Source organism: Streptomyces sp. BoleA5, from assembly GCF_000373665.1.
Taxonomy (GTDB): Bacteria; Actinomycetota; Actinomycetes; order Streptomycetales; family Streptomycetaceae; genus Actinacidiphila.
The window spans coordinates 165,986-222,681 of the sequence record NZ_KB892135.1 but is presented as its reverse complement, the minus strand read 5'-3'; the positions used below and the strand labels follow the sequence as shown (position 1 = coordinate 222,681).

The window sequence follows — 56,696 nt, the reverse complement described above, 5'->3', positions numbered from 1 at the left end:
GAAGAGGCCGATGTCGGAGATGGACAGGCCCGCCTTGGCGAGCGCCTTCTCGGTCGCCGGGACCGGGCCGATGCCCATCACCTCGGGCTCGACGCCCACGAAGGAGTACGAGACCAGGCGCATCCTCACCGGGAGGCCCAGCTCCCGTGCGACGTCCTCGGCGGCGACCAGGGAGGCGGTGGCACCGTCGTTGAGCCCCGCCGCGTTGCCCGCGGTCACCCGGCCGTGGGCGCGGAACGGGGTCTTGAGGCCCGCCAGGTTCTCCAGCGTGGTGCCCGGGCGCATCGGCTCGTCGGCGGTGGCCAGGCCCCAGCCGGTCTCGCCGGCGTCGGGAGAGGTACGGCGCACCGAGATCGGCACCAGGTCCTGCTGGATCCTGCCGTTCGCGTACGCCTTCGCCGCCTTCTCCTGGCTGCGGACCGCGTACTCGTCGGCGCGCTGCCTGGTCAGGTGCGGGAAGCGGTCGTGCAGGTTCTCCGCCGTCATACCCATGAACAGGGCGGACTCGTCCACCAGCTTCTCCGACACGAAGCGCGGGTTCGGGTCCACGCCCTCGCCCATCGGGTGCCGGCCCATGTGCTCCACGCCGCCCGCGAGCGCCACGTCGTACGCGCCGAAGGCGATGCCGCCGGCGACGCTGGTCACCGCGGTCATCGCGCCCGCGCACATGCGGTCGATGGAGAAACCGGGCACCGACTTGGGCAGCCCTGCCAGGATCGCGGCCGTACGGCCCAGGGTCAGGCCCTGGTCGCCGATCTGGGTGGTCGCGGCGATGGCGACCTCGTCGATGCGCTCCGGGGAGAGCGCGGGGTTGCGCCGCAGCAGCTCCCGGATGGACTTGATGACCAGGTCGTCGGCACGGGTCTCGTGGTAAATGCCCTTCGGGCCCGCCTTGCCGAACGGGGTGCGGACGCCGTCGACGAAGACGACGTCCCTAGCGGTACGAGGCACGTTGGCTCTCCTCAAGGTGCGGGTTCGCTTGCCGCGGGCAGAAGCGGCGGCTCCGCCGTACATGCTACTCGTGGGTAACCGATGTGCACAGTGCGGGTGGGCGGCGTCACACGTTCGGTCGTCCTCCGGGGTTGCCGTGTGCGGGTGCGTCGTGGTTTCCGTGGGGTTTCTCCCCCGCCCTCCCGCCGCAGGCGCAAACAACCCGCGCACCACAACGGACCGCAACCGACCCCGGACACCCCCGCACCGCGGGGGCGGCTCAGGGGGTCGCGGACAGGGACGCCGTGAGGATGGGCGTGGTGAGCTCGACCTGCCAGGGGCGCGCCCCCGCGTCCTGGAGGAAGCCCGCCACGGACTCGGCGCCGCGGTCCCGCGGAGGCGCCCAGCACAGGCGGCGGACGGTGTCCGGGGTGATGAGGTTCTCCTGGGGGAGGTTCAGCTGCTCCGCCAGTGCCGACACCGCCGCACGCGCCGCGGAGAGCCGGGCCGCGGCGGCCGGGTCCTTGTCGGCCCAGGCGCGCGGCGGCGGGGGACCGGTGTAGGCGGGGCCGGGCTGCGGCAGCTCCCGCTCGGGGATGCTGCGGGCGTGGTCGATCGCGGCCTGCCACTGCTCCAGCTGGCGCCGGCCCATGCGGTGCCCGAATCCGGGGAGCGCGGCCAGCGCGTGCGCGTTGGGCGTGGCCTCCAGCGACGCGGTGACGATCGCGGCGTCGGTCAGGACGCGGCCGGGGGAGACGTCCCGCTCGCGGGCGATCCGGTCCCGCAGGTTCCACAGCTCGCGTACGACGGCCATCTGGCGGCGCCGGCGCACCTTGTGCATGCCGGACGTGCGGCGCCAGGGGTCGACGCGGGGCGGGGGCGGCGGGGCCGCGGCGATGGCCGCGAACTCCTGGAGCGCCCATTCCAGCTTGCCCTGGGCACGCAGCTCCTCCTCCAGCGCGTCGCGCAGGTCGACCAGGAGCTCGACGTCGAGCGCGGCGTACCGCAGCCACGGCTCGGGCAGCGGCCGGGTCGACCAGTCGACGGCGGAGTGGCCCTTCTCCAGGGCGTACCCGAGGACGTTCTCCACCATCGCGCCGAGCCCGACCCGGGCGAACCCGGCGAGGCGGCCGGCCAGCTCGGTGTCGAACAGCCGGTCCGGGCGCATGCCGGTCTCGTCGAGGCACGGCAGGTCCTGCGTGGCGGCGTGCAGCACCCATTCCGTGCCGTCGAGCGCGGCGCTGAGCGCCGACAGGTCCGGACATGCGACGGGGTCGATCAGCGCGGTCCCTGCCCCGGTGCGGCGCAGCTGGACCAGATAGGCCCGCTGCCCGTAGCGGTAGCCGGATGCGCGCTCGGCGTCGACGGCGACAGGTCCGGAGCCCGCGGCGAAAGCCGCGACGACGTCGGCGAAGGCCTCCGGGCTGGCGGTCACCGGCGGGATGCCCTCGCGCGGGTCCAGCAGCGGGACCGGCGCCGGGGGTGCTTCTGTTGCGGTCTCTCGGGCGTCGGTCACCAGTCAAGAGTATCTGTGTACAGCAGGGGCCCGCCGACGGAACGTTCCGTCGGCGGGCGCGCCCGGGATATGACTTCGATCAGTGGATGATGCCGGTACGCAGCGCTACCGCGACCATGCCCGCGCGGTCACCGGTGCCCAGCTTGCGGGCGATCCGGGCCAGATGGCTCTTCACGGTCAGCGCGGACAGCCCCATCGAGACCCCGATCGCCTTGTTCGACTGGCCCTCCGCGACCAGCCGGAGCACCTCGACCTCGCGGCCCGACAGCTCGCGGTAGCCGCCGCCGTGGCCGGGGGCGCCCGGTGGGCGGCGCTGCAGCCGCTGGCCGGCCGGGCCGAGGGGGACGGCGCCGGGGCGGCCGGGGATGCCGAGGTTGGTGCGGGTGCCGGTGACGACGTAGCCCTTCACGCCGCCCGCGAGGGCGTTGCGAACGGCGCCGATGTCGTCGGCGGCGGACAGGGCCAGGCCGTTGGGCCAGCCCGCCGCCCGGGTCTCGGCGAGCAGGGTCAGCCCGGAACCGTCGGGGAGGTGTACGTCGGCGACACAGATGTCTCGGGGGGTGCCCACCCGGGGCCTGGCCTCGGCGATGGAGGACGCCTCGATCACGTCGCGTACCCCGAGCGCCCACAAGTGGCGCGTGACGGTGGAACGTACGCGGGGATCGGCGACCACCACCATCGCCGTCGGCTTGTTGGGGCGGTAGGCGACCAGGCTTGTGGGGTGCTCGAGAAGAACCGACACCGGGCCTCCTGGGACATTGGCTGGAAGGGTCACAGGTTCCTTCGGCAGCAACTTCGCCCGGCTTTAGAGAATGATCACGACTTGTTTAGTAACAATTCCGGCAATTCGGACGCGCTGTCGACCAGGGTCGATCGAAGGTGTGAAGATCGCGGTCACCGGGTGTCAGAGCTGGTTGACGGCGGTAAAGCGAATGGTCAGCGCGGGCGCGGTGGCCTTCAGCGGGTCTGCTGCGGACCGCGCCGCTTCGGGAGCGGCACGACCGAGGGACCGCCGCCGCCGGGCGGGGGGCACGAGGGCTCGGTGGGCGCGGGCGGCAGTCCCGCGCAGGTGCACAGCAGGTCGCACCAGGCCGCCAGGTGGGCGGCCATGTCCGGTACGCCGCCGCTCACCGGGAGAGGCGTCCACGAGGCGCGGATCTCGATACGGGTGGAGTCCTCGCGCCCGGCCAGGGCGCCGAAGTGGTGCGAGGAACTGCGCGAGACCGTACCGCCCACCTCGGTGAAGGCCGCGCCGCGCCCCTCCAGGGCGCCGGTCAGCCACGACCAGCTCACCTCGGGCAGCAGCGGGTCCGCAGCGATCTCCGGCTCCAGCTCCGCCCGGACCAGGGTGACCAGCCGGAACGTGCCGTGCCAGCCCTCCTGCCCGTCGGGGTCGTAGAGCAGCACCAGGCGGCCGTCCCCGAGTTCCTCGTCGTCGTCGACGACGACCGCCGCCTCCAGGGCGTACGCGTGCGGCGCCAGGCGCTTGGGCGGGGGTACCGGATCGAGCTCCACCTCGTGCCGTACCCGGGCGCGCAGCAGTGCGTCGACCGCGTGCTGGAACGGGAGGGGGGCGTCGTTCCCGTCCGAGAGGTGCCCATGAGCCGCTGCCATGCCCGGAAGCGTAGGCCGAAGGGGGCCCGCAGTGAGGGAGGACACCCGGTTGGGCGGGTCGCCCACTTGGCGCATGCGAAGATTCGGGGGTGAGTGCGCACCAGCAGACCGCTGCTTCCCCCTTCATCCTGGCGTGCCGGCGCCGGCCCGTGCCGCACACCCCCGTGTGGTTCATGCGCCAGGCCGGGCGCTCCCTCCCCGAGTACCTCAAGGTGCGCGAGGGGATCCCCATGCTCGAGTCGTGCATGCGGCCCGACCTCGTCACCGAGATCACGCTGCAGCCGGTGCGGCGCCACAAGGTCGACGCCGCGATCTACTTCAGCGACATCGTGGTGCCGCTCAAGGCCATCGGGCTCGACCTCGACATCAAGCCGGGCGTCGGCCCCGTCGTCGAGCAGCCGATCCGCAGCCGCGAGGACCTGCAGCGCCTGCGGCCGCTCGACCCGGACGACGTCAAGTACGTCACCGAGGCGATCGGCATGCTCACGGGTGAACTCGGCGAGACGCCGCTGATCGGCTTCGCGGGCGCGCCCTTCACCCTGGCGAGCTACCTCGTCGAGGGCGGTCCCTCGCGCAACCACGAGCGCACCAAGGCCCTCATGTACGGCGAGCCCGAGCTGTGGGCGGAGCTCCTGGACCGCCTCGCGGACATCACCTCGGCCTTCCTGAAGGTGCAGATCGAGGCCGGTGCCAGCGCGGTGCAGCTCTTCGACTCCTGGGTCGGCGCGCTCGCCCCCGAGGACTACCGGCGCCACGTCATGCCCGCCTCCGTCAAGGTCTTCCGGTCCGTCGCGGACTACGGGGTGCCCCGCATCCACTTCGGCGTCGGCACCGGAGAGCTGCTCGGGCTCATGGGCGAGGCCGGCGCGGACGTCGTCGGCGTCGACTGGCGGGTCCCGCTGGACGAGGCCGCCAGCAGGGTCGGCCCCGGCAAGGCGCTCCAGGGCAACCTGGACCCCGCGGTGCTCTTCGCCCCGCGCGAGGCGGTCGAGAAGAAGACCCGCGAGGTCCTGTACTCGGCCGGAGCCGCCCCCGGTCACATCTTCAACCTGGGCCACGGCGTCCTGCCCACCACGGACCCCGACGCCCTGACCCGCCTCGTGGACTTCGTCCACACCGAGACGGCCCGCTGACACCGGTGACCCCGCGCCGTCCGGCGCGGGGTCACCGCGTCCGCGGCTACTCCCGCGGCTGCGCCTCGCCGTCGCCCGCCCCGGCCGGCGCGGGCACCGGCAGCGGCTCCGGGGGCGCGGTGACCCCGCGCCGGACGGGCAGCGCACGACGCAGCAGCCGCAAGCCCAGGTAGCCGGCAAGCGCCAGCACCGCGAACGGGGCCACCACGGCCAGGACGACGAGGATGCCCCGCAGGGTCAGGTAGAAAGCGTGCCAGCCGCTGCCGAGGGCGTCGCCCACGGTGGCCCAGAAGCCGTCGTCCTTCTTCTTCGGCGACTCCTTGAGCGGCGGTTCCTGCACCTCCAGCGTGATCGTCGCCATGCCGGTCCGTGCCTTCAGTGAGGCCTGCTGGGCCTCGAGCGCCTCCAGGTCGGCCTGGCGGGAGCTGAGTTCGCTCTCCAGGGCGACGATGTCGCTGAGCCTGGTCGCCCGGTCCATCAGCTCCCGCACCCGGGCCACGCTCGCCCGCTGCGTCTTGAGCCGGCTCTCGACGTCCACGACCTGGCCGGTGACGTCCTGGGCGTCCACCTTGCGGTTGCGCAGCGTGCCCAGCTCGGAGAGGTCCTTCAGGACGCGGTCGTAGCCGTCGGGCGGCACGCGGAGCGTGATGGTGGAGTACTCGAGACCGTCCTCGTCCAGGCTGGTGCTCTCGTTGCCGACGTAGCCGCCCGAGCCCTCCACCAGCGTGCGAGCCTTGGCCAAGGCTCCGGAGACGTTCCTGGCCTCGACCGTCAGCGTCGCCGTGCGCACGATGTACGACTGTGCGAGGGTCGGGGTCCTTCCCGCCCCGGTGCCTTGTCCGCTGCCGGAGCCCTTGCCGGTGGCGTTCGGCGCGTCCGCCTCGGCGGGCTCCCGCGCGCCCGGCTGCTCGGCGAGGCCGGGGGCGGCGGCCCCGGCCTTGCCGTCGGACGCTGCCGAGTCGGCGCTGCTCTCGCTGCCGCCGGCGCCGCAGCCGGTGAGCGTGAGGGCGGCGGCCAGCGCCAGCGCGCCGAAGGCGGCGGCAAGTGGTCTGCGCGTGACGGTGGTTGACGTGCTCACAGGGCATCCCCCCGGGTCCGTTGCATGTGTTGCCGATTCGACGTGGGGGGCGCGGGGCGGGTTTCGGGTCCGTGATCCCGAAGAGGTCACGGTTAGGGCTCGTTCCGGCGTCTGAGACAGTGGAGGCATGAGCGATACGCAGCCCCTGGCCGGGCACGTGGTGGTCGTGGGCGGCGGGGTCTCCGGACTCGCCGCGGCGCATTTCCTGCTGGAGGGCGGAGCGGTACGGGTGACCGTGCTGGAGTCCTCCGGGCGCCTGGGCGGGAAGCTGTACGCGGACGAGATCGCGGGCGTCCCCGTCGACCTGGGCGCCGAGTCGATCCTGGCGCGCCGCCCCGAGGCGGTCGACCTGGCCCGCGCGGTCGGACTCGGCGACGATCTGGAGGCACCCGCCACGACGAACGCGGGCCTGTGGACGCGCGGCCGGCTGCGCCCCATGCCCAAGGGCGGCGTCATGGGCGTCCCCGGCGACCTCGGATCGCTCGCCGCCTCCGGGGTGCTGTCCGCGGCCGGCCTCGCCCGGCTGCCGCTCGACCACCTTCTGCCCCGCACCAAGGTCGGCGAGGACGTGGCGGTGGGCGCCTTCGTCGCCGCCCGGCTGGGCCACGAGGTCGTCGACCGGCTCGTCGATCCGCTGCTCGGCGGGGTGTACGCGGGCAACGCCTACGAGATCTCGCTGCGCGCCGCGATCCCGCAGCTGTACGAGGGCGCGCGCGCCGGCCGCTCCCTGATCGAGACCGTCCGCGAGAGCCAGCGCAAGGCAGCCGCCGCGCGGAAGGACGGCCCGGTCTTCGCCGGCATCCGCGGCGGCGTCGGGCGGCTCCCGGTCGCCGTCGCCGAGGCCTGCCGCGCCGCCGGGGCCCGCATCGAGACCGACGCCCCGGTCCGGACGCTGCGCCGCACGCCCGACGGCTGGGAGGTCGCCTTCGACCACGACGGCACCCGCGAGACGCTCGCCGCGGACGCGGTCGTGCTGGCCGTGCCCGCCCCGGCCGCGGCCAGGCTGCTGGCCGCCGAGTCGCCGGGTGCCGCCACGGAGCTGTCGGCGGTGGAGTACGCGAGCGTCGCCCTGGTCACCATGGCCTTCCGGCGCCGCGAGATCGCCCACGCCCTGCCCGGCAGCGGCTTCCTCGTCCCCCCGGTGGACGGGCGCACCATCAAGGCGTCCACGTTCTCCAGCCAGAAGTGGCACTGGAGCGGCGCCGCCGACTCCGACGTCTACGTGCTGCGCACCTCGGTCGGGCGGCACGGCCAGGAGGCCGACCTCGCCTGGGACGACACCGATCTCGTCCGCCTCTCCCGCGAGGACCTCGGCGAGGCCGTCGGACTCGCCGCGGCGCCCGTCGCGGCCCGTGTCACCCGCTGGGACGGCGGCCTGCCGCAGTACCCGGTCGGCCACCTGGCCCGGGTCACGCGGCTGCGCGAGCACGTCGCGAAGCTGCCCGGTCTCGAGGTCTGCGGCGCCCTCTACGAGGGCGTGGGCATCCCGGCCTGCGTCGCGAGCGCGCGCGGCGCGGCCACGCAGGTACTGGACACCCTGCGGCGGGCCGCGGAACCCGGCGCGGGACAATAGCCCCATGACCGACTCCACTGCTTCCGCCGCCCCCGCCAAGGCCCCCAACGCCGGCAAGAAGGCCAAGGACCTCAACGAGGTCATCCGGTACACCCTCTGGTCGGTGTTCCGGCTGCGCGACGTCCTTCCCGACGACCGCATCCGCTACGCGGAGGAGGTGGAGGAGCTCTTCGCGCAGCTCGCCGAGAAGGACGTCACGGTCCGCGGCACCTACGACCTGTCCGGGCTGCGCGCCGACGCGGACGTCATGATCTGGTGGCACTCCGAGACCGCGGACGCCCTGCAGGACGCCTACAACCGCTTCCGCCGCACCCTGCTGGGCCGCCGGCTGGAGCCCGTGTGGTCGAACATGGCACTGCACCGCCCGGCGGAGTTCAACAAGAGCCACATCCCCGCCTTCCTCGCCGACGAGACCGCCCGCGACTACGTCTCGGTCTACCCCTTCGTCCGCTCCTACGACTGGTACCTCCTCCCCGACGAGGACCGCCGCCGCATGCTGGCCGACCACGGCAAGATGGCGCGCGGCTACCCGGACGTGCGGGCGAACACGGTGGCGTCGTTCTCACTGGGCGACTACGAGTGGATCCTGGCCTTCGAGTCGGACGAACTGCACCGCATCGTGGACCTGATGCGTCACCTGCGGGCTTCGGAGGCGCGTATGCACGTGCGCGAGGAGGTGCCGTTCTACACCGGCCGCCGCAAGTCGGTGGCGGACCTGGTGGCGGGTCTGGCCTGAGGCCCGGCTCCGCGCGGCGCTCAGCTCAGGGCCGCGCGGAGTGCGGGATCGGGGAGGGCTGAGGGGCCCCGGACGGCGAGGGCGGTGAGCATGTGCCGGTCGTCGTCGGGGGCCGGGCCGCGGGGGACGTCGACGGCGCGCAGCAGGTCCTGGCCCGCGGGCGCGGCCCAGCGGGTGCAGGGGTCGATCTCGAAGCGCGCGATGGCCAGGCAGCCGAGGGTGATCAGCAGGGGGAGCGCGAACCACGGCAGCAGGGACCGGCCGGCGGGGCTGAGGGTCGTCGCCGCCGTCGCCATGACCAGGATGAGGGCGGGCGCCGCGCGGACCTCGCGGATGCCGGTGGAGAGCGACTCCCGGGCCGCCGAGGGCACAGCGAGCCCCGCGTCGGTGAGCCGCTGCGCCAGTGCGCGGACCCCGTCGGAGGTGGCGTGCGCCGCCCGTATCGAGGGGACGGGGGCCTGACCCTCGGGACCGGTGGCGGCGATCAGGGAGCGCTCTATGGCGTCCCGGCCGTCGGGGTCCACGACCGTCGCCCAGCCGGTCCCGGCGAGCAGCAGACGGCGTTCGCGCCCCATCGTGACCATCGTCAGCTCGGTGACCCGGCGCGGCCCGCCGGACAGGAAGGCCATCTCGTAGAGCCCGAGCGTGTGCTCGGCGGCCGGTGCGACGGCCCTGTCAGGCAGATCGGCCGCGGCGACCGCCGCCCTGCACAGGCGTGTGCAGGAGGCGATCGCCGCGGCCCAGGCCACGAGGAGGAAGAGCATCCACATGAGGGAGTTCTAGCCGACCCCCGCGGGGGTCCGTGCAGGGGGTCCCGAATCGGGGCGGGCGGACCGGTGGCGGCGGGGCCGGGCGGGCTACCGCGTCAGCCGCAGTTGCGGTTTCCGTTGATGCAGCTCACGACCTGGTTCATCAGGCGCGTCGGCATGAAGTTGGCGAAGTCCGCGTGGTCCGTGACCGGCTTGTGCAGCTGCTCGGGGAAGCTGTCGAGCGCGAAGTTCGGACCCTGCGGGACCTTGTAGGTCAGCCGCATCTTCAGCTGGGGCACGGCCTTGAAGCCGGCCTGACACCGTCCCGCGCCGTCCGCGAAGACGATGTGGGTGCGGTGGTTGGCGCTGTCGGCGTTGGTCCCGTCCCAGCAGCTGGGGAAGTTCAGGGTGCGGACCACGCGGCTGCCCTGCGGGCACAGCGGGTACTTGTCGGTGAGCTGGCGGTTCTCGAAGCCCGTGCAGCTCCACGACGCCTTGGCGTTGGCGACGCCGTTGGTGAAGGACTTGGCGTCACCCATGATGACCCGCAGGGTGGACGGCATCGCCGTCACCTTGGACGTCGGGCTGCCGCCGAAGACCAGCTGCACCGAGGTCGCCTGCAGGATGGTGCCGGTGTTGCCGTCGGCGTCCGGCGCGTCGTTCGCGGAGCGGGTGCGAAGGACCGGCCAGAAGTACGTCGACTTGTCCCCGCGGGCGCAGGTGGTGCCGGCCGCGGCCAGGGACTCGTTGGTCGAGAAGCCGTCGGTGCTCAGGTTGCCGACGTAGTCGTGGACGTGGTGCGCGCCGTTGGCGACGCCGGGGGCCACGATGAAGTTGTCGGGGTTGTGGTGCTTGTTCTCGTTGCGGCCGCAGCGGGCCGTGAACGTGCCGCGCGAGGCGCCCCGCTGGTTCGCCGCACGCTGGACGTTGGGCTTGACCGAGCGGATGTCGGCGAAGTCCTCGGGGGAGGGGCCGTTGGTCTGCGAGCCGCCGCCGGCGGGCGCGGACGCCGAGGCCGAGGCGGACGCGGAGGGGGCCGCGGAGCCGTTCTGGCCGCCGTTGTTCTGCCCGCCGTTGTTCTGGCCCCCGTTGTCCGCCTTGGTGCTGTTCCCCGGGCTCGGGCTCTGCCAGCCGCCCGAGTGGCCGGAGTTGGACCGCCAGTGGGCCGAGGCCGATCCGGTGACCAGGGCGAAGGTGCCGCCGGAGCCGAGCAGTGCCAGCACGGCTATCAGCACGAGTTGCTTGGTGCTCAACCTGCGCCGGTGGTTCATGTGTTGTCGTGTGGGCATGGGATCGCTCATTTCTACTGCGACGGCTGGGGGGATGAAGCCGCTGGGGGAAGTGAGTACGTCGGGGACGGCGTGACGATGAAGGTCGGCTCACCGGGGGCAGGCGAGACCGGCACCGCCGCGGCCGGGTTGGTGGGGCTGGCGGTCGTGTCCACGGCGACCTGGTCGAAGTTGACCATCCCGGTCTTCTCCAGAACGGTGATGTGGTCGAGCACCGTCGCGTTCGCCTGGTCCGCCAGTTCGCGCACCAGTGAATTGCGGGTGGTGGCGCGCACCTGGGCGATGACCGAGAACACCTGGCCGTGGGCGAGCCTCAGGATATTCGCGAACTTCTGGTCGAAATCCTGTCCGGTCGCGGAGGAGAAGGTGGCCAGGAATCCCATTTGCTGCGCCGTGGGCTGGTTGGGCAGGGTGATGCCCAATTGGGGCGCGATCGTGCGGCACGTGGCGTCGAGGTTCGTGTGCCCGTCGATCAGGTGCTGCCCCGCGCGCTTGACCGCAGGCGTCGTCCCCTTCTGCAGGGCCATCTGCCCGGCGGGGAACTCCCACAGGCCCGCCAGTCGGACCTTGGTGACGAAGGTGCGGTCCAGCTGGGTGAGGGGACCGTACTGCGTGGACACGGTCTGGGCGCCGGCCGCGGTCACGGCGGGGCTGTTCAGCCCCGACATCACGGGGTAGGCCAGCGCGGCGAGGGTGACCACGAGAGCCCCGACCACGAGGCTGAGTCCGGTGGCGTAACGGGTGGATCGCATGGGACCGCACGTTAGTGCGTTTGAACCGTCCAAGGCGAGGAAGTGTCACGTATTCGCGAATTCCAGGAATCCGGGCCCGGTCCTTGATACGTTGTTGCCTTTTCGTGCCCGATGGGCCCGCTGCCATTTCCGTCGCAGGTCAGAAGCCTCTTGAAAAAGATTATGGCAGCTTTGAACGGAGCGTGTCCCGCATACGTATGAATACGTGTGAGGGCTGTCGCGGTCCCGGAAAAACCCTTCCGCGCAGCCGCGGCCCGCGCGCCGGGAGCGGTGCCGGGCCCGACCGCTCCCGCCACCACGCGGCCAACTGCCGCGTGAGCGCGGGGTCGTGCGTGCCGCTCAGGCCGTCGAGGACGTACGCGGCGAAGTCCAGGGCGTCGCGGCGGTAGCCGCCCGAGAACGGCCGCACGGCGGCGTAGCGCAGGAACGCCGGGCGGTACGCGGCCCCCAGGATCTCCGGCAGCTCGGGCGCCACCTTGGCGACGACGCCCGCGCGCTTGGCGGCCAGCGCGCGGCTCTGCACGCCGATCCGGGTCCGGTCGAAGCCCTCCGGCACCGGTGTCCCGGCCACGAGCGCGGACAGCAGCGCGGTCTGGCGCAGCGCGAGGCACTGGCGGGCCGCCCCGGGTGCCGCGGCGACCCCGGCGGGCACGTCCGGCGACGCGTCCGCGCGCCCGCCCGTTCCGGCGTCCACCACGCGGCGTATCGCGGCCAGTTCGCCGGCCAGCTCGCCGTCCGGGGGGAAGTCGTCGTCGCGCTCCAGCAGCACACCGGGCGGGCGGGCGCGCTCGTACAGCGCCGCCAGCACGTCCAGGACGGCCTCGGGGACGGGGTGCGCGTGGCTGTCGTGCCACACGCCGTCCTTCTCGACACCGCCCGCCACGTGGACGTAGGCGATCGCGTGCACCGGCAGCGCGTCGAGCGCCGCGAGGGGGTCCTCACCGCGGTTGACGTGGTTCGTGTGCAGATTGGCGACATCGATCAGCAGGCGCACCCCGGTCCGCTCGACGAGCTCGGCGAGGAAGGCCCCCTCGCTCATCTCCTCGTCGGGCCAGGCCACCAGCGCCGCGATGTTCTCCAGCGCGAGCGGCACCGGCAGCGCGTCCTGCGCGATGCGCACGTTCTCGCACAGCACGTCCAGCGCGTCGCGAGTCCGCGGCACGGGCAGCAGGTGCCCCGCCTCCAGACGCGCCGAGCCGGTCAGCTCCCCGCCGCCGCGGACGAAGGCGATGTGCTCGGTGACGAGCGGCGCGCCCAGCGCCTGCGCGCGCTGCGCGAGCGCGGCCAGCCGCTCCGCCCCGGGCCGCTCGGCGCCCCCGAGGCCGAGCGAGACTCCGTGCGGGACGACCGTGACACCGCGCTCGCGCAGTCGCAGCAGGGAGTCGGGCAGACGGCCGGGGCAGACGTTCTCGGCGACCGCCTCGACCCAGTCGACGCGGCCGGCCTCCGCGAGCGCCTCGACGGCCGCCGCGATCTCCGGCCGCCAGCCGATGCCCGTGCCCAGATACGAGTGCTCCATGCGCCCCCCTTCCTCCTGCGGGGGTTCTGGCCCGGCGCGGGGCCGGTGAACCCCGCGGGGGCGGGTTTCAGAGCTTGATTTGAGCTTGCCGCCTCAGCGGCGCAGCGCGGGATGGTCCGCCACGACGGTGCACGAGCCCGGGGCGATCTCGGTGAACCCGGCGTCGCGCACCACGGGCAGCCCGGAGGCGGTCAGCGCCTCCCAGCCGGCCTGCGGCGCCGTGCGCACCGCCAGCGGGAAACCGGTGTCGCGCCAGTGCGCGCGCTCGGCGGCGGACAGCGCGAGCCAGGCGAGCTGGGCGCCGTGCCCGGCCTGCGCCATGGCCTTGCCGGCCGACATCTGCACCCCCGGGTTGAGCCAGAGCACCGGCGTCCCGCCCTCCGGCGCCACGGGCGGCTCCGGGTCCTCCAGCTCCGTCCCGGACACCTGCAGCCGGGCCAGGTCCTTGGGCCAGCCGTCCAGCGGCACCGGCGGGAAGACGCGGACCTCGGCGGACTTGCCGGTGACCGTGATGCCGGGAAGCGTCTCGGCCCGCCGCCACTCGGCGCCGCGCGCCCGCCGCACGACCTTGCGGATGCGGGCGTCCTCCCAGCCCCGTACCGCCTCGGCCCACTCCCCGTCCGCGGCGGTCGCGCGCTCGTCGGAGCGCAGCAGGAGCACGGCGCGGGCGGCCGTCTCCAGCGCGTCGGTGCGCGCCGGCGGGGCGGCCCGCTCGATGCGGACGACCAGGGGCAGGACGAACTGGGGTGCGGCGTCGCGAGGATCGGTTGTCACCTCGACAGTCTGCCACCCGCCCCGCAGGAGCTTGTCGGAGCCGATCCCTCCGGGCCAGGATGCCGGGGTGCACAGCGACCTCTTCGCGACCGAGAACACGGCGCAGCCGGCCACCGAGCCCGGCATGACCCTCCAGAACGCCAAGTCGATCAAGTACGCGGTGAACGGCGAGTGCCTGGCCCGCCAGGGTTCGATGATCGCCTTCCGCGGCAACCTGCAGTTCGAGGTGAAGGGCCAGGGCGTCGGCAAGTTCCTCAAGCGCGCCTTCACGGGTGAGGGCCTGCCGCTGATGGCGGTCCGCGGCCAGGGCGAGGCCTGGTTCGCGCACGAGGCCGCCAACTGCTTCGTCGTCGACCTCGACCCGGGCGACAGCCTCACCGTCAACGGCCGCAACGTGCTGGTCTTCGACTCGACCCTCTCCTACGAGATCAAGGTCGTGAAGGGCGCCGGGATGGCCGGCGGCGGCCTGTTCAACAGCGTCTTCACCGGGCACGGCCGCCTCGGCGTCATGTGCGAGGGCAACCCGATCGTCATCCCGGTCACCCCGCAGGCCCCGGTGTACGTCGACACCGACGCGGTCGTCGGCTGGAGCGCCCAGCTGCAGACCTCCCTGCACCGCTCGCAGAGCTTCGGCTCGATGCTGCGCGGCGGCTCGGGCGAGGCCGTGCAGCTGATGCTGCAGGGGGAGGGCTTCGTGATCGTCCGGCCCAGCGAGTCCACGCCCCACCAGCCCTCCAACTGACGTGCGGCTGGAGGCGGTCGGCCGCCGGTACGGGGCGCGCGGGCCCTGGGTGCTGCGAGGGGTCGACCTCGACGTGCCCCGGGGACAGGTGCTGCGCGTCGAGGGGACGAACGGCAGCGGCAAGTCCACGGTCCTGCGGATCCTCGCAGGCATCGACCACCCCACCACGGGCCGGGTCAGCGGGCGCCCGCGCACCGCGTACGTCCCGGAGCGCTTCCCGCCCGCGCTGCCCTTCGACGCGCACGGCTACCTCGTGCACCTCGGGCGCGTGCACGGGCTCGGCGGCCGCACCGCCGCCCGGCGGGCCGAGCAGTGGCTGGAGTGCTTCGGCATCGCCGGGTACGCCCGGACCCCGCTCGCCGAACTGTCCAAGGGCACCTGCCAGAAGGTGGCGGTCGCCCAGGCGCTGGTGGCCGAGCCCGAACTCCTTGTCCTGGACGAGGCGTGGACCGGGCTCGACGAGGACGCGCGCGCCGTCCTGGACGACGCCGTGCGCGCCCGCAGCGCCGCCGGCGGCACTGTCGTCTTCGTCGACCACGACCCGCGCCGGCTGGCCGCCGACACCACGGCCGCCCACCGCGTCCAGGACGCCCGGCTGGTGCCGGTGCCCCCGCACACCACCGGGCCGCGGGTCGTCATCGAGGCCAGTGGAGGCGGGGAGCCGCCGGCCGGCCTCTCCCACGAGCCCGCCGCGCCCGGCACGCTGCGGGTGACCGTCCCGGCCGCCGAGTCCGACGCCGTCCTGCGGCGGCTGCTCGCCGCGGCCCCGCCCTGGCACATCCGCTCGGTACGTCCCGCGCAGCCGCCCACGGAGCCCGCATGACCGCGACCCTGCACTACCGGACCGCACTGCTCCTGCGGTCCTTCCGCTGGCTGCCGCCGCTGCTGCTGCACCTGGCCGTCATGGGGATCGGGCTCGCCGGGGGGCCGCAGCCGCTGCTGGACTCCCTCGGCTGGAGCGCCGCCGCGCTGCTCCCGGCCGCGGCCTGGCTGGTGCGGGTCAGCGTGACGGCCGAGCCGCCGGCCGCCCGTGCCTGCGTGGCGGCCGCCACCGGGCCGGGGCGGGCCCACACGGCGGGCGTCCTGGCGGCGCTGCTGTGCTCGGTGGTGCTGGGCGCGGTGAGCACCGCCGTGGTCGTCGCCATCGCCGACCCGCACACCACGGACCACCTCAAGGCCGTCCCGGTGGTCCCGGCGGCCGCGGCCGGCCTCCTCGCCGCCCTGGTGACCGCGCTGCTCGGCACCGCCGTCGGCGCCCTCACCAACCCGCCGGTGCTGCTCCGCCCCGGATGGGCGGTGCCCGTCACGGCCCTCACCACGGTCCTGGTCCTCGTGGCCGCCGGATCGCCCGCCAACGCGGCGGTCACCGGGCTCGTCACCGGTTCCCGTACCGGCGCCGTCCCGTTTCCGCTGGTGCCGCTCCTGGCGGCGGCGCTCGCCGCCTGCGGCGCCACCTGGCTCGCGGCGACGCTCAGCGCCCGCCGCGGCTGAGGGGCCGGGGCGCCGACGGGGACGCTCAGCCCTCCAGTGCCATCCGGACGCCCAGCGCCACCAGCACGCCGCCGGACACCGCCTCCAGACGGCGCCGCACCGCGGCGCGGCCGAACACCGGCCTCAGGCGGTCGACGAACCAGACGTACATCCCGTAGTAGCCGACCTCGTAGACCGCCCACAGCGCCGCGAGCCCGGCCATCGCGGGGAGCCGGGGCGCGCCCGAGGGCACGAACTGCGGCAGGAACGACATCGCGAAGACGGCCGCCTTGGGATTGGCCAGGTTCATCCCGAGCCCCGCGCGGTAGGCCGCCCACGGGGTCACCGCCGCGTCCTCACCCGCCGCGGCCCGCTCGGGGTCCGGGCCGCGGCGGGCGGCACGCAGCGCCTGCACCCCGAACCAGACCAGGACGGCGGCGCCGACCATCCGCACGACGTCGTAGGCGAGCTGCGAGGCCGCGAGGAGCGCGGTCAGCCCGAAGGCGGCGCACAGGCCCCAGACGAGCACACCGGTCTCGTTGCCGAGGACGGTCGCGAACCCGGCACGGCGGCTGCGCAGGGAGTGCCTGATGATCAGCACCGTGCTCGGCCCGGGGGCCGCGGCGACGAGGGTGCAGGCACCGAGGAAGGGCGGCAGGACGCTCAGCATCCCGTCATGGTGCTGCAGGGGGCCCCTCGCGCACCAGACGGTTTCCCTGCGCCGCGACGTCCTGCCGGCCCTTTCCCGCGCCGTCCGCGCCGTCCCCGGGACCACCGCCGCCGGACAGCCGCATCGCCACACACGCCCCGGCGTACAGCACGGCCACCAGGATCAGCAGCGCCCGGTAGCCCGTGAGCAGCGCCAGGTACTCCAGGGCGCCGCCGGTCAGGGCGCCCAGGAGGTTGGCACCGAAGGCGGAGGTCGGGTCCGGTGACCTGGCGAGGCGGTCGGAGAAGATCAGGTTGGCGCAGAAGATCGGCGCGAAGGCGAGTGCGACGGCGGCCGCGAGGCGTGCCGCGAAGGGCAGCGACAGCACGGCCTGCACCGGGACGAGCCAGCCGACGGCGAGCGTGACGAAGAGCAGGATCTGCAGTGCCGTCTGGTTGAGCCGGCGCATGCGGCGCCGCACCTCGACGGCGGCCAGCACCGCCAGCAGCACCCCGATGAAGACCAGCGCGTTCACCAGCCACGTGGTGCCGAAGTACAGCGCGAAGCCGATGACGTTCTTCGTCTCCAGCAGCAGGAAGGCCGCGCCCATCAGGAACATGTCGGCGTAGCGCAGCGTCCCGCGCAGCCGCACCCCGGCCAGCCGCACCGAGATCACGGTGACGAGCAGGATCAGTCCCAGCGCGCCGAGGTAGAGGCCCGGCACGGTGCGGTTCAGCAGGTACGGGAAGGGGTGGTCGTCGTCGGCGGGCGGCGGCACCGCCCCGGAGGCCCGCCAGACCGTCCCGCAGCTCTGGTCCGCCGGCGTCAGCCCGGCCACCAGGACCGCGGCGCGCTTGCTGTACTCCGTCATGCACGGCGCGTGCCCGAAGACCTGGTCCAGGCTTCCGGCGAAGCGGTCGATCAGCCATTGCTGCCGGTAGTAGTTGTACATGGCGAACGCGCCGCCGGGCGCGAGGTGGTCACGTGCCGACTCGAAGGCCTGCTTGGTGAAGAGGTAGCTCTCCAGCCGCAGGTTGCTCGCCCCCGACACCAGCGTGAGCGAGTCCGGCAGGGCCAGCACGATCAGGTCGTACCTGGTGTTCGTCCGCTCCAGGAAGGCCCGGCCGTCGTTGATGTGGACGTGCACCCGCGGGTTCTCGTACGGCCGCGCGGGGTGCAGCTGCGCCCCGATCTCCTGCAGCCGCGGGTCGATCTCGACGGCGTCCACGTACTGCGCGCCGTTGGCCAGCGCGACGGCCACGTCGTTGCCGTTGCCCGCTCCGATCACCAGCACCTTGCGGTGCGGATTGTCCGGGGTCTCCCGGTAGGCCTGCTCGTACGGCGAGTCGGGCTGCTGCAGCACCTGCAGCGGCGCGATGCTCTGGTGCGGAACGCCGTTGGCGGCGATCTTGTACGTCCGCGAGCTGGTGCCCGGCTCGGGGCGGGTCAGCTCGATCTTGTAGTAGGGCGACCACGACACCCCCGGCGCCAGCGACTCGAAGAGCAGCGTCAGCACCATCGCGGCCAGCGGCAGCGCGTACCGCAGCGTGTTCCGCCGGCCGCCGAGCACGAACAGCGCCGCCGCGGCGATCAGCCCCCACACCAGCGAGGGCGCGCGCAGCCAGGACAGCCCCGCGAAGGCCACCGAACCGGTCAGCGAGCCGAGCAGGTCCCAGCGGTACGCCTCCAGCGACGGAAGCTGCCGGAACAGATCGGCGGTGATCTTGCCGATCGCCATCATGGCGACCGCCACCAGCAGGAAGAGCACCGGCAGCGTCACCCACTGCGGCAGCCCGGTGGTCTTGACCGCCGTGAAGTAGATGATGTCGCCGCTGCTCTGCCGCACCTGGACCGGGAACTCCCGCACCAGCACCACCAGCACCGCCAGCGGCAGCGGCGCCCACCGCTTGAGCCACTGGCCGCGTTCCGCCCCGATGAGGAAGCCCAGCCCGATGCCCAGGAACGAACCGAGCAGGATGAAGTTGGAGAAGTAGCTCAGATGGACGACGTTCGCGCCCGCCCACCGGATCAGCGCCAGTTCGACGAAGAGCATGGTGGCGCTGGCCAGCAGCAACCTGGCCCGTACGTGGTGTTCCATGACGCGCCACGTTGCCACCCGGTGGGCGGGGAATCGACGGACGCGCCCCGCGTGGCGCGCGAGCCCCACGCGGGGGGCCTAGCCGTCGGATTTCGTGATCAGTCCCCCACGGGGGCCAGTCGCAGCGAGATCGAGTTGATGCAGTAGCGCTGGTCCGTCGGGGTGTCGTAGCCCTCGCCCTCGAAGACGTGGCCCAGGTGCGAGCCGCAGCGGGTGCAGCGGACCTCGGTACGGGTCATGCCCATCGAGCGGTCCTCGATCAGCTCGACGGCCTTGCTGTCCTTCGGGTCGTAGAAGGACGGCCAGCCGCAGTGCGACTCGAACTTCGTGTCCGAGGTGAACAGTTCGGCGCCGCAGGCGCGGCACGAGTAGACGCCCCGGGTCTTGGTGTCGGTGTACTCACCCGTGAAGGGACGCTCCGTGCCGGCCTGGCGCAGGACCGCGTACTCCTGCGGCGTCAGCTCCTGACGCCACTGCTCCTCGGACTTGTCGACTTCGTACGCCATGGTCCTCCCTCTCCTCAGTTCTCCAGGCGCGCGAGGATGCGCGGACCGAGATCGGTCACGTCTCCCGCGCCCATGGTGAGAACAAGGTCACCGGGCCTGGCCATTCCGGCGACGACCTCGGGTACCGCTTCCTTGTCGTGCTCGGCGGTGACCTCGGCGCCGGCGGCGGCGGCCGCGTCGATGATCAGGCCGCTCGTGATGCCGGGGATCGGATCCTCGCGGGCCGGGTAGATGTCCAGCACCACGGAGGCGTCGGCGAGCGCGAGGGCCCGGCCCATCTCGCGGCCCAGCTCCTGGGTGCGGCTGAACAGGTGCGGCTGGAAGACCACGACGATGCGCCGGTCCTCCGCCGCCTCGCGCAGGGCCTGCAGGTCCGCGGTCATCTCGGTCGGGTGGTGCGCGTAGGAGTCGATGACCTGGACGCCCGCCGCGGTGCCCTTCAGCTGCAGCCGGCGCTTCACCCCGGTGTAGGTGCCCAGCGCCTTGGCCAGGCCGTCCGCCGGGACGCCCAGCGCGACGCCCGCGGCGAGGGCGGCGACCGCGTTGTGGGCGTAGTGCCGGCCGGGCACGGAGACGGTGAAGGTGCGCTCCTCGCCGTCCAGGCGGACGGTGACCTCGCCGGCCATCCCGTGCGGGGTGACCCGCAGGATGCGCACGTCGGCCTCCTCGTCCTCGCCGACGCGCACGATCTTCAGCCCCTCGCGGCCCGCCACCCGGGCGGCCAGCTCCCGCGCGCCGGAGTGCTCGCCGACGACCAGGGTGCCACCGGGGACGATCTTGCCGACGAAGATCTCGAACGACTCGTGGATCTCGTCCATCGACGCGTAGTTCGCGTGGTGGTCGAGCTCCACGTTGAGCACGATCGCGACCTCGGGCTCGTACTTCTGGAAGCTGCGGTCGCTCTCGTCCGCCTCCGCCACGAAGATCTCGCCGGTGCCGTGGTGGGCGTTGGAGCCGGGGGCGTCCAGGTCGCCGCCGATGGCGTAGGACGGGTCCAGGCCCAGCGCGGACAGGCTCACCGCCAGCATGGAGGTGGTGGTCGTCTTGCCGTGCGTGCCGGCCACCGCGATCGGGCGCGAGCCCCCCATCAGCGCCGCCAGCGCGTCGGAGCGGTGCACCACCGGGATGCCGCGCTCGCGGGCCGCCTTCAGCTCCGGGTTGTCCTCGCGGATGGCGCTGGAGACGACCACACAGCTCGCGTCCTGCGCGAGGTGCGCGGCCGAGTGGCCGATGTGGACGGTCGTGCCCAGCTCGCGCAGCGCGTCCGTCGTGCCGGAGTCCTTCGCGTCGCTGCCCGCGACGGCGGCGCCGCGCTGGGTCAGGATCTTCGCGATGCCCGACATCCCGGCCCCGCCGATCCCGATGAAATGAGGTCGGTCCATGCCGGGGGGAAGGGTGGGGCTCATGCGCGGTGCTCCCTGGAACTCACTGGGTCGGTCGTCGGCCGTGCCCGATTCTTCCACCAGTCGCGGGCACGGTGTCCGCTCAGTCCTCCGCGTTGTGCGCGAACAGCTTCAGCACCGGCACGCCGACCTTGTGCCGGGCCCGGGACGTCCAGTCGCGGTGGAAGAACTCCTCCACCAGGTGCGGGGCGGTCAGCACGATCACTTCGTCGGCGTGGGTCTGCTCGACCACCGACCTCAGCAGCTCGATCGGATGGCGCTCGACCACCTCGCCCACCGCCTCGCAGCCCGCGTCGCGCAGTGCCGTCAGGCTGTGGTTCAGCGCGCGCTCGGCCGGCAGGAGCGCCTGGTCGCCCTCCGGGCGGTCGCGCTCGTGGACGGCCTTGTCCAGTTCACCCAGGGCGACGTCGTCGATGGCCCGCAGCAGCCGGTCCTGGTCGCCGCGGGGCTGCATGAGGACGACGAAGGAGACGGGCTCGTCACCGTGGAGCGTGGTGACCAGTTCCACGTCGGCGGGGACGAGCGGCTGCTCGATCATGAGTACGGTCGTGAACACGGACGCGTCCTTCTCTCTCGCGGGCCGTCGGGCCTGCCACGGAAACCATCCTGCCCCGTCGGGGCGCGGGGCACGCGGGGTCATCTTTTCCCCCACCGCGACACGCGGACGTGCGCGGGCGGGCAATCGGCGCCATCCGGGTGAGGCCGGGAGCGCCGGGCGGCCGCTCCCGGTCGCGCCGGGGGCGGTCAGCCACGTACGTAGCGGGTGAACAGGAAGCCGTCCTCCTCCAGGATCGACAGCGGGGTGTAACGGACGGGGTCGGTGATGCCGGGGCCGTTCATGATGCGCATGGCGTCCCCGGCGGTCAGCAGCGGCGCGATCGTCAGGCACAGCTCGTCGACCACCCCGGCCGCGGCGAACTGGGCGAGCAGCCGCGGGCCGCCCTCGGTCAGCATCCGGCGCAGCCCGAGCGCGGCGAGCTCGCGCACCACGCGCGCCGGCTCCACGCCCGAGCCCGAGCCGGCCCTGACGACCCGCGCCCCCGCCTTCTCGGCCGCCGCGACCCGGTCGGCCGGGGCGTCCTCGCCGGTCAGCAGGAGCGTCGGCACCAGCGGCTCGGTGAACAGGGGCAGCGAGAAGTCAAGGTCGAGCCGGGCGCTCACCACGGCGATCGCGGCGGCCGGGCCCTGCCCCGCCGCGGCCCTGCGGCCGGCGAAGGCCTCCCGGGCGCGGGCCGGGCGGTAACCCTCCTGGCGTACCGTCTCCGCGCCGACGACCACCACGTCGGCCAGGGCCCGCAGCACCCCGAAGACCCGCATGTCGGCGTCCGAGGACAGCGGCTGGGAGCGCCCGTCGTGCCGTGCCGCGCCGTCCAGCGACGAGACCATGTTCGCCCTTAGCCAGGGCCCGCCGCCGGCCGGGTACGCGTACGCGTCGGCCAGCGCCTCCGCGGTGTCCAGGGCCTCCGGGGTGTCCAGGGCCTGGGGGCCGTTCGGGGTCTCGGCGGGTGCGGGGGCGGGGAAGAGGCGGCGCATGGCTGCAGTCTTCCACGGCCCTCCGGGAGTGGGGCCGGCCACACGGCGGCGAGGGGACCGCCGGCGAGGCACTAGGCTGGAGTGCTGTGTCCTCGTCCTTCGCCGCCGCGCAAGAATCCAGCCCGATACCCGGCGGGACGCCGCCCGTGTCGCTGAGCGGACGCGAGCCGCACGTCCCCGCGGACCGGCTGGTGGCGGAGATGGTGCCGCCGCCGCGCTTCGACTCCGTACGGTTCGACAACTACCTCCCGGACCCCGGGCAGCCGAGCCAGTCCGAGGCCGTCGGCGCGCTGCGGGCCTTCGCGCAGGGGCTGGGCGCCCCCGAGGACGCCGGACGCAGGCGCTGGTTCCGGCGCCAGGCCGCACCGGCGGCCCCGGCCGGACCCGGCGGGGTCTACCTCGACGGCGGCTACGGCGTGGGCAAGACCCATCTGCTCGCCTCGCTCTGGCACGCCACGCCCGCGCCGCCCGAGCAGAAGGCCTTCGGCACCTTCGTGGAGCTCACCAACCTCGTCGGCGCCCTCGGCTTCCAGCAGGCCGTGCAGGCGCTCAGCGGGCACCGGCTGGTCTGCATCGACGAGTTCGAACTCGACGACCCCGGCGACACCGTGCTCGTCTCGACCCTGCTCGGCAGACTGGCCGGCGCCGGCGTGAGACTGGCCGCGACCTCCAACACCCTGCCCGGCAGGCTCGGCGAGGGCCGGTTCGCCGCCGCCGACTTCATGCGCGAGATCCAGGGCCTGTCCGCCCGCTTCCGGTCGCTGCGCATCGACGGCGAGGACTACCGCCACCGCGGCCTGCCCGAGGCCCCGGCGCCGTACGCCGACGAGGAGGTCACCGCCGCGGCGGGCCGCACCCCCGGCGCCTCCCTGGACGACTTCGCCGACCTCCTCGCCCACCTCGCCCGGGTCCACCCCAGCCGCTACGGCGCGTTGTGCGACGGCGTCGAGGCGGTCTTCCTGCGCGGCGTCCGCCCGGTGGAGGACCAGGCCACCGCACTGCGCCTGGTCGTCCTGGCCGACCGGCTCTACGACCGCGAGGTTCCCGTCATGACCTCCGGCGAGCCCTTCGACCGCATCTTCAGCGAGGAGATGCTCGCCGGCGGCTACCGCAAGAAGTACTTCCGGGCCATCTCCCGCCTCACCGCCCTCGCCCGCGACGCCGGGCGGCTCGCCGCCCGGGACGACTCCTGAACCGCGGCCCCGGCCGCGCCTTGGGGGGGCCGCGGAGCGCCCTGACCGGGCGGCCGGCGGCGGGATGCCGTGTTCCCCCGCGTCCGGAGCCGTGCTAGACACACTCGGGTCAATCGCCTGTCCGCCAGCAGGGAGAGAGACCCATGTCCGTGACCAGACGTCAGATCATCGCGAGGACCGGCGCGTTGGGCGCCGGAATCGCCTTCTCCGGAAGCGTCTCGGAGGTGTTCGCCGGTACGGCGTTCGCCGCGGGAGCGGGCGGGTACGGCCCCCTCGTGCCCGATCCCGACGGCCTCCTCGACCTTCCCCGCGGATTCCGCTACCGCGTGCTGTCCCGCCAGGGCGACGCACTGAGTTCCGGCGAGGGAGCGGTGCCCGGGAACTTCGACGGCATGGCCGCGTTCCCCGCCCGCCGCGGCGACGGGGTGCGCCTCGTCCGCAACCACGAGAACCGCGCCACCGCCACCGCGCCCGTCCCCCTGGCCGACGGGCTGGTCTACGACCCCGCGGCCAAGGGCGGCTGCACCGTCCTCGCGCTCGACCGGGGCGGCGCGGTCACCTCGGAACGGGTGGCCATCGCCGGCACCGCCGTGAACTGCTCGGGCGGACCGACCCCGTGGCGTACGTGGCTGACCTGCGAGGAGAACGAGGACAAGGCCGGTACCGGCGGCTACGCCAAGGACCACGGCTTCATCTTCGAGGTGGACCCCCACGACCCCCGGAGCACGGGGGCCGAGCCGCTGACGGCCATGGGCCGCTTCCAGCACGAGGCCGTCGCCGTCGACCCCCGCGACGGCACCGTGTACGAGACGGAGGACGCCTTCCAGGCGCCCTTCGGCATGTTCTACCGCTTCCACCCGCGCAAGCCCCTGGGCGGCCGCGGCTCCCTGCGGGCCGGCGGCACCCTGGAGGCCATGCGCGTGCCGGGGGTGCCCGACCTGTCGGCGGTGCAGGAGACCGGTGCGTCCTTCGACGGGATCGAATGGGCGCGCGTGCCCGATCCCCTGGCGAAGCAGACCCCGCTGCGGCAGCAGGACTTCGGTCCCCGCGGGATCACGCACGCCCAGAAGCTGGAGGGCTGCTACTGGGGCGGCACCAGCGTCTACTTCGTCTCCAGCTTCGCGCGTGCCGCCGAGGGCTCGGCGGCCACCCACTTCGGCCAGGTCTGGCGCTACGACCCGGCCAGGCGGCGGCTGACCCTCGTCGTGGTCTTCGGGCCCGCGACCGACGTACAGCTGCCGGGTGAGTCCCCGGACAACATCGCCCTCGCCCCGCAGGGCGGCCTGATGGTCTGCGAGGACGGCGAGGGCGCCCAGCACGTCTACGGCGTCTCCCGGCGCGGCGAGGTGTACGCGATGGCGCGCGGCCGCCAGAACATCGGTACCGCCGACGCCCCCGAATGGGGCGAGTTCGCCGGCGTCACCTTCGCGCCGGACGGCCGGACCATGTACGTGAACTGCTACAACCCCGGGACCACCTTCGCCGTCACGGGCCCCTGGGGCCGCGCTGGCGGCCACGGCTGATCCGTCGCACCATCGGACCAACCACCCAGGCGCCCGCGCGGGCCGTCGTCCCGGAGGGAGGCGCGGTGACGAGGAACAGCCCGAAGCCCGGATCCGGCAGCACGGCAGGGCTGCGCGCGAAGCTGCGCGTGCCGTCGGGCGGCGGCCCCGTGCGGCTGCGGTCGCACGACCCGCGCGGCACGCCGGGCGGCCCGGCGGGCAAGACCGAGGCGCTGGAGAGCGTTCCGTACGCCAGGGACCGGATCACGGCGCTGCAGGAGCGGCTCTTCGCGCAGAGCACGGCCGGCGATCCGCGTTCCGTGCTCGTCGTCCTCCAGGGCATGGACACCTCGGGCAAGGGCGGCTCGGTGCGGCACCTGGCCAGCCTGCTCGACCCCGCGGGATGCCGCATCACCGCCTTCAAGGCCCCCACGGCGGAGGAGAAGGCGCACCACTTCCTCTGGCGGGTCGAGCGGGCCATGCCCGGTCCCGGGCGGATAGGCGTCTTCGACCGCTCGCACTACGAGGACGTGCTCGTCCCCCGGGTCCGGGGCCGTGCCCCGCTCTCGGTGTGGGAGGAGCGCTGCGAGACCATCAACTCCTTCGAGGCCTCGCTCGCCGACGACGGCGTCAGCGTCGTCAAGGTCTTCCTGCACATCAGCCGCGACGAGCAGCGCACCCGCCTGCTGGCCCGGCTGGACAATCCCTGCAAGCACTGGAAGTTCGGCCCCGCCGATCTTGAGGACCGGGCGAGGTGGGCCGCCTACCAGCAGGCCTACGGGGACGTCCTCGGCCGCTGCTCCACGGAGGCCGCGCCCTGGTACGTCGTCCCCGCGGACCGCAAGTGGTACCGGAACTGGGCCGTCGGGCGGCTGCTGATGGAGCACCTCGACCTGATCGACCCGGTGTGCCCGCCGGCCTCCTTCGACGTCGAGGCCGCCCGCAAGCAGCTGCTGGAGGACTGACCGCAGCGGTGCGGCTCAGCCGCTGCAGGCCGTGCGCTGGGCCTCGTGCCAGGTGCAGACCGGGCAGAGGGTCGCACCCGGCTGGGAGTCGGGGTGCTCGGTCGGGTCGCCGCAGTGGACGCAGATCGCGCGGGGCTCGTCGTCGGTGGTCACCCGTTCAGGGTAATCAGCGCTCACGGAGCACCGCGACCGAGTGGCCGGGCAGGTGGAGGCAGCCGGTGTCGGTGGGCGGCGGGCAGGGGCGCCAGGCGGCGACCGGCACGTAGCCCGCCGGGTCGGTGCGGCCCGGGTGGTGCAGGGGCACCAGCGCCTCCTCGGGCGAGAAGTTGACCGCGATCCGGAAGCGTCCGCGGTCCAGCCGCAGGGTGTGCCCGCCCACGCTGACGTGGACGGCGTCCAGGGCCGGGTCGGTCAGCTCGGGCTCGGCGTGGCGCAGCGCGATCAGCCGCCGGTACCAGGCGAGCAGCTCGGCGTGCGGCTCCCGGGCCCGCTCGGACCAGTCCAGGCAGGAGCGCAGCCGGGTCGCCGGGTCCTGCGGGTCGGGGATGTCCTCGGCCTTCCAGCCGTGCTCGGCGAACTCGCGGCGGCGGCCCCGGGTGATGGCGGCGGCGAGCTCGGGGTCGTCGTGGTCGGTGAAGAACTGCCAGGGCGTGCGGGCACCCCACTCCTCGCCCATGAAGAGCATCGGCGTGTACGGGGAGGTGAGCACCAGCGCGGCGGCGGCGGCGAGCAGCCCCGGGGGGACGCTCGCGCCCAGGCGGTCGCCCGTGGCGCGGTTGCCGATCTGGTCGTGGGTCTGGGTGTAGGCGAGGAAGCGGTGGCCCGGGGTGGTCGTCAGGTCGACGGGACGGCCGTGGGCTCGGCCACGGAAATTCGAAAGGGTGCCGTCGTGGAAGAAGACCCGGCGCAGCGCCTTGGCCACGGCGGCCACCGGGGAGACGGCGAAGTCCGCGTAGTAGGCCTGGGCCTCCCCGGTGACGGCGGCGTGCAGGGCGTGGTGGAAGTCGTCGTTCCACTGGGCGTGCACGCCCATGCCGCCGGCCTCGCGCGGGTCGGTGGTGCGCGGGTCGTTGCGGTCGGACTCGGCGATCAGGAAGAGCGGGCGGCCGACCGCGGCCGCCAGCGCGTCGACCGCGCCGGACAGCTCTTCGAGCAGGTGCACCGCGCGGGTGTCGACGAGGGCGTGGACGGCGTCCAGCCGCAGCCCGTCGAGGCGGTAGTCGCGCAGCCACGCCAGCGCGCTGCCGACCAGGAAGTCGCGCACCTCGTCGGAGCCGGGGGCGTCGAGGTTCACGGCGTCGCCCCACGGGGTGTGGTGGCGGTCGGTGAAGTACGGGCCGAAGGCCGGCAGGTGGTTGCCCGAGGGCCCGAGGTGGTTGTGGACGACGTCCAGCACCACCCCGAGCCCGTGGCCGTGCGCGGCGTCCACGAAGCGCTTCAGCCCGTCGGGGCCGCCGTAGGGCTCGTGCACCGCCCACAGCGACACCCCCTCGTACCCCCAGCCGTGCGTCCCGGGGAACGGGCAGAGCGGCATCAGCTCGATGTGCGTGATCCCCAATTCGGCCAGGTACGGCAGGTGTTCGATCGCCGCGTCGAAGGTGCCGGCGGTGGTGAAGGTGCCGACGTGCAGCTCGTACAGGACCGCGCCCGGCAGCGGGCGGCCCGCCCACTCGTGGTTCCAGGCGAACCGCTCGTGGTCGACGACCGCGCTCGCTCCCTCCGGCCCGTCCGGCTGCCGGCGGGAGCGGGGGTCGGGCCGCGGCGGGCCCTCGTCCAGCGCGAAGGCGTACCGCGAACCGTGGCCGGCGGCCACGTCCGCGCGCCACCAGCCGCGCCGTTCGGGGTCGCGCTCCATGTCGTGAGCCCGGCCGTCGACCCGTACCTCCACCTCACCGGCGTCCGGTGCCCACACGTCGAAGCGCATGGGCACCATGCTGCCCGCCGTCCGGGGGGTCACACCAGGTTGACGCGCTCCTGGGAGACCGGATAACCCGCCTTGGCGAAGTGCGCCGCCATGGGGGCGTTGGTCTGGTCGGTGGCGGCGGCGATCTTCTCCGCGCCGTGACCGACCAGGTCGTGCGTGCACTCGACCAGCAGATCGTAGGCGTAGCCGTGGCCGCGCTGCCCGGGCAGCACGCCGATGAAGCCCACGCAGAATCCGCCCGGATTCCGCCCCGGCACATGGATGCCGGCGAGCTCGCCCTCGGGGGTGTACGCCAGGCGCCACCACTCGCGGGGCGACTGGAGCCAGTTGAGGAACTCCAGTTCCTCGCGGGCGGCCGCGTCCGGGCCGTGCAGCCGCACCATGCGGCGGGTGTGGGCGTCGAGGCTGCCGACCCCGATGCGCCCCAGCACGTCCAGGACCACGGCGTCGTCCGGCTCCGGCCGGTACTCCAGTCGTCCGGTGCGCTCCGGCAGCCCGCACTCGGGGGTCCAGGTGTAGCGGTAGCGCTCGACGACCAGCTCCATGCCGGAGACGATCGCCGCGTCGATGCGGGTCTGGGCGGCCTCGCGCACCTCGCGCCGGTCCCGCCAGCCGGGCGGCAGCAGCAGTTCGTACTCGGCCTTCAGCGGTGCCGTGCGCAGCAGCCGTACGGCCGCGTCGGCGTCGGTGAAGTCGAACCAGTCCAGCGCGATCGGCTTGTCGTCGGTGGGAGCGGCCCACCACGCGGCGCGGGCGACGACGGTGCCGTCGCGCAGGGCCACCCACGTCCAGTCGGGGCGGTACTCGCCGCCCTCGTCGGTCATGGCATAGGTGTGGCCCATCAGGGAGCGGCCGACCAGGCCGTCGTCCTCGGGGACCAGGGAGTTGAACAGGTGGGATTCGCCCGCGGCGAGCGGGCGGAAGACCAGATCGGTCATGAAGGTGAAGTCCTCACGGGAGAGCGGTGCGCTCCCGGTCAGACGGGGTACGCCCTGCGGACGACGGGGCGGGAGCGCGGAACGTTGAACAGGTGCATGGCTTCCGCCTCCTTCCTCGGTCAAGGGCGTGCGCCCACCGTAGCCAGGCGGGCCCCGAGGCGTCCAGGCAATTTACGGTGCCGCCGCACGGGCCGCACCTTCTGGACACCCCGCCCTCCGCGGCCCGACAATCACGCAGGTGAGCTATGAGTTCCCGACGCACCCGCCGCGTCCCACCGACGCCGAACGCGAACGCGCCATCGAGGTACTTCGCGAGGGTGCCGTCGACGGACGGCTGTCCCACGACACCTTCGTGCGCCGTATGGGACTCGCGCTCGAGGCCCGGCACTCCGCCGATCTGGCCGCACTCATCGCCGACCTGCCGCCACCGCAGGGCCGTTGGGCGAGGCTGACGGGCTCGGTCGTCCGCGCCGTCACCAAGACCTCGGCCTTCCGCGCCCGCATGAGGCTCGCCTGGGCCGTCCAGCAGCTGCCGCCCCTGCTGCTGCCCGCCCCCGGCCCCTTTCCGGTGCGGATCGGCCGGGACCTGTCGTGCACCTTCCGGCTCAGCCACTCCTCGACCTCGCGCTTCCACGCCGAGCTGAGCCACGAGGGCGGCCTGTGGGTGCTGCGCGACCTCGGCTCGATGAACGGCACCTGGGTCAACGGCCACCGCGTCATGGGCGCGGCCGCCGTCCGCCCCGGCGACCAGGTCACCTTCGGGGCGATGAGCTTCCGTCTCGCCACCGCCTGAGCCCCGGGCCACGGCGCGGCTCACGGCCCGAACATCGGCTCGTAGGTGTCGTAGGGTCCGTCGCCCCCGCCCGTGTACGGCAGGAAATCCGGCGCCGTGCGGGCCGCCGTCGTCCGCAGCCGGGCGACGACCTCCTCGACCGGAGGGGGCGTCAGCCCGAGGGCCGCGACCAGCTCGGCGCGTTCGCGGTCCAGGTCCGGTTGGTCCTCGCGCGCCTCGGCGTCCAGCTTCTCCGGGGAGAGCCCCGAGTCCACGTCACGCCACCACACCGGGCAGGAGACGATCAGCTCCACCGCCTCGGGCAGGTCCGCGCCGATCAGCGCCGCCTGCCCCTCGGAGTCCGCGTACACCACGGGCCGCTCTGCGTCGCCGGGTTCGCCGCACAGGTAGAACGTGCCGCCGGCGGCGTCGCCCGCCATGGGGCGCATCGCGAGGCCCGAGGGCAGGCGCAGCTCGTCGATCGGGTCGCGCCTGGTGATGTCGAAGTCAGCGGTGCGGGTGAGGCCCGAGGCCGCGACCGGGTCGTTCTCGATGCGGGTGAGCAGGGCTTCCGAGGCGTCCATGGCAGGACGTTAACAGCGGGGTCCGACAGTCCGGTCCGCGTCGCTCAGGCCGTGCGGGACCGCAGTGCCGCCTCCCGGCCGCCCGCGAGGCGCAGCACCTGCCCGCGGAACGGCGGCGGCCCCTCGTCGGCGGTGGCGAAGCGCAACTCGTGGCCGTCCGGGTCGCGCAGTCGCGGGAGGAGCCAGCCGCGGGTGGTGCGGACGACGGCGCCGTGCGGCTCGCCGAGCGCGTCCAGCCGGGCCGCCAGCGCCTCCAGCGCCGGGAGGTCCGGGACGCCGAGGGAGAACCACGCGAAGCCCGCGGAGGCGGCCGCGAGGGCGGGGTCGTGGCGCAGGCACAGTACGGGCCCGCCGCCGGGGTGGGCCATGGCGACGCCGGCGAAGGCGCCGCCCTCCGTGAACTCCGCGATCCTGTGGTGGCCGAGGACCCGCTCGTACCACGCCTGCGACCGGGCCGGATCGCCGACGGGCAGCGTGACGTGGTGCACCCCCGCCAGACGCGGGATGAAGGGAATATCGGTATACATGCGGCATACCGTACAGCGCGTCCGGTCGTGGGACGCGGGGCGGAAGCGGCGTGCCGAGGGGCGGCCGACGACCGCGATTGACGGGTCGTCAGCAACCCGTCGCCCCGCGCCCCGTCGGGTGACCCCGCGCACCGGACCGTCTTCCGCCCCGAGGCGTCACTCGTCCACGTCGCGCACCAGCAGGCCCACCGGCAACCGCTCCAGCAGCTCCGCCAGCGGCACCACGGCCTGGAACGGACGGCCCGTCAGCACCTCCGTCCACACCCCCTCCGGCAGCACCAGTTCCGAGCCGCGCCAGCCACCCGCGTCCGCGAGCCGTCGCGACAGCCGGGTGACGACCGTGAGCGCCCGGCCCCCGCGGACGAAGGCCACGCAGTGCTCCCCGGCCGGGCCACGCGCGTACAGCGGCTCGTACGAGGCCTGCGGGCCGGTGAACCACTGCGGGCGCGCCCGGCGCAGGCGCAGGGCGAACTCCGTCACCCGCCGCTTCTCGCTCACCTCGCCCGCGCCCTCGCCCTCGCCCGCGCCCGCGCCCGCGGCCGTGCCCGGGTCGTACGGATGGCGGTTGGCGGGGTCGACGAGCAGCAGCTGCCGCTCCTCGTCGCCCTGGTAGACGTCGGGCACGCCCGGCATGGTCAGGTGCGCCAGGTGAGCGCCGAGGACGTTGACGCGTTCGGGCCCGCGCAGGGCGCGGTCGATGCGCTCGGTGGCGAAGGCGGCCGGTCCGCCGACCAGTTCCCGGACGAAGCCGGTCATGTCCCGCTCGTACTCGGGCTGCTGCTCGGTCCACGAGGTCCGCAGGCCCGCCTCGCGCTCCGACTTGAGCATGGTCGCCGCCACCAGGTCGGCCACGCCGGGGTCGCAGAAGACGGCCGCGTACTGCCAGGCCTGGTACTCCACATGGCGCTCCGGGCACGGGATCCCGCGGTGCTCCAGGTACTCCCGCAGATTCGCCGAGACCTCGCCCAGCCAGTCGGCCCACTCGCCGGGCAGCTCGCTCAGCGCGGCGAGCCGGGCGCGGACGTCGGCGCTGCGCTTGGTGTCGTGGGTGGAGCGCACCGTCCCGGTGAGCGGCCAGTCGCGCAGCAACCGCTCGCAGAAGGCGTGGAACTCCTCGGGCGAGGTGGCGGGGCGGTCCGGCTCCCGGCCGACCTCGTTGAGGCTGAGCAGGGGGTGGTAGCGGTAGAAGGCGGTGTCCTCGGCGGACTTGGCGCGCAGCGCCGAGGAGACCTGCGCGAAGCGCACCGTGAAGTCCGCCGCGGCCTGGCCGCCGCCCCGGTGGCGGCCCAGGGCCAGGTCGCACACCGTCCCGGCCGCCGGGAGCCCGGTGGCGCCGGCGGCGGCCTCCAGCAGCGCGGTGTCCTGAGCGTCCGCCGGCTCGCCGGGGACGACGTACGGGCGGTAGCGCGGCAGTCGCACGAGCGTCGCCTCGAGGGCCTCGCGCAGCGCGATGGGCTCCAGCCCGGTGGCGCGGACGGCGGAGCGGGTGAGCCGGTCCACCTCGGCAGCCAGGTCGTGCGTGACGATGTGCTCGGCGGCGGCCCGTACGGTCGGCGCCCACTCGCCGCCCGCGTCGGCGGGGGCGGCGGTGAACCCGCGGTAGCAGCGGGTGATCTCCTCGACGCCCGCCGGGTCGGTGAACAGCCCGTCGAGCCGGTCCAGGGCGTCGTAGCCGGTCGTACCGGAGCAGGCCCAGCCGGCCGGCAGCCGCTCGTCGCCGGTGAGGATCTTCTCCACCACCGTCCAGCGGCCGTTCGAGGCGTCGGCGAGCCGCCGCAGGTAGCCGGCGGGGTCGGCGAGGCCGTCCGGGTGGTCGATGCGCAGGCCGTCGGCAACGCCCTCGTCCAGCAGGCGCAGCAGGGTGGCGTGGGTGGCGGCGAAGACCTCGTCGTCCTCGACGCGGACCGCGATGAGTTCGGAGATGGTGAAGAAGCGCCGGTAGTTCAGCTCGGTGCGGGCCTGCCGCCACCAGGCGAGCCGGTACCACTGGGCGTCGACCAGCGCGCGCAGCGGCAGCTCCTCGGTGCCGGGGCGCAGGGGGAAGGCGTGGTCGTGGTAGCGCAGTACCCGCGCGCCGGCGGCGCGGTCGCGTTCGACGCGCAGGTCGGGCAGCACCTCCTCCAGCGGGCCGCCCAGCACCGGCAGCAGCAGCCGGTCGCCCTGTGCCGCCCAGTCGACGTCGAACCAGCGCGCGTACGGGGATCGAGGGCCGTCCCGCAGCACCTCCCACAGCGGCCGGGCCAGGTGCTCGGGCGCGGGTACGGCCATGTGATTGGGCACCACGTCCAGCACGAGCCCGAGGCCGTGCGCGCGGGCGGTGCGGGCCAGCGCCCGCAGTCCCTTCTCGCCGCCCAGTTCCTCGCGCACCCGGGTGTGGTCGACGACGTCGTAGCCGTGCGTGGAGCCCGGAACGGACTGCAGCACCGGGGAGAGGTGCAGATGGGAGACGCCGAGCGCCGCCAGACGGGGGACGACGGCCTCGGCCGCGGCGAAGGGGAAGTCGGGCTGGAGTTGGAGCCGGTAGGTGGCGCTCGGAACGGAGGGGACGACAGCGGTCGGCGGGGTCGCGGCGCTTTCTGTCATGGAGGACTGACTACCCCGCCGACCGGTACGCCCATCACATCGGGCGGCCGGTTACGCCGGGCGCTGCAGGACCACCATGCTCCGGTCGGCCAGCCGCAGCCGGTCGCCCTGGGTCACCTTGCGCCCCGAGCCGGGGGCCACGCCCTCCGGGCGCTGGGTGTCCACGACCACCTGCCACTCCTTGCCGTGGTTGACCGGGACCACGAAGTCCAGCGGTTCGTGCCAGGCGTTGAACATCAGCAGGAAGGAGTCGTCGCCGATGCGTTCCCCGCGGTCGCCGGGCTCGGAGATCGCGCTGCCGTTGAGGAAGACCACCAGCGCGTTGGCCTGGGCCTCCTGCCAGTCGTCCTGGGCCATCTCCTCACCCTCAGGGGTGAACCAGGCGATGTCCGAGAGCTCGTCGTGCGTCCCCTCGACCGGCCGGCCGTGGAAGAAGCGGCGGCGCCGGAAGACGGGATGGTCGCGGCGGAGCCACACCATCTGGCGGGTGAAGTCGTGCAGCCGCTCGGTGTCCGCGTCGCCCTCCTTGGGCCACGGCACCCAGGCCAGTTCGTTGTCCTGGCAGTAGGCGTTGTTGTTGCCCTGCTGGGTGCGGCCGAACTCGTCGCCGTGGGCGAGCATCGGCACGCCCTGGGAGAGCATCAGGGTGGCGATGAAGTTGCGCATCTGGCGCTCGCGCAGGGCGAGCACGTCCTCGTCCTCGGACTCGCCCTCGGCGCCGCAGTTCCACGAGCGGTTGTGGCTCTCGCCGTCCCGGTTGTTCTCGCCGTTGGCCTCGTTGTGCTTGTCGTTGTACGACACCAGGTCGCGTAGCGTGAAGCCGTCGTGGCAGGTCACGAAGTTGATGGAGGCGAGCGGCCGGCGGCCGTCGTCCTGGTAGAGGTCGGAGGAGCCCGTCAGCCGGGAGCCGAACTCGGCCAGCGTGGCCGGTTCGCCGCGCCACAGGTCGCGCACGGTGTCGCGGAACTTTCCGTTCCACTCCGTCCACAGTGGCGGGAAGTTGCCCACCTGGTAGCCGCCCTCGCCGACGTCCCAGGGCTCCGCGATCAGCTTCACCTGACTGACCACCGGGTCCTGCTGCACGAGGTCGAAGAACGAGGAGAGCCGGTCCACCTCGTGGAACTGCCGGGCCAGGGTCGCCGCGAGGTCGAAGCGGAAGCCGTCGACGTGCATCTCGGTGACCCAGTAGCGCAGCGAATCCATGATCATCTGCAGGACGTGGGGGCTGCGCATCAGCAGCGAGTTCCCCGTGCCGGTGGTGTCCGTGTAGTAGCGCGGATCCTCGGCCAGCCGGTAGTACGAGGCGTTGTCGATGCCCCGGAAGCACAGCGTCGGCCCCAGGTGGCTGCCCTCGGCCGTGTGGTTGTACACCACGTCGAGGATCACCTCGATGCCCGCCCGGTGCAGCTCGCGCACCGCCGTCTTGAACTCCAGCACCTGCTGGCCGCGGTCGCCCATCGAGGCGTAGGCGTTGTGCGGGGCGAAGAAGCCGATGGTGTTGTAGCCCCAGTAGTTGCGCATCCCGGCGTCCACCAGGCGGTGGTCGTGGACGAACTGGTGGACCGGCATCAGTTCCAGCGTCGTGACGCCCAGCTCCGTCAGGTGGGAGATCACCGCGGGGTGGGCGAGCGCCGCATAGGTGCCGCGGATCTCCTCCGGCAGTTCCGGGTGGAGCATCGTCAGGCCCTTGACGTGGGCCTCGTAGATGACGGTGCGGTGGTAGTCGATGCGGGGACTGCGGTCCTCCGCCCAGTCGAAGTAGGGGTTCACCACCACGGAGGTCATGGTGTGCGGCGCCGAGTCCAGGTCGTTGCGGGACTCGGGCTCACCGAAGCGGTAGCCGTACACCGCCTCGTCCCAGTCGATCGTCCCGCTTATCGCCTTCGCGTACGGGTCCAGCAGCAGCTTCGCGGAGTTGCAGCGGTGGCCCCGGGTCGGTTCGTGGGGGCCGTGGACGCGGAATCCGTAGCGCTGACCGGGCATGACGCCCGGGAGGTACGCATGGCGGACGAAGGCGTCCGCCTCGCGCAGCTCGACGGCGGTCTCCGAGCCGTCGTCGTGCAGCAGACACAGCTCGATCCGTTCCGCGGCCTCGGAGAAGACCGCGAAGTTGGTGCCGGCGCCGTCGTACGTGGCGCCGAGGGGATATGCCTGACCCGGCCAGACCTGCATGTCGTCGACTCTTCCACTTCTTCGCCGGGCGCCGGTAGGCCGCACCCCGGCCACATCGGTGCCGAAAGGGCATCGTCACGCAATCGGGCCCCTCCCGGTATGGAATCGCCAAGATCTTCCCCGTTACGGGTGTCCCACTTCCCCTGCCTGCCGCAAGAATCCACCGTCCCGGGGCAACCTGTGCCGTCGAGGTGCCGTCGATACGAGCGACGGTACGACACAGGGGAGACCTGCGTGACGGATCAGGGGGAAAGCCGTTCCTCACCGCGAAAGGGAGGGCTCGGGCGCGGAATCAGGCGCGCCCTGTGGGGCGCCGTCGCTGCCGTCGCCGCCACGGCGGTGATGATCGGGATCACCCTGCCGCGTGACGCCTCCGGCGACGACCACTCCACGACGGGCGGCCCCGCCGCCGGGCCGGGAGCGCCGGGACGGCAGAACGCGGGCAGCGGTGATGCGACGGAGGACGAGGCGCCCGAGGGCGTACACCAGAGCGGTCTCGGGCCTCTGACCAAGGCAGAGGTCGACCGGGCGAAGTCCATAGCCCTGCACCACCGCGACGCGCTGTGTCGACACCAGGAGGGCCGGCCGGGGCGCCGGCTCCGCCGTCCTGAAGACCACCAGAACCCCGGTCACCAAGGAGCTCGCCGCCGACTCCGCGCCGCGCCGCTGGTGGCGGGTGGTCTCCACGGCCGGGAAGAACGCCGACCGGCATCCGCGCTCCTGGGAGCTGGTCCAGCAGCACTCCGACCGGTACGACGCCCACGCCTACACCTCGAAGGACCTGTACGTCACCCAGTAACGGGCCTGCGAGCGACTGTCCAGCGGCAACAGCGACCCGGCCTGCCGCGGCCGGGGCACCTCGGTGGACAAGTGGGCGAACGGCGAGGCCCTCACGCACCCGGTGATGTGGGTCAACGTCGGCTTCCACCACATCCCGCGCGACGAGGACCAGACGCCCATGCCGATCCACTGGCAGGGCTTCCGGCTCGCGCCGCGCGACGTGACGGCCATGAGCCCGCTCACACCGGACGAACTCTCGGGCCGCAACGGACGGGGACAGTGACCGTCCGGCCCCGTCGGACCCGGTAAGCATGTGGTGAAGTAGCGTCGTTACGGCTGCACCGCCTCCCGCCCCGCAGTACCCTTCCTTGATCGTGGACGGGGGCGGGAAGGCGGGTGCAGTCGTGATGTCGGGAGGTCTGGTGCTCCCCGGTGGTGGTGATCAGGGGGACCCGGGCGGCGGCATCGGCGAGGCAAGCACCGGTACGGCCGCCCTCGCACTGCCGTTGGAGATCGGAGCGGAACTGGACTGGGGCGCCGACGAGTGGGCCGAGGTGCGTACCCGCGCACGGCGCGCCGGACGGGCGTACGTATGGCTCAATCTCGTCGAACAGCGCCTGCGCGCCGTCGTCAACGCCGTGCTGCGCCCCATCTACGAACCCGTGCACGGCGACGAGTGGGTGGTGGCGGCCGCGGGCCCGGCCGGTCACGAGTGGGTGCAGCGGGCCGCCGCCGTGCGCGAGGTCAGCCGGCGCAAGGGCTTCCTGCTCGACCCGGCCGACGACAACATCCTCAGCTTCCTGACCCTGCCGCAGCTGCGCGAGCTCGCCGTCCAGCACTGGCCGTGCTTCGAGCCCTACCTCGACGACCGCCGTGAGCTCGAACTCGCCCTGGACGAGCTGGAGGTGGCCCGGCACGTCGTCTCCCGCAACCGGGCCCTGTCCCGCACCGTCCTGGACCAGGCCGAGCGGGCCGCCGCCCGGCTGCTGGACGTGCTCGGCTCCGGGCCCGGCTACCCCTCCGCCGAGCGGCTGCCCGTGGACGCCGTCGAGGAGCTCGTCGCCGACCGCTACGCCGACGTCGTCGGCGTCTATCCCGACCGCGTGCGGCTGCAGCGGCAACTGCCCGCCGAGGACCTGTTCGGGAGCGCGCGGCGGCTCGACGCCGTGGGCATCGGGCTCAACCTGCTCGTGCAGAACTACTCCGGCAAGCGGCTGGTGCGGCTGGCGGAGTCCGGCTGCCGGGTGCGGCTGCTGTTCCTCAACCCGGCCAGCAGCGCCGTCCGCCGGCGTGAGCGCGAACTCGGGCTCGGCCGCGGCGAACTCAGCCGCTCCGTCGAGATGAACATCATGCACATGCGGCGGGTGCGGGCCCGGCTGCGGGACACCGCCGCGTTCGAGATCCGGGTCTTCGACGAGACCCCGCGTTTCACCGCCTACCTCGTGGACGGCGACACCTCGGACGGCATCGCGGTCGTCCAGCCCTATCTGCGCAAGGCCCGCGGCATGGAGGCGCCGGTGCTCATCCTGCGCGGCGGGCCGCGGGAACTCGTGCAGACCAGGGCCGGCGAGACCCCTGAGGCCGAGCACGGGCTGTTCGAGATCTACCGCGAGGAGTTCGAGGGCGTCTGGGCCGACTCCCGTCCGGTCTCCTGACGGCCCGGTGGCCGGCCCCGGCGGACGGCCCCGGGCGGGCCTCTCCCGCAGCCCGGCCGCAGCAGTGTCAGTGGCGCGCGGGATGATGGAGCGACACACGGGGGAACAGCGGGAAGGACGTACGCCAATGGGCATGGGACGACGCCGGGCAAGGCCGGCCGGCACCGGACGGAGGAGGACCGCGGGCATCCGCCCGCGCGGCGCGGGGGACTCCGCGGGCACGGGGGCCGCGCGATGAGCTGGATCAGCGACGCGCTGGTCGCGTTCGACCTGGAGACCACCGGCACCGACGTCGAGACCGACCATATCGTCACCGCCGCCGTCGTCCGGCTGGAGGCCGACGGGGCCGTCTCGCACGAGCGCACCTGGCTGCTCGACCCGGGCGTCGCCATACCCGAGCAGGCGTCGGCGATCCACGGCATCTCGACCGCCCACGCCCGCGCGCACGGTGCCCCGGCCGGCACGGCGGTCGGCGAGATCGCCCACGCCGTCGCCGAGGTGCTGCGCTCGGGCACACCGCTGGTGGTGATGAACGCCCGCTACGACCTGTCGCTGCTCGACCGCGAATGCCGGCGGCACGGCGTCGCGTCGGTCGGCGAACGGCTGGGCGGCGTGCCCGCGCCCGTCATCGACCCGCTGGTCATCGACAAGCACGTCGACAAGTACCGCAAGGGCAGGCGGGCCCTGCAGGCGCTGTGCGCCCATTACGGGGTGGAGTTGGAGGGCGCGCACGACGCGCGGGCCGACGCGGTGGCCGCGGCCCGCGTGGTGCGCCGCATGGGGGAGCGGCACGAGCCCGTCGGCCTGATGGCGCTGGCGGACCTGCACGCCCTTCAGGTCCGGGCGGCGGCCGAGCAGTCGGCCTCCCTCCAGGCGTATCTGCGGCGCACCGCCGACCCGGCGGCCGTCGTCGAGCAGGCCTGGCCGGTCATCCCCCGGCCGAGGTGACCGAGGGTCCCCGCGGGGAGGCCGGGGGCGCCGTGTCGCAGTCGAGGATCCGCCCGTCCACGGTGCCGACCAGCAGCCTGCCGGCACCGGCCGCCGCGAGCGACAGGGGCACGACCACGTGCCCGTCGACGCGCAGCCGGTGCCGTCCGCGCTGACTGCCGGTCCGCACGTCGAGCAGCACGACCTCCCCGGACCGGTGCGCGGCGTAGACGGTGTCCTCGTCCGCGTCCAGGGCCGTGACCGGCTCGTCGGCGGCGAACACCCACTCCGGCGCGCCGTCCGGAAGCCGGCGCCGCACCACGAAGGCGTTCCGCGCGAGCGTCTCCTCGTCGTCGCGGACCACGGCGGCCTGCGCCAGCGCGCTGCCGTCCAGCTGGACGGCCGGGCCGGGGAACAGGTGCGAGCCGCGCCCGGTCTCCCAGTCGAGGGCGAAGAGCCCGCGCAGCGCGGGCTCCGCGCCCGGCTGCCCGTCGGCGAGCGCGCAGACCCACGCCCGGCCCCGCGGCACACCGTGGAGATCCCGCACGAACAGCGGCTCCGTGCCGCGCCGCAGGCGGAAGTCGCTCGCGGTCAGCGTGAAGCGCGCCAGCTCCGTGCCGTCGGACGCGAGGAGGCGGCTTCGGCCGCCCCGCTGGTCGTGCGAGCCCTCCCGGATGACGAGCCGGCCGTCACGGCTCGCGGTGAACGTCACGGCGTGACCCGGGTCGAAGGCCTCCAGGGAGCGTCCGTCCGCCAGTGACAGCCGCTCGACCAGCGTGCCGTGGCCCTGCCACCCCGACCCGGCCGGGCGCACGGTGTGCAGCACATTGACCCAGGCCGACGCCTGGTCTGCGCCGACGTGGATCTGCCGTGCGCCGTCCAGGTCCGGGACGGCCCACTGAAGGTCCCCCGACGGCAGCCGGCACTCCAGCCGCGTGCCTTCGGCCGTGGCCAGCACCCGGCCGTCGCCGAGCACCTCGACCGCCCGTACCTGGCGGCGCGGTTCCCACGCCCTCCCCACGGCGTTGCCGTGCTCCGTCAGCAGGGCCCGGGCGCGGCTCCGGTCCAGCGGCCCCTCGTACCGGACGCGCGGGCCCATCACCTCGCGGTACCCGGCGGACCGAGGAGGCACCGCCCGCCAGTCGTCACGTTCCAGTACGGACTCGAAGCCGTGGCTGAAGGCGTGCTCGCAGTCCTTGTCCTCGGGCGAGACCACCAGGCGCAGCCGCCGCTCGTCCAGCCACCGCACGGAGGTCACCTGCCGGCCGCCGTCGAGGAGCGGCTCGACCCGGCCCGACTCCACGTCCATGAGCAGCAGTTGCCCCTCGAAGTCCCAACTGCCGTCGTAGCGGCCCACACCCACGGCCACCAGCGGGAGCGTCGGGTGGAAGGCCGCCGACATCACCGGCCACGGGCAGGCGTGCACATGCAGGCAGCGCAGGTCCCGCGCGTCGTAGACGCCGACGCGGTACCGCGGCCAGCGGTCGATCGGAGCCCGTCCCGAGGCCGGCCAGTGGATCCATCCCAGGTCGCCGCCCACGACGAGGCGTCCCAGCCGCTCGTCGGCGACGGCGACGTCCGGTACACCAATCTCGGCGAAGGGCCGGTCACCGAGGACACGGTGGACGATCGACGAATCCGGCATGGACACCGCCCTGACTGGAGGAGTGCCCATCCTCGCAGCCCGGGCGGCGCCAAGGGGTCAGAAGGGGTACCAGCGCACCGACGGATCGCCGTCCCGCAACGAGGCCACCCGCCGGCGGAACTCCGCGAGCGCCGCCGGGTTGCCCGGCGCGTGCTGCGCCACCCAGGCGCAACTCGCCGTCTCCCGCGCGCCGCGCAGCACCGCGCAGCCGGCCCACTCGCGCACGTCCCAGCCGTAGGCGGCCGTGAAGGCGTCGTAGGCGTCGGGCGTGAGGCCGTAGCGGTCCCTGCTGAGCGCCATGACGACGAGGTCGTGCTCGCGCAGATCGGCGGAGAAGGTCTCCAGGTCCACCAGGACCGGACCGCCCGGGCCGACGTGCACATTGCGCGGCAGCGCGTCGCCGTGGACGGGCCCCGGGGTGAGGTGCGGGACCAGCGCGGCCGCGGCGGCGGCGAAACCGTCCCTGCGTTCCCGCAGATACGCGGCGTCCGCGGGGTCGACCGCCGTTCCGGCCAGCCGCAGCCAGCGCTCCACACCGTCCAGCAGGTCGCGCGGCGGCAGGGCGAAGTCCGGCTCGGGCAGGGCGTGCACGAGCCGCAGCAGCGCGGCGAGGTCGGCGGGCTCCGCGGGCCGTACGGCGTCCGGCAGCCGCTCCCAGTACGTGACCGGGTGCCCCTCCACCAGCCGGGCCTCCGGCGCCGCCGCTCCGACGGCCGGAACGCCGTGCGCGGCCAGCCAGGACGCCGTGCGCACCTCGCGGGCGGCCCGGTCCAGCAGTTCGGGACCGCGGCCGACCTTCGCGACGGTCACGCCGTCCGCGAGCTCGAACACCGCGTTCTCGCCGAGCGCGATCAGCCTCGCGCCGTCCTGCCCGTCCGCCGCGAGCACGGCCCGGGCGAGCTCTTCGGTGAACGCCATACGGCAATGATCGCAGATCAGTAGGCTGGCCCGGTGACCGAGGAAGACGTCATGGCCTTCTGCGAGATGCTGCCGCGGCTGCGCCGCGCGGCGCGTGGCGCGAGCGCCGACCCGCACGACGCGGCCGAACTCGAGGCCGTCACCGAGACCGTGCGGCGGGGCGCCGGCGACATGGACGCGGTCACCGACCTCGGGCACCGGCTCGGCGTCCGGGTCGTCGACGGCCGCACCTATGCCGGCGGCTACTCCCAGGTGCCCGGTACGACCGGCGGGGGCGGCGGCATCCTGCGCCACCGCTGCCCGCGCGGCCTCTGCGCCCGCAGCGCGGACCCGACGGCGTCCGTCACCACCCCGCGCTGCGAGATCTGGGACGCCGAACTGCGATCCGTCTGGTACTAGACCCGCCCTGCGGGTTCCCGTGGGGGAAGAGGAGGGGTGTCCGGTGCGCGCAGCCGTAGAGCGCGGAAGCCGGCCGGTGCCGGCGGCCGGCGCGCCAGGGCCTCGGGGCGGACGCGCGCGCCGGGCGACGCGACGCCGCAGGGATCCGGAAGGCGGGTCGTAGCGCGGTGGCGGGTCTGCTGGACGAGATCGGCGGGAAGCTCGCCGAGCGCTGGGTCTCCCTGCTCGCGCTGCCCGGGCTGCTCTTCCTCGGCACCGCGTGGGCCGCCCATGTGCTGGGCGGCGGGCGGCCGTTCGACGTGGGCCGCCTGCTGCGCGAGGTCGAGCGCTACGCGGACTGGACCGACGCCCACGGCGGGGCCGGGCTCTTCCTGGCCCTGGCCGCCGTGCTGCTGCTCGCCGTCGTACCGGGCCTGGCGGTGCAGGCCCTGGCCCGCGCGGTCCAGGTGCTCTGGCTCGGGCCCTGGCCCGGCGGGGCGGGGGAACGGCTCGTGCGCCGCCGCCGCGCCCGCCGTGAACGCGCCGACGCGGAGGTCGTCGCCCACCTGCGGAACCACGAACGCGACGGCGACGAGGCCGAACTGGCCGCCGCCCGCGCCGCCGAGGCGCGCCGGGACCGGATCGCGCCCCTGCCCCCGGCCCGTCCCACCCGCATGGGCGACCGGATGCATGCCCTGGAGCACCGCGTCGGCGCGTACTACGCGGTGCCCTTCACGGCGGTCTGGCCGCGTCTGTGGCTATCGGCGACGGAGGCCGACCGCGGGGAGATCCGTACGGCGGCCGGTGCCTTCGAGGCGTCCACCCGGCTGTGCGGATGGGGCCTGCTGTACGCGGCGCTGGCCTGCGCCACCGGGTGGTGGCCCGCCCTCGTCGCGGGCGCCGTGGTCGTCCTCGCCGCCTGGTGGCTCGGCCGCGAACGGCTCTTCGCCCTCGCGGACCTCGCCGACGCCGTCGTGGACCTGCGCCTGCGCTCCGTCGCCCGCGCGGTGGGGATCGCCGTCCCGCCGGGGCCCGTCGCCCCGGCGACGTGGCGGGAGCTCGACCTGGTGCTGCGCCGCCGCCGGTGAGCGCGCCCGGGGGAACGTCGGCACGATGCGCCGGGCCGCCCGGCCCGCCAGGAGATCGGACGAGGATGCTGCACCTGCTGTTCCTGACGTACACCGGACGGGAAGAGGACGCCGGCCCGTTCGTCGCCGCCCATGTCGCGTTCCTGGAACGCCACCACCGCGCCGGCACCTTTCTGCTCTCGGGTCAGACGGTGCCCTCGTGCGAGGGCGGCGTGATCCTCGCCCGCGGGGCGGACCGCCGGGCCGTCGAGCGGATCGCCGCGGAGGACCCCCTGGTGACCGCGGGGGTCGCGGTGTACACGGTCACCACCGTCGACCCGGCCCGCGTTCATCCGGTCCTGGCCGGGCTGCTCGGCGGAGCCTGACGTCCCGTCGCGCTCAGCGGCCGATGTGGACGAAGGGGGCCCAGGCCGCGGGGGAGCGGGCGTAGCGGGTGCGCAGGGCGCGGACGACGTGGTTGAGGGCGCGGCCGGTGTCCGCGGGGGCGACGGCGCCGGGCGCCGGGGCGCGGAGCGCGGCGTACAGGCGGGCGGACAGGAGCGCGGAGACCGCGTCGTCGGCCTCCCACAGGGCGCCGACGACCTGGGGGTAGCCCGCGGTCTGGAAGGCGGAGGCGAGGTGGGCCGCCTCGTCGGGCAGGTGCCCGGTGCGGGCGGTGTGGCAGGCGAGGAGCACCGCCAGTTCGGCGTAGAGGAGTTCCTGCCGGGAGACGTCCCCGGCGCTCAGCGGCCCGCCGTGCAGGAGCAGGCGGCTGGCGGACGGGTCCTGCGGGTCGCTGACGCCGTGGCAGGCGAAGTGCACCCAGCGCGCGGTGCGCAGGGCCGCCAGGACGCGTTCGGGTGTGGCCGCCTCGCCCTCGAGGGCGCGTACGCCGCCCAGCGCGTCCTCGATCGCGGCGATCTCACGGGCCGAGGTGCCCGCCGAGCCCGCCGTGCCGGTGGGCCGGCCCACCGCGAGCAGCCGTCCCCCGGTGCGGCCGGAGGAGATCTGCCGGGCGTGCCGCAGGGCGCGCAGGGTGGGGGTGTAGGAGGAGGCCACCCGGTCCAGGACGGTCCGCCCGTCGGGCAGTTGGTGCTTGCGCTGGAGCCCGGCGGCATGCAGCGGCAGGTATGCCAGGGGCCCCGAGGCCGACCACCACAGCCGGGGAGCGGCCGACGCGGGGGCGTCCCCCGGGAGCGGGCGGGTGAGGTCCAGGGCGGTGAGCACCGGTTCGGCCACCGTGCGCCAGAGCCAGGCGAGGGTGTCCAGCACGAGTTCGCGGGCGCGGTCGTGCTCCTCTTCGGGCGCGCTGCGCGGGAGGTTCACGGCCTCCAGGAACTCCGCTGCCCGCAGGGCAAGCTGTCCCTCCGTCAGTTCCCGAAGCGGCACGTGGAAGATCCGCTCCCGGGTGACGACGACGACGTCGCAGCGCAGCCGGTCCACGTTGACCGCGACGACCGGTCCCTGTGCGGCCACCTCCCGCATCTCCCGCTCCGTGGGCGGCATCAGGAACCGCTCGAAGCCGGCGGTGCCGCGGACGCGCATCAGCAGCGCCTCCCACTCGGCGGCGGCGACGTGCCGTTCCATGACGTCCTCGCCCGCCTCGGCCCGCCGCAGCCGTCTCCCGAGCGCGGAGAACTCCCGGGCCAGCAGGGGATGCGCCGAGGACAGCGCGGTCAGGTCGGCGCGGGCCTCCAGGTCCTGGCCCATCAGCACCGCCCGGCTCTGCTCCAGCAGCGCCAGCGCCTGCGCGGGCCGTCCCGCGGCGAGCGCCGCGGCGCAGCCGGTCCGGCCCAGGCTGGTGCCCGTCAGCGGGTCCGGCCGGCCCGCCCCCTCCGGGTCGCCGCCGTCCGTCCGCAGGTGCGCCATGGCGTAGCGGCGGCCGAGCAGCGCGCCGCCGACGTATGCCCGGCGGTCCTGCCGGGTCAGGGCGAGCGAGGCCACCGACGGCAGGGTCTCCAGGGCCCGCGCCGCCGCGTCGGCGGCGGCCGCCCAGTCGTGGTGCTCCAGCGCGTCGGCCATCGCGATGCGCGCCACCTCGAACCGCAGCGCCGGCATCTCGCCGCCGGGCTCCGCCGCGAGCGCGACCTCGGCCGCCCGTGCCGCCCGCCGGTCCCCGCGGACCGTGGCGTCGGTGTAGTCCGCCCAGTGGCCGTAGGAGGCCACCATCCCGCCCAGCAGGTCCGTCAGGCCCGGGGTCCGCTCCACGCGCCGCGAGGCGTCGGCGATCCTGCGGCGCGCCTCGGCGGACAGGGCGGGGTCCTGGGTGAGCCCTGCGAGGTTGGTGAGCGCGTTGGCGTACTCGGCCTCGCCCGCGGCGCGTTCCGGCGCGTCGTCTGGCAGCCGGTCGAGCGCCGCGCGCAGTTCCGCGCAGCAGGCGCGGAGGGCCGCGGAGTCCATGGCGAGCACCGCCCGCATGTGCTGCCAGGGCGCCGAGGCGAGGAGCAGACGGGCGTGTTCCGGGGTGCCGTGGGGGAGTTCGGCCAGGACGCGGTCGCCCAGCGCGGCCGCCTCCTCGATCACGGCCGGGTCCTGGTCGGCCGTGTAGCGCATCGCGATGAGCGCCATCAGCAGGCTCGCCGTCTGGGCCCGTTCGGGGCTTCCGGCCTCCGTCCGCTCCAGTGCCCCGCGCAACTGCCGCTCTGCGTCGGCGAGGAAGGCGGGATCGATGCCCTGGGGTGTGCCAGGACCCTTGGCCATGGCCCTCAGCAGGGGCTGCAGTTCGGGAGGGACGGGGAAGGCCGAGGTGAAGCGCGTCAAAAGGTCCTCGCCCGCGTCGTCACGCGCGTCGTCACCCGGTTGCGGCCCGGGCGCCGGCACCGGCGCCGGCACCGGCACCGGTTCGGGAGCGGGAGCGGGGCCGGCCCGGACGTCGTCCCGCGGCAGGGGCGTTCGCAGGTGCACCGGCGGCAGCGCGGGCGCGAAGCGCACCATCATCGGCAGGAACCGGGTCGCCACCGAGCCCAGTGCGCGCGGCAGGAGCCGCATCCTGCTGCGGAGTTCGCCCACCGCTGCCGCCTTCTGCGCGATGTGCGCAAGCAGCGGATGGCCCGGCGGCAGCCGTTCCAGGAGCGCGCGCAGCATCCGCTCCGCCTCGGCGGCGTCCGCGACCTCCCAGGCGATGACCGCGCGGGCGGCCAGCAGCGAGGCCGCGTTCACCTCGTAGGCCCCGTCCTCGTCCGGCAGTCCCTCGGCCCGGTACGCCTCCAGGTGGCCCATCGCCTCGTCGATCGTCGCCCGGGCCGGTGCCCGGGGCAGCGTGCACATCAGCGCCACGGCCAGCGCGAAGTGGACGCCGCGCACCTCGTGCCGGTCCCGGAGCCCGCCCATGGTGCGCCCGCTCGCGGCTGCCAGCGCCAGTCGCCCGGCCTGTACGGCGATGTCCACCGCCTCCCGGTCCCGCGGGTGCGCGCGGACCTGCGCGACTCCGGCGAGCACCGCCACCCGGCCCGCGTCCGGGGCGTCGACGTGGCCGGGGGTGACCGCTTCGAAGGCCTCCCGTGCGCGCGCCCACAGCACCGGCAACTCGTGCGTGGCCCCGCACTCGTAGCGGACGAGGGCGCAGTGCGCGAGCCGGGCGAGCAGCCCGGGGCGGCTCGGATCGTCCGGGGGCAGCGTCGCCAGCAGCTCCGCCACTCTGTGCTCCAGGGGGTCCGCGGGCCGGAACGGCTGCTGCGCGGGACCCGACGGGTAGACGGCCGCCACCGCCACGAGGTCGTCGGGCGAGCGGTGCTGGGTCTGCGCCGCCAGGTGATGGCGGACCTCGGGGGCGGTACGGAAGTCGCCGTACACATGCGCAAGGGTGCGGTCGGCCAGCTGCAGATGCAGGACGAGCCGGGCGCGCGACGGATCCTCGCGGGCCGCCGTGTCCAGACCCAGCACCGTCAGCGCGAGCGCGGCGGCGGCCGGGGCCCGACCGTCCCCGCCCCGCCACGATTCCCGCAGCAGGCCCTCCGCCGCCTCGAGCAGGCTTGCGGGCGTCGTGCCGGCACCGTCGACCAGGCGCGCGGTGGCCGGCGGCTCCGCCAGCCCGAAGCGCGTCAGCATGCGGTCCACGGCCCCCCGCGCGTCCCCCATCAGCCGCCCCCGATCCCCTCGCCGACGTCGCGGCAGGATAGCGCGCCCCCCGTGACCGGCCGCTCACTCGGCGCAGCGGTGCCCCCGGCCACGGCGGCCCTTCCGGCCCGGCGTCCGTGCCGGCCGCGCCCGCGAGGGGGACGGCCGGTCCGGCACCGCCGACACCACGGCCACCCATCAGCAGCGGCGGTCACAGCCCTGCCGGGTGAGGCCTCTCGCAGCCGTCCGCCGTGCCGCAGTTCACAAGGGGAGGGCACACGACCGGGGCGACACCGCACGCGGCGCCTGCGGATCCGCCTCGACGCGAGGGCCGCGCGGCGGCTCCGTCACGCCGCCGTACGGCGCACCGCGTCGCGCAGGACCGCGGCGCCGCCGCCGCGGGCGTACACCTCGCGCTGCCGGCGTGCGCCGGAGCCGACCGAGGTCAGACGGTCGATGCCGGCGCGCACGATGTACAGGTCTCCCGCGTCCTTCAGGGCGTCCTCGACGTGGCCGACCAGGGTCTCGACGACCTTGTGCGCGCCCGCCGGGCGGAAGGTGCGCGGATCGAGCAGGGCGCCGTCCAGCCCGGAGCGGCTGGCGCGCCAGGAGGCCAGCCGGAGCAGGGCCAGGTCGTCGCCGGGCGCCGGGCGGCCGTCGGCCCACTCGCGGGCGGCGGTCTCGACCAGGCCGCGGACCAGCGCGGCGAGCACCACCGCGTCCTGGTACTCGGAGCACACGTCGCAGACGCGCACCTCCACCGTGGGGAACTTCGCCGAGAGCCGGGCGTCGAAGTAGAGCATGCCCTGATCGATCAGGATCCCCGTGGCCAGCAGCCGCGACACCGCGGCGCGGTACCCCTCGGCGGAGCCGAAACCCCGCGTCGGGCCCGCCGTGGGCCAGCGGCCGAAGACCTGGTAGCGATAGCTCGCGTACCCCGTGTCGGAACCCTGCCAGAGCGGCGAATTGGAGCTGAGCGCCAGCAGCGGCGGCAGCCAGGGGCGGATGCGGTCGACGACGGCGACGCCCTCCTCGTCCGACTCCACCCCCACGTGGACGTGGCAGCCGCAGGTCAGCGTCTCCTGCGCGGTGAGGCCGAAGGCCTGGGCCATCCTGCGGTAGCGGCCCCTCGGGGTGAGCCGGGGCGGAACCGCCACGGGCGAGGTACCCAGCGCCGCCACCGCGACGCCCTCCGAGCGGGCGAGGCCGGCCGCCCTCCGGCGCCAGGCGCGCAGCTCCTCCCCGAGCTGGTCGAGGGTGACGCAGGGGGAGCTGTTCAGTTCGAGCTGCTGCTGCTGCAGCTCGGCCACCAGTTCCCGGGACCAGGGGCCGCCGTCCAGCACCGCGTCCGCCACCGCGCGCGGTTCCCCGGACCGTGCGTCCACCAGGAGAAGCTCTTCTTCCACTCCCACGGTGCGTGCCACCCCCTTCCGATACCCGCTGAGCCCGCCGCTACCCGTCCGCCGGCGTCACCCGGCGGACAGCAGGTGGTCCATGGCCCGCCGGCACAGGGCTTGCGCCTCCTCGCCCGCCGTGGACGTCACGCTGAGGAACAGCCGCCCGCCCAGCCCCACCACGATCACCAGCGGCGCCCCGGACAGGCTGGTGTGCGCGGCGCCGTGGACGGCGGTCAGCCGCAGCGGTCCGTACGCCTCGGGGAGGTCCAGACGCGTGTTGCTCACGGACACGTCGAACCGGGGACCGCGCGACTCGCCGCGCCGCAGCAGCGCGCCGACGGCGCGGTGCGGGAGGAACGAGGTCAGCCGGAAGACGCGTACGAGCGGCCGCAGCTCCTGCGGGGTGAGCCGGGCGTGGATTCCGGTCCTGGCCTCGCGCGCGGCCGCCCACAGGTCGTCCGCCGCGCCGTCGACGGGGACGACGAAGCTCGCCGCGTACAGGCCCATGGCCTCCCCGGGCGGCGGTTCGAGCACCCGGCGCAGGTCCGCGGCGACCGCGATCCGGGCGGGGCGGCCGGGCGCGGCGGCCCGTGCGAAGGCCGCGCACAGGGCGGCCTGCAGCGTCGCGCCCTGCGCCCGGCACCGCTTGAGCAGCAACTCCGTCTCCTCGCGCTCCAGCGACCACGCGCGGTAGGCGAGCCGTCCGTCCGGGGGGTACGGCGGCCGTACGGGCCCGCCCAGGGCGCGGGCGGTCTTCAGCAGGTCCCCGGGGCGGGCGCGCGGGCCGGGGATCAGCTCGTCCGCGGGCGCCGCCAGCACCGGCACCGGGCCGGCACCGGATCCGTCCGCCCCGGCCCGATGGTGCGCGCCGGCGGGCAGCGCGGGGCCGGGCGGGGGAGCGTCCGCCGGGTCCGGGCAGCCGAGACGCGTCAGCAGGTCGCGCATGACGACGCCCGCGGAGACGGCGTCGGCGACCAGGTGGTGGTAGACGGTGACGAGGTCGAAGGCCTCGCCCGCGTCGACGAGCACGAAGCGGGCGAGGGGACCGGTGCGGGTGTCGAAGGGCCGCGGGAGCTCCTCCTCCACCACGCGGGACCAGGCGCCCGCGTCGCCGTCCCGGACCACCCGCACCGCCGGGTCCGGCACCCCGGCCGTGGTCAGCCGTCCCTGCCACCACCCGGGGTCGGCGACCCGGACGCCCAGCAGGGGGTGGCGGCGCCGGACGGCGGCCACGGCCGCGCGGACCCGCTCGGGCGTGGTGCGGCCCTCGACGCGTGCCACGGCGGCGATGTTGACGGGGAGCCGCTCACCGGCGGCCCAGATGACGCGTTCGTACGGGGACAGTCGGCGGCGCACGGGATGCTCCCTTCCTCGCGGGGCGGTCAGCGGTTCAGGGCGCCGCGCAGCCCCTCGGGGAGCGTGACGGCGGGGCGGTACGGGAGCCGGCCGCCGGGGGCGCAGGTCCACGCGGGATGCAGCGCCTCGGCGACCTTGTCGGGGTTGAGCGCCGACGCGCGGCCGAACAGCCGGGCCGCCGCCATCGCCAGTGGCCCGGGGATGTGCACCACCCGCGGCGCGCGGCGGCCGAGTGCGGCCGCGACGGCGGCGCCGATGTCCTCCCAGCGGTGCTCGGTGCCGTCGCACACGTGGTAGGTGCCCACCTCCGTGGTGGCGGGGTCGGCGGCCGTGATCAGTGCCCGGCACAGGTCGTCGACGTGGATCAGCGAGTAGTGCCGCGGCCCGGGCCTGCCGACCGCGGGCAGCAGGCCCGTGCGCACCGCCGCCACCAGCCTCGGCAGGAACTCCGGGTCGCCGGGGCCGTAGACGATCGGCGGCCGCACCACGACCGCCGGCAGCCGGTCCGCGGCGTCCCGCACCGCCCACTCGCCGCCGAGCTTGCTGCGCCCGTACGCGGAGACCGGCTCCGGCGGCGCGTCCTCGTGGCGGCGCCGCCCGGGGCCGGAGGCGGCCAGCGACGAGCAGTACACCAGGCGGGGCGGTACGGCGGCCGCCGCGGCGGCCTCGCACAGCCGGCGCGTCCCGGCGGCGTTGACGGCCGCGTAGGCCCGCGGGTCGCCGGCCTTGGTGACCCCCGCCAGGTGGACGATCCGGTCCACACCGCGCAGCGCGACGGCCAGCCCGGCGCCGGTGACGAGGTCGCCGGGGACGCTGCGGGCGCCGGGCACGTCGCGGCCGCCGCGCACCAGCGCGGTCACCTCGTGGCCGCGGGCGGTGAGATGGCGTACGAGGTGGCCGCCGACGAAGCCGGTGGCGCCGGTCACGAGGTACCTCACCGCAGGCCCCCGCCGTCGCGCTCGTACAGCCGGTGCGTCCTGAAGTGCACCCCGCCCATGGCCTGCGCGTGCCGGTTGGAGCCGCGGTTGTCCTCCAGGATCCAGGACAGGTCGGTCTCGGTGTAGCCGAGCCGGAACGCCGCGCGCTGCGCGTCGGCGAGCAGCACCGCGACCAGCCCGCGGCTGCGGTGCTCCTTCCGCACGCCCGACGTGCCGCCCCTGACGCGGGTGATGCGCCCCATCGCCCGGCTGATCCGCAGCATGCCGATCGGCAGCCCCCAGGTGGTGAGCCTGCCCCGCGCGGCGCGCAGCGCCTGGTTCACGTCGGGCACCCACAGGGTGAAGGCGGCGGGTTCCCCGTCCACTTCGGCGATCCGCACCAGCTCCGGGTGGACGACCGACTTCAGCTGCGCGGCCATGTGCTGGAACTCGGCGTCGGTCAGCGGGACGGAGGCGTAGTTCTCGGCCCAGGCGTCGTTGTAGATGTCCCTGATGACGGCCATGTCGTCCTCGTAGTGGTCCCGGTCGAGCGGCCGCACCCGCACGGCGGGGTCGGCCAGGGTGCGTGCGGCGACCCGGGCGATCGCGGCGGGCGGCTCGCCGTCCGGGGGCATCGGCACCAGCCAGGACAGCAGGTCCTTGGCCTTGCCGAAGCCGCAGCCGGTCAGCAGGTCCGCGTAGTACGGCGGGTTGTACGGGATGCCCACGCTCGGCGGCCCGTCGAATCCGTCCACGAGCACCCCGCACTCGTCGTTGACGGAGAAGCTGAGCGGGCCGAGCATCCGGGTCAGCCCGCGCCCGGCGAGCCACGCCGCCGCCGCGTCGAAGAGGGCGCCGGCGGCCTCGAGGTCGTCGGCGCACTCGAACAGCCCGAAGTGACCGCACGTGAAGTCGTGCCGCTCCTGGAAGCGCGGGTCGGCGACGGCGGCGATCCGGCCGACGGTCCGGCGCCCCCGGCGGGCGAGGAAGAGCCGCGCCTCGGCCGTGTCGAAGAAGGGGTTGCGGCGCGGGTCGAGGAAGGCGCGCATCTCCCGCTCCAGCGGCGCGACCCAGTACGGGTCGTCGCGGTGGAGCGCGTACGGCAGCCGCACGAAGGCCGTCGTGGCGGCGCGGTCCCCGACGGGGGTGACGGTGACCGCGTTCACCGGGCCACCGCCTGGGCGGGCAGGTCCGGGACCCGGCCGACCCGGCGCCCGGCGGCGGCGAAGGCGTCCAGGATCCGCTCCAGGTGGACGTCGGAGTGGGTGGCCTGCACCGTCACCCGGATCACGCACCGCCCCTCGGGGACGGCGGGGGCCCCGACGGCGTTGGCGAACACGCCCTCGTCGAGCAGCGCCTGCCACATGAGCGCGCACGTGGTGGCGTCCCCGATGAGGACGGGCACGACCGGGGTGACCGAGTCCCCTGTGTCGTAGCCCAGCGCGCGCAGTCCCGCGCGCAGTGCCTCCGCCAGGGCGAGCACGCGCCGGCGCCGCCAGGGCTCGGCCGCCGCGATGCCGAGCGCGGCGATCCCGGCGGCCAGCGCGGCCGGCGGCATCGACGCGGAGAAGAGGATGGAACGGGCGCTGTAGCGCAGGTAGTCGATGACGTGCGCGGGCCCGGCGAGGAACCCGCCGGTGGAGCCGAAGCACTTGGACAAGGTGCCGGTGAACAGGTCGACCCGGTCCATGAGCCCGAAGTGCTCCGCGACCCCGCGCCCGCCCGGGCCGAGCAGCCCGATGTCGTGGGCGCCGTCCACGACGAGCCGGGCGCCGTGCCGGGCGGCGAGTTCCGTCAGCGCGGGGAGCCGGCACAGGTCGCCGTCCATGGAGAACATCCCGTCGGTGACGAGGACCTTGCCGGCGGTCGGTTCGGCGGCCGCGGCCTGCTCCAGGAGGGTGTCCAGCCGCGCGGTGTCCGAGTGCGGGTACAGCACGCGGCGCCCGGCGCCGAGCCGGATGCCGTCGACCAGCGAGGCGTGGTTGGACATGTCGCTGAAGACGATGTCGCCGCGGCCGATCAGGGCGGCCACCGCCAGGTTCGCCTGGAAGCCGGTGGTGACCACGGCGGCCGCCTCGGTGCCCAGGAAGTCCGCGATCCGCGCCTCCAGTTCGCCGTGGAGGGGGAGGGTGCCGTTGAGGGTGCGCGCACCGGAGCAGGACGCGCCGTAGCGGGTCAGCGCCTCGGCCGCGGCCGCCGTCACGCGGGGGTCCGTGGACAGGCCCAGGTAGTCGTTGCAGCCCGCCATGACGACGTTCCGGCCCTCGACGACGGCCTCCCCGTCGCCTGTCATGTGCATGGTGCGGTAGAAGGGCCGGACGCCCGTCTCCACCATGGCCCGCACGAAGGTCGACGACGACAGGTCCTTGCGGAACGCGTCCGTGGCGTCCTGGATTTCGGTCACTGGCCTTCGGTCTCCCTTAGGTGAGCGGCGAGTGGATGGTCAGCCGGGCGATGTCGGCCATGCTCGGCCCGGCGTGCCGCACCGGCGGGGCGGCGGCCCGGGCGCCGGGCAGCTCGCGGGCGAAGGCCCGGGCGAAGGCGAGCGCCTGCGCGCGGGCCAGATGGGACCCGAGGCAGTAGTGCAGGCCGCCGCCGAAGGCGAGCAGCCGCTGCGCCGGCCGGTCCGGGTCGAAGACGTGCGGGGCGGCGAAGCGCTGCGGGTCGCGGTGCGCCGCGCCGATGAGCGCGTGGACGACCCGCCCGGCGGGCACCGGGCGGCCGCCCAGTTCGGTGTCCGCGTCCGTCACACGGGTCACCACCCGTCCCGGCGGGTCCCAGCGCAGCAGCTCGTCCGTGAGCGGCCCCGCGAACCCCGGGTCCTGGCGGATCCTTTCGGCAAGCGCGGGGTCGGCGGTCAGTGCCAGCGCCGTCCCGGCCAGCAGCGCCGCCGTGGTGGGCACCCCCGCGGAGAACAGCGTCAGCAGCAGGTAGCGGGCCCCCGCCGGGTCCTCCGCGGCCCACCGCGAGAGCAGGTCCCGCGCGGGGTGCCGCAGCCGCTCGGCCAGCGCGCGGTCGTACGCGTCGAGCAGGGCCAGCGCGGCGGCGTCCGCCCGCCGTACGACGCTGGGCGGCGCGGCGAGTTCCTCCACCCGCACCATGGCGGCGCTCTCGGCGGCGAGCCACCCCCGGTCGATCCACTCCGGGAGCCCGGCCATCTCCGCCAGGACCGCGGTGGGCAGCGGCCGGCAGACCCGGGCGACGACGTCCGCGGCGCCGTCGCGGCGCACGGCCGCGGCGAACTCCCCGACGTGGCGCTCGGTGAGCGGCTCCACGAGCCGCTCCGCCGCCTCCCGCACGACCCGGGGGGCCAGCACCGCGTTGAGCGGGCGGCGGCGCGCGGTGTGCTCCGGCGGATCCTGCTGCAGCGGCGTCTCGCACAGCCCGACCGTGCTCGCGCTCGCCCGCCACCCCGGGCGATGGGCGTCGCGCCACCGGGCCCCCAGGGTGAGCCATTCGCGTCCCGTCAGCACCTGCCGGCACTCCTCGTACCCGGTGACCAGGAGCGCGCCCCACGGCGTCGGCACCAGCGGCCCCGCCGCGGCCAGCGCGTCGTACGCCGCGGCCAGCGCCTCCGGCTCCACGGCCCTGCGCCACTGCCGGACGAGGCCCGCCGCGGAACGCGCGTCGAGGGCGGTGGGCTTCGGGGGCAGCATCACGTGGCTCATGTGTCAGGAACGGACTTCGGCTCGGAGGCGGGCGGGAAAGCGCCGCGGGGCACGGCGCGCGGGGCGGTGTAGGGGCGGTGTACGCCGGGCTGGCGGCGCCCCCGAGAGTGCTCTGCCGGAGGTGTTCCGATCCAGTCACACAGGCGCTTTTCACCCACCCGTGGACGTAATTCGCCTTTCCCCCACGCGGTCCGCTACGGTCGACCGTCCGTGTCCGGACCGCCCCGGGTCCCCCGCAGGTGGTTCGTGAGCGGCCCACGCCCCCGGCGCGGCGCACCGGGCAGGGTGTCGCGGCATCGCCTCACCCGCCCTGTCACAACCTCACCGACACCTCGACCTGGGTGTGGGTGACGACAAAGCCGTTGACGTGCACTTTGATCACCGACATGAAGTCGTCGCCGTCCACGCGCCGAGCCATGTCGAGGAGCGGTGAGCGATCGGTCGCGGCGAGCACGGCCCCCTCCGTCCCGATTCCGTGCAGTCCCATGAACATCAACAGGGTCCGGGCCTGGGACTGGTAGTGGCGGAACGGATTGGCGGCCTTCACGATGAGCGCGTAGTCGGCGGTGAGGGCGCCTGAACTGTCGTACTCCGGGGCGTAGCTGTGCCCGTTCAGATGGATGGTGCGCCCGGTGGGGTCGAAGGATAAGCCGGCGGGACTGAGGGATCGGATGGCGCGCGCGGCCACCACGTTGGCCTTTCCGGATCCCAGGACGATGAGGTTCTTCGACCGCAGTTCGTCGTCGGAGACGTCGGTGCTGACGCGGAAGTAGTTCTGCGTGCGGAACCGCTGGAGGAGCGCCGTCGCCTTCACCAGGGCGCGCACCTCGCTGGCACTGCAGCGGGGCACGTCGTTGGCGTGCCGGGCCGCGCGGGCCGACAGGATGATCAGACTCTCCGCCCGGAAACGGAGAGCCTCCGCCCAGATCTTTCTGTACCGCCTCGCGCGGAACCTCCACAGCGAGATCGCGATCGTGGCGCCGGCCAGTGAGTAGATCAGACTCGAGATGATTCCGGTGGCTATAGAGGAGAATGCGGCTCCCACTGGTCGGCTCCTCCGGGTCGCTTCTAGGCGGTGAAGGTCTCTTCCATGCTGTTCCTGACCGTGTTCAGCAGGTGACGCGAGAATTCTCCGGCCTTTTGCTCGGACCGGGGGGTGGGGGAGTCGACGTAGTATTCGGTGGCGTCCAGGACGTGGTCGAAGACTCCGGGATCGGGCCCGTACTCGATGCCGTACAGCGAGCGGAACCTGGCCCGGGAATCGGCGTCCTTCCTGTCGATGATGTCCGCGTAGTGCCGCAACGGGCGCCGCTCGCCGGGCGAATGGGCCAGTCGCGCCTTGCGGCACCGGGTCTCGTGGCTGCAGGAGAGCCAGATCCTGAGCGCGCCGCGGGGGGCGAACCACGGGAGGGCCCAGGAGTCGAACACCGTGTTCTCCTGGATTTCCGCGAGGCGGGCCATCTCCATGTCGAGCCATCGGTCCGGGTCTCCGGAGTCGCGCAAGCGGGCGACCGCGTCGAAACCGTCGCCCCAGATGTCGTGCCGCATTCGCGGAGGGATTCCGAGCCGTTGGATCAGGGTTTCGGAGGCCGATACGTAGCGGTAGCCGAGCTGCCGTGCCAGTTCCGTGCCGAACCGGGTTTTTCCGCTGGCTGTCAGTCCGGAGATGACGACATTCAAGCTGGGGACTCCTCGGCTCGTCGCGTGCTCTTGCACCATAGTGTTCCCCCGGCGCGTCGCGCGGGAGGCTTCCGACGTGTATCCCCGCGACTCCTCTCGGCGGCCCGGGACGCGGCGGAGCCTGTGCCCCCGTCCTCTGCCGCCCCGGATCCCGGTGCCGCTCTCGCTGCGCACGACCCCGCGGGCCGTGCGTTCCGTCGGGTGCCCGCAGTCGGAGTCCGGCGCCTGCTCCCGCGATGGGGGCCCCGGAAGCGGCCCCCGGAAGGCGCCGCGCCCCGGGCTCCGGGCCCGGGGGCCCGGGCGCGGGGTGGGGGCGGAATAGCCCGATGGGGCATCCGGTTGAAAAGGGTGGTTGAATAATCAACGAACATAGACGACGGAGGAGAGTGAAGCCGGTGCAGTTCGGGATCTTCACCGTGGGTGACGTGACCATGGACCCCACGACCGGCAGGACGCCGACCGAGCACGAGCGGATCAAGGCCATGACGGCGATCGCGCTCAAGGCCGAGGAAGTGGGTCTGGACGTCTTCGCGACCGGCGAGCACCACAACCCGCCGTTCGTGCCCTCGTCCCCGACGACCATGCTCGGCTGGATAGCCGCCCGCACGGAGAGGCTGGTCCTCTCCACCTCGACCACGCTGATCACCACGAACGACCCGGTGAAGATCGCCGAGGACTTCGCGATGCTGCAGCACCTGGCCGAGGGCCGCGTCGACGTGATGATGGGCCGCGGCAACACCGGACCGGTCTACCCCTGGTTCGGGCAGGACATCCGGCAGGGCATCCCGCTGGCGATCGAGAACTACGCGCTGCTGCACCGGCTGTGGCGCGAGGACGTCGTCGACTGGTCCGGCCGCTTCCGCAGCCCGCTGCAGGGCTTCACCGCGACGCCCCGGCCGCTGGACGACGTGGCGCCCTTCGTGTGGCACGGCTCCATCCGCTCGCCGGAGATCGCCGAGCAGGCCGCGTACTACGGTGACGGCTTCTTCCACAACAACATCTTCTGGCCGTCCGACCACACCAAGCGG

Annotated in this window: 50 protein-coding genes and 1 pseudogene (2 of these 51 running past the window's edge); 17 read left to right on the top strand and 34 right to left on the bottom strand. The window is 74.2% G+C overall.

The features are described 5' to 3' along the window. The 4 genes from B085_RS0134730 to B085_RS0134715 all read right to left on the bottom strand — a co-directional run. Positions 1-951: the 5' portion of a thiolase family protein gene (locus B085_RS0134730; RefSeq protein ID WP_018563213.1), read on the bottom strand. Its footprint begins 270 nt before the window's first position; only the first 951 of its 1,221 coding nucleotides appear in the window; its start codon is at positions 949-951; its stop codon lies off the left edge, out of view. Between the two features lie 259 nt (positions 952-1,210). After that, positions 1,211-2,446, bottom strand: coding sequence for an HRDC domain-containing protein (locus B085_RS0134725; RefSeq protein ID WP_018563212.1), 1,236 nt, complete (start codon positions 2,444-2,446; stop codon positions 1,211-1,213). 79 nt (positions 2,447-2,525) lie between these two features. Next, positions 2,526-3,188 (bottom strand): response regulator transcription factor, encoded by a 663-nt coding sequence (locus B085_RS0134720; protein ID WP_018563211.1) that lies wholly within the window; start codon positions 3,186-3,188, stop codon positions 2,526-2,528. 215 nt (positions 3,189-3,403) lie between these two features. Beyond that, positions 3,404-4,060: a DUF3000 domain-containing protein gene (locus tag B085_RS0134715; protein WP_018563210.1), complete on the bottom strand. Its 657-nt coding sequence runs from the start codon at positions 4,058-4,060 to the stop codon at positions 3,404-3,406. Between the two features lie 89 nt (positions 4,061-4,149). Between B085_RS0134715 and hemE the strand changes: the two genes are divergently transcribed. Beyond that, positions 4,150-5,193: a uroporphyrinogen decarboxylase gene (hemE, locus tag B085_RS0134710; RefSeq protein ID WP_026251751.1), complete on the top strand. Its 1,044-nt coding sequence runs from the start codon at positions 4,150-4,152 to the stop codon at positions 5,191-5,193. Positions 5,194-5,239: 46 nt separating this feature from the next. On the opposite strand, the gene B085_RS0134705 is transcribed toward hemE, so the two are convergent. Further along, on the bottom strand, positions 5,240-6,271 hold the full coding sequence (locus tag B085_RS0134705; RefSeq protein ID WP_018563208.1) for a DUF4349 domain-containing protein: 1,032 nt from the start codon (positions 6,269-6,271) through the stop codon (positions 5,240-5,242). A 127-nt stretch (positions 6,272-6,398) separates the two neighbouring features. Here B085_RS0134705 and hemG point away from each other — a divergent pair, with 127 nt between their 5' ends. After that, positions 6,399-7,844: a protoporphyrinogen oxidase gene (gene hemG, locus B085_RS0134695; protein ID WP_018563207.1), complete on the top strand. Its 1,446-nt coding sequence runs from the start codon at positions 6,399-6,401 to the stop codon at positions 7,842-7,844. Positions 7,845-7,848: 4 nt separating this feature from the next. Then, the gene (gene hemQ, locus B085_RS0134690) at positions 7,849-8,580 is read left to right on the top strand and encodes a hydrogen peroxide-dependent heme synthase (RefSeq protein WP_018563206.1); all 732 of its coding nucleotides are present in this window, start codon (positions 7,849-7,851) and stop codon (positions 8,578-8,580) included. A gap of 20 nt (positions 8,581-8,600) precedes the next feature. Here hemQ and B085_RS0134685 read toward each other — a convergent pair whose 3' ends face one another. The 5 genes from B085_RS0134685 to B085_RS0134665 form a co-directional block, all read right to left on the bottom strand. Next, positions 8,601-9,350 (bottom strand): TIGR04222 domain-containing membrane protein, encoded by a 750-nt coding sequence (locus tag B085_RS0134685; protein WP_018563205.1) that lies wholly within the window; start codon positions 9,348-9,350, stop codon positions 8,601-8,603. A gap of 95 nt (positions 9,351-9,445) precedes the next feature. Continuing rightward, the gene (locus B085_RS0134680; protein WP_234018724.1) at positions 9,446-10,618 is read right to left on the bottom strand and encodes a DUF1996 domain-containing protein; all 1,173 of its coding nucleotides are present in this window, start codon (positions 10,616-10,618) and stop codon (positions 9,446-9,448) included. Between the two features lie 14 nt (positions 10,619-10,632). Then, positions 10,633-11,370, bottom strand: coding sequence for a DUF4142 domain-containing protein (locus B085_RS0134675; RefSeq protein ID WP_018563203.1), 738 nt, complete (start codon positions 11,368-11,370; stop codon positions 10,633-10,635). A 160-nt stretch (positions 11,371-11,530) separates the two neighbouring features. After that, on the bottom strand, positions 11,531-12,889 hold the full coding sequence (locus tag B085_RS44775) for a DUF692 domain-containing protein (RefSeq protein WP_018563202.1): 1,359 nt from the start codon (positions 12,887-12,889) through the stop codon (positions 11,531-11,533). A gap of 93 nt (positions 12,890-12,982) precedes the next feature. After that, on the bottom strand, positions 12,983-13,789 hold the full coding sequence (locus tag B085_RS0134665; RefSeq protein ID WP_018563201.1) for an aminoacyl-tRNA hydrolase: 807 nt from the start codon (positions 13,787-13,789) through the stop codon (positions 12,983-12,985). On the opposite strand from B085_RS0134665, the gene B085_RS0134660 reads away from it, so the two are divergent. From B085_RS0134660 to B085_RS48335, 3 genes are read left to right on the top strand one after another with little or no spacing between them, the layout of a single operon-like run. Then, positions 13,731-14,405 carry an AIM24 family protein gene (locus B085_RS0134660; protein ID WP_018563200.1) on the top strand — a complete coding sequence of 225 codons (675 nt, stop codon included), beginning with the start codon at positions 13,731-13,733 and terminating at the stop codon, positions 14,403-14,405. The genes B085_RS0134665 and B085_RS0134660 overlap by 59 nt on opposite strands. A gap of 1 nt (position 14,406) precedes the next feature. Beyond that, a complete protein-coding gene (locus B085_RS48340) occupies positions 14,407-15,228 on the top strand; it encodes an ABC transporter ATP-binding protein (RefSeq protein ID WP_018563199.1) in 822 nt (273 codons plus the stop codon). Next, entirely contained in the window at positions 15,225-15,896 is a 672-nt protein-coding gene (locus B085_RS48335) for a hypothetical protein (RefSeq protein WP_018563198.1), read from the top strand. Before B085_RS48340 ends, B085_RS48335 begins: the two co-directional genes overlap by 4 nt. Positions 15,897-15,921: 25 nt before the next feature. Here the strand turns inward: B085_RS48335 and B085_RS0134645 are convergent, their stop codons facing one another. The 6 genes from B085_RS0134645 to B085_RS0134620 form a co-directional block, all read right to left on the bottom strand. Further along, the gene (locus tag B085_RS0134645; RefSeq protein WP_018563197.1) at positions 15,922-16,545 is read right to left on the bottom strand and encodes a LysE family translocator; all 624 of its coding nucleotides are present in this window, start codon (positions 16,543-16,545) and stop codon (positions 15,922-15,924) included. A 4-nt stretch (positions 16,546-16,549) separates the two neighbouring features. Next, entirely contained in the window at positions 16,550-18,622 is a 2,073-nt protein-coding gene (locus B085_RS0134640; RefSeq protein WP_018563196.1) for a spermidine synthase, read from the bottom strand. A gap of 98 nt (positions 18,623-18,720) precedes the next feature. After that, positions 18,721-19,128, bottom strand: coding sequence for a peptide-methionine (R)-S-oxide reductase MsrB (gene msrB / locus B085_RS0134635; RefSeq protein WP_018563195.1), 408 nt, complete (start codon positions 19,126-19,128; stop codon positions 18,721-18,723). A gap of 14 nt (positions 19,129-19,142) precedes the next feature. After that, a complete protein-coding gene (gene murC / locus B085_RS0134630; protein ID WP_026251749.1) occupies positions 19,143-20,534 on the bottom strand; it encodes a UDP-N-acetylmuramate--L-alanine ligase in 1,392 nt (463 codons plus the stop codon). A gap of 79 nt (positions 20,535-20,613) precedes the next feature. Next, positions 20,614-21,087, bottom strand: a complete 474-nt coding sequence (locus tag B085_RS0134625; protein ID WP_018563193.1) for a hypothetical protein — start codon at positions 21,085-21,087, stop codon at positions 20,614-20,616. Positions 21,088-21,275: 188 nt separating this feature from the next. After that, positions 21,276-22,064, bottom strand: coding sequence for a pyrimidine reductase family protein (locus B085_RS0134620; protein WP_018563192.1), 789 nt, complete (start codon positions 22,062-22,064; stop codon positions 21,276-21,278). An 86-nt stretch (positions 22,065-22,150) separates the two neighbouring features. Between B085_RS0134620 and zapE the strand changes: the two genes are divergently transcribed. The 3 genes from zapE (at position 22,151) to B085_RS0134605 (ending at position 25,724) form a co-directional block, all read left to right on the top strand. Then, entirely contained in the window at positions 22,151-23,257 is a 1,107-nt protein-coding gene (gene zapE / locus B085_RS0134615) for a cell division protein ZapE (RefSeq protein ID WP_234018723.1), read from the top strand. 143 nt (positions 23,258-23,400) lie between these two features. Further along, positions 23,401-24,780 (top strand): alkaline phosphatase PhoX, encoded by a 1,380-nt coding sequence (locus B085_RS0134610; RefSeq protein ID WP_018563190.1) that lies wholly within the window; start codon positions 23,401-23,403, stop codon positions 24,778-24,780. A 65-nt stretch (positions 24,781-24,845) separates the two neighbouring features. After that, the gene (locus tag B085_RS0134605) at positions 24,846-25,724 is read left to right on the top strand and encodes a PPK2 family polyphosphate kinase (RefSeq protein ID WP_018563189.1); all 879 of its coding nucleotides are present in this window, start codon (positions 24,846-24,848) and stop codon (positions 25,722-25,724) included. Between the two features lie 15 nt (positions 25,725-25,739). Here B085_RS0134605 and B085_RS50260 read toward each other — a convergent pair whose 3' ends face one another. The 3 genes from B085_RS50260 to B085_RS0134590 are packed head-to-tail and all read right to left on the bottom strand — an operon-like array spanning position 25,740 to position 28,586. Next, complete coding sequence (locus tag B085_RS50260) at positions 25,740-25,877, bottom strand: hypothetical protein (protein WP_018563188.1); 138 nt, start codon at positions 25,875-25,877, stop codon at positions 25,740-25,742. A 13-nt stretch (positions 25,878-25,890) separates the two neighbouring features. Further along, positions 25,891-27,648 (bottom strand): malto-oligosyltrehalose trehalohydrolase, encoded by a 1,758-nt coding sequence (treZ, locus tag B085_RS0134595; protein WP_026251747.1) that lies wholly within the window; start codon positions 27,646-27,648, stop codon positions 25,891-25,893. 29 nt (positions 27,649-27,677) lie between these two features. After that, positions 27,678-28,586 (bottom strand): GNAT family N-acetyltransferase, encoded by a 909-nt coding sequence (locus B085_RS0134590; protein WP_018563186.1) that lies wholly within the window; start codon positions 28,584-28,586, stop codon positions 27,678-27,680. A 238-nt stretch (positions 28,587-28,824) separates the two neighbouring features. On the opposite strand from B085_RS0134590, the gene B085_RS0134585 reads away from it, so the two are divergent. Further along, positions 28,825-29,379 (top strand): DUF1707 and FHA domain-containing protein, encoded by a 555-nt coding sequence (locus B085_RS0134585; RefSeq protein WP_018563185.1) that lies wholly within the window; start codon positions 28,825-28,827, stop codon positions 29,377-29,379. A gap of 20 nt (positions 29,380-29,399) precedes the next feature. Here B085_RS0134585 and B085_RS44770 read toward each other — a convergent pair whose 3' ends face one another. The 4 genes from B085_RS44770 to glgX all read right to left on the bottom strand — a co-directional run bounded on the left by B085_RS44770 (position 29,400) and on the right by glgX (position 35,224). After that, complete coding sequence (locus tag B085_RS44770; RefSeq protein WP_018563184.1) at positions 29,400-29,942, bottom strand: hypothetical protein; 543 nt, start codon at positions 29,940-29,942, stop codon at positions 29,400-29,402. A 44-nt stretch (positions 29,943-29,986) separates the two neighbouring features. Next, the gene (locus tag B085_RS0134575) at positions 29,987-30,469 is read right to left on the bottom strand and encodes a VOC family protein (protein WP_026251746.1); all 483 of its coding nucleotides are present in this window, start codon (positions 30,467-30,469) and stop codon (positions 29,987-29,989) included. A 156-nt stretch (positions 30,470-30,625) separates the two neighbouring features. Next, positions 30,626-33,052, bottom strand: coding sequence for a malto-oligosyltrehalose synthase (treY, locus tag B085_RS0134570; RefSeq protein ID WP_018563182.1), 2,427 nt, complete (start codon positions 33,050-33,052; stop codon positions 30,626-30,628). Between the two features lie 51 nt (positions 33,053-33,103). Continuing rightward, the gene (gene glgX, locus B085_RS0134565; protein ID WP_018563181.1) at positions 33,104-35,224 is read right to left on the bottom strand and encodes a glycogen debranching protein GlgX; all 2,121 of its coding nucleotides are present in this window, start codon (positions 35,222-35,224) and stop codon (positions 33,104-33,106) included. A gap of 607 nt (positions 35,225-35,831) precedes the next feature. Between glgX and B085_RS49775 the strand changes: the two are divergent. From B085_RS49775 to B085_RS0134545, 3 genes and pseudogenes are all read left to right on the top strand, one after another. Continuing rightward, positions 35,832-36,287 (top strand): annotated as a pseudogene (locus tag B085_RS49775) (copper amine oxidase); the annotation flags it as partial. 124 nt (positions 36,288-36,411) lie between these two features. Then, positions 36,412-37,659: an SAV2148 family HEPN domain-containing protein gene (locus B085_RS0134550; RefSeq protein WP_018563178.1), complete on the top strand. Its 1,248-nt coding sequence runs from the start codon at positions 36,412-36,414 to the stop codon at positions 37,657-37,659. Between the two features lie 234 nt (positions 37,660-37,893). Beyond that, positions 37,894-38,607: a 3'-5' exonuclease gene (locus B085_RS0134545; RefSeq protein ID WP_018563177.1), complete on the top strand. Its 714-nt coding sequence runs from the start codon at positions 37,894-37,896 to the stop codon at positions 38,605-38,607. Here the strand turns inward: B085_RS0134545 and B085_RS44755 are convergent. Then, a complete protein-coding gene (locus B085_RS44755) occupies positions 38,588-40,231 on the bottom strand; it encodes a hypothetical protein (protein ID WP_063741125.1) in 1,644 nt (547 codons plus the stop codon). The two genes, B085_RS0134545 and B085_RS44755, sit on opposite strands and share 20 nt — an antisense overlap. A gap of 57 nt (positions 40,232-40,288) precedes the next feature. Further along, complete coding sequence (locus tag B085_RS0134535; RefSeq protein WP_018563175.1) at positions 40,289-41,149, bottom strand: phosphotransferase enzyme family protein; 861 nt, start codon at positions 41,147-41,149, stop codon at positions 40,289-40,291. A 33-nt stretch (positions 41,150-41,182) separates the two neighbouring features. On the opposite strand from B085_RS0134535, the gene B085_RS0134530 reads away from it, so the two are divergent. The 3 genes from B085_RS0134530 (at position 41,183) to B085_RS0134520 (ending at position 42,980) form a co-directional block, all read left to right on the top strand. Next, positions 41,183-41,548, top strand: a complete 366-nt coding sequence (locus B085_RS0134530; RefSeq protein ID WP_026251744.1) for a hypothetical protein — start codon at positions 41,183-41,185, stop codon at positions 41,546-41,548. A 167-nt stretch (positions 41,549-41,715) separates the two neighbouring features. Continuing rightward, positions 41,716-42,615: a hypothetical protein gene (locus B085_RS44750; protein WP_018563173.1), complete on the top strand. Its 900-nt coding sequence runs from the start codon at positions 41,716-41,718 to the stop codon at positions 42,613-42,615. Positions 42,616-42,680: 65 nt separating this feature from the next. Beyond that, positions 42,681-42,980, top strand: coding sequence for a YciI family protein (locus B085_RS0134520; protein WP_018563172.1), 300 nt, complete (start codon positions 42,681-42,683; stop codon positions 42,978-42,980). Positions 42,981-42,993: 13 nt separating this feature from the next. Here the strand turns inward: B085_RS0134520 and B085_RS0134515 are convergent, their stop codons facing one another. The 9 genes from B085_RS0134515 to B085_RS0134475 form a co-directional block, all read right to left on the bottom strand. Next, positions 42,994-46,671: a CHAT domain-containing protein gene (locus tag B085_RS0134515; protein WP_018563171.1), complete on the bottom strand. Its 3,678-nt coding sequence runs from the start codon at positions 46,669-46,671 to the stop codon at positions 42,994-42,996. Between the two features lie 326 nt (positions 46,672-46,997). Further along, entirely contained in the window at positions 46,998-48,074 is a 1,077-nt protein-coding gene (locus B085_RS0134510) for a carboxylate-amine ligase (protein WP_037733033.1), read from the bottom strand. Between the two features lie 45 nt (positions 48,075-48,119). Continuing rightward, positions 48,120-49,403, bottom strand: coding sequence for a condensation domain-containing protein (locus B085_RS0134505; protein ID WP_018563169.1), 1,284 nt, complete (start codon positions 49,401-49,403; stop codon positions 48,120-48,122). Between the two features lie 26 nt (positions 49,404-49,429). Then, on the bottom strand, positions 49,430-50,329 hold the full coding sequence (locus B085_RS0134500) for an NAD-dependent epimerase/dehydratase family protein (protein WP_018563168.1): 900 nt from the start codon (positions 50,327-50,329) through the stop codon (positions 49,430-49,432). Between the two features lie 8 nt (positions 50,330-50,337). After that, positions 50,338-51,486, bottom strand: a complete 1,149-nt coding sequence (locus tag B085_RS44745; protein ID WP_018563167.1) for a hypothetical protein — start codon at positions 51,484-51,486, stop codon at positions 50,338-50,340. Further along, the gene (locus B085_RS0134490; RefSeq protein ID WP_018563166.1) at positions 51,483-52,724 is read right to left on the bottom strand and encodes an aminotransferase class I/II-fold pyridoxal phosphate-dependent enzyme; all 1,242 of its coding nucleotides are present in this window, start codon (positions 52,722-52,724) and stop codon (positions 51,483-51,485) included. The genes B085_RS44745 and B085_RS0134490 overlap by 4 nt, the downstream gene beginning before the upstream one ends. A 16-nt stretch (positions 52,725-52,740) precedes the next feature. Then, positions 52,741-53,988, bottom strand: coding sequence for a cytochrome P450 (locus B085_RS0134485; RefSeq protein WP_158689883.1), 1,248 nt, complete (start codon positions 53,986-53,988; stop codon positions 52,741-52,743). A gap of 313 nt (positions 53,989-54,301) precedes the next feature. After that, positions 54,302-55,033, bottom strand: a complete 732-nt coding sequence (locus tag B085_RS0134480) for a hypothetical protein (protein ID WP_018563164.1) — start codon at positions 55,031-55,033, stop codon at positions 54,302-54,304. A gap of 23 nt (positions 55,034-55,056) precedes the next feature. Next, a complete protein-coding gene (locus B085_RS0134475; RefSeq protein ID WP_158689882.1) occupies positions 55,057-55,668 on the bottom strand; it encodes an AAA family ATPase in 612 nt (203 codons plus the stop codon). 395 nt (positions 55,669-56,063) lie between these two features. Here B085_RS0134475 and B085_RS0134470 point away from each other — a divergent pair, with 395 nt between their 5' ends. Then, positions 56,064-56,696, top strand: partial view of an LLM class flavin-dependent oxidoreductase gene (locus tag B085_RS0134470; RefSeq protein ID WP_026251741.1) — the 5' portion only. Its footprint extends 474 nt past the window's final position; 633 of the gene's 1,107 nt are visible here — the first part of the coding sequence; it begins with the start codon at positions 56,064-56,066; its stop codon lies off the right edge, out of view.

What these genes read in the sequence shown, in the direction of transcription:
- B085_RS0134715 (WP_018563210.1), bottom strand. Translation starts at nt 4,060, where the DNA reads ATGGCAGCGGCTCATGGGCACCTCTCGGACGGGAACGACGCCCCCCTC.
- hemG (WP_018563207.1), top strand. Translation starts at nt 6,399, where the DNA reads ATGAGCGATACGCAGCCCCTGGCCGGGCACGTGGTGGTCGTGGGCGGC.
- hemQ (WP_018563206.1), top strand. Translation starts at nt 7,849, where the DNA reads ATGACCGACTCCACTGCTTCCGCCGCCCCCGCCAAGGCCCCCAACGCC.
- B085_RS0134685 (WP_018563205.1), bottom strand. Translation starts at nt 9,350, where the DNA reads ATGTGGATGCTCTTCCTCCTCGTGGCCTGGGCCGCGGCGATCGCCTCC.
- B085_RS0134680 (WP_234018724.1), bottom strand. Translation starts at nt 10,618, where the DNA reads ATGCCCACACGACAACACATGAACCACCGGCGCAGGTTGAGCACCAAG.
- B085_RS0134675 (WP_018563203.1), bottom strand. Translation starts at nt 11,370, where the DNA reads ATGCGATCCACCCGTTACGCCACCGGACTCAGCCTCGTGGTCGGGGCT.
- B085_RS44775 (WP_018563202.1), bottom strand. Translation starts at nt 12,889, where the DNA reads ATGGAGCACTCGTATCTGGGCACGGGCATCGGCTGGCGGCCGGAGATC.
- B085_RS0134665 (WP_018563201.1), bottom strand. Translation starts at nt 13,789, where the DNA reads ATGCCGGGCTCGGTGGCCGGCTGCGCCGTGTTCTCGGTCGCGAAGAGG.
- B085_RS48335 (WP_018563198.1), top strand. Translation starts at nt 15,225, where the DNA reads ATGACCGCGACCCTGCACTACCGGACCGCACTGCTCCTGCGGTCCTTC.
- B085_RS0134645 (WP_018563197.1), bottom strand. Translation starts at nt 16,545, where the DNA reads ATGCTGAGCGTCCTGCCGCCCTTCCTCGGTGCCTGCACCCTCGTCGCC.
- B085_RS0134640 (WP_018563196.1), bottom strand. Translation starts at nt 18,622, where the DNA reads ATGGAACACCACGTACGGGCCAGGTTGCTGCTGGCCAGCGCCACCATG.
- msrB (WP_018563195.1), bottom strand. Translation starts at nt 19,128, where the DNA reads ATGGCGTACGAAGTCGACAAGTCCGAGGAGCAGTGGCGTCAGGAGCTG.
- murC (WP_026251749.1), bottom strand. Translation starts at nt 20,534, where the DNA reads ATGAGCCCCACCCTTCCCCCCGGCATGGACCGACCTCATTTCATCGGG.
- B085_RS0134620 (WP_018563192.1), bottom strand. Translation starts at nt 22,064, where the DNA reads ATGCGCCGCCTCTTCCCCGCCCCCGCACCCGCCGAGACCCCGAACGGC.
- B085_RS0134610 (WP_018563190.1), top strand. Translation starts at nt 23,401, where the DNA reads ATGTCCGTGACCAGACGTCAGATCATCGCGAGGACCGGCGCGTTGGGC.
- treZ (WP_026251747.1), bottom strand. Translation starts at nt 27,648, where the DNA reads ATGCGCTTCGACGTGTGGGCACCGGACGCCGGTGAGGTGGAGGTACGG.
- B085_RS0134590 (WP_018563186.1), bottom strand. Translation starts at nt 28,586, where the DNA reads ATGACCGATCTGGTCTTCCGCCCGCTCGCCGCGGGCGAATCCCACCTG.
- B085_RS44770 (WP_018563184.1), bottom strand. Translation starts at nt 29,942, where the DNA reads ATGGACGCCTCGGAAGCCCTGCTCACCCGCATCGAGAACGACCCGGTC.
- B085_RS0134575 (WP_026251746.1), bottom strand. Translation starts at nt 30,469, where the DNA reads ATGTATACCGATATTCCCTTCATCCCGCGTCTGGCGGGGGTGCACCAC.
- treY (WP_018563182.1), bottom strand. Translation starts at nt 33,052, where the DNA reads ATGACAGAAAGCGCCGCGACCCCGCCGACCGCTGTCGTCCCCTCCGTT.
- glgX (WP_018563181.1), bottom strand. Translation starts at nt 35,224, where the DNA reads ATGCAGGTCTGGCCGGGTCAGGCATATCCCCTCGGCGCCACGTACGAC.
- B085_RS0134550 (WP_018563178.1), top strand. Translation starts at nt 36,412, where the DNA reads ATGTCGGGAGGTCTGGTGCTCCCCGGTGGTGGTGATCAGGGGGACCCG.
- B085_RS0134545 (WP_018563177.1), top strand. Translation starts at nt 37,894, where the DNA reads ATGAGCTGGATCAGCGACGCGCTGGTCGCGTTCGACCTGGAGACCACC.
- B085_RS44755 (WP_063741125.1), bottom strand. Translation starts at nt 40,231, where the DNA reads ATGCCGGATTCGTCGATCGTCCACCGTGTCCTCGGTGACCGGCCCTTC.
- B085_RS0134535 (WP_018563175.1), bottom strand. Translation starts at nt 41,149, where the DNA reads ATGGCGTTCACCGAAGAGCTCGCCCGGGCCGTGCTCGCGGCGGACGGG.
- B085_RS0134520 (WP_018563172.1), top strand. Translation starts at nt 42,681, where the DNA reads ATGCTGCACCTGCTGTTCCTGACGTACACCGGACGGGAAGAGGACGCC.
- B085_RS0134515 (WP_018563171.1), bottom strand. Translation starts at nt 46,671, where the DNA reads ATGGGGGACGCGCGGGGGGCCGTGGACCGCATGCTGACGCGCTTCGGG.
- B085_RS0134485 (WP_158689883.1), bottom strand. Translation starts at nt 53,988, where the DNA reads ATGAGCCACGTGATGCTGCCCCCGAAGCCCACCGCCCTCGACGCGCGT.